Annotated in this window: 36 protein-coding genes and 4 pseudogenes; 33 read left to right on the top strand and 7 right to left on the bottom strand. The window is 39.5% G+C overall.

The features are described 5' to 3' along the window. Window positions 1–97: 97 nt before the first annotated feature. Window positions 98–297 (top strand): annotated as a pseudogene (locus tag ACFOSE_RS04450) (hypothetical protein); the annotation flags it as partial. Window positions 298–545: 248 nt separating this feature from the next. Here ACFOSE_RS04450 and ACFOSE_RS04445 read toward each other — a convergent pair. Both ACFOSE_RS04445 and ACFOSE_RS04440 read right to left on the bottom strand, forming a co-directional pair. Then, a pseudogene (locus tag ACFOSE_RS04445) lies at window positions 546–698 on the bottom strand (IS3 family transposase); the annotation flags it as partial. Window positions 699–767: 69 nt separating this feature from the next. Then, window positions 768–1325 carry a TetR/AcrR family transcriptional regulator gene (locus ACFOSE_RS04440; protein WP_380431036.1) on the bottom strand — a complete coding sequence of 186 codons (558 nt, stop codon included), beginning with the start codon at window positions 1323–1325 and terminating at the stop codon, window positions 768–770. 114 nt (window positions 1326–1439) lie between these two features. Between ACFOSE_RS04440 and ACFOSE_RS04435 the strand changes: the two are divergent. The 18 genes and pseudogenes from ACFOSE_RS04435 to ACFOSE_RS04350 all read left to right on the top strand — a co-directional run bounded on the left by ACFOSE_RS04435 (window position 1440) and on the right by ACFOSE_RS04350 (window position 22472). After that, window positions 1440–2140, top strand: a pseudogene (locus ACFOSE_RS04435) (ABC transporter ATP-binding protein). A 13-nt stretch (window positions 2141–2153) separates the two neighbouring features. Further along, window positions 2154–4791, top strand: a pseudogene (locus tag ACFOSE_RS04430) (ABC transporter permease). Between the two features lie 235 nt (window positions 4792–5026). Beyond that, a complete protein-coding gene (locus ACFOSE_RS04425; protein WP_380431033.1) occupies window positions 5027–5638 on the top strand; it encodes a TetR/AcrR family transcriptional regulator in 612 nt (203 codons plus the stop codon). A gap of 10 nt (window positions 5639–5648) precedes the next feature. Next, the gene (locus ACFOSE_RS04420) at window positions 5649–7421 is read left to right on the top strand and encodes an ABC transporter ATP-binding protein (RefSeq protein WP_380431030.1); all 1773 of its coding nucleotides are present in this window, start codon (window positions 5649–5651) and stop codon (window positions 7419–7421) included. Beyond that, window positions 7414–9159 carry an ABC transporter ATP-binding protein gene (locus ACFOSE_RS04415; RefSeq protein ID WP_380431027.1) on the top strand — a complete coding sequence of 582 codons (1746 nt, stop codon included), beginning with the start codon at window positions 7414–7416 and terminating at the stop codon, window positions 9157–9159. Before ACFOSE_RS04420 ends, ACFOSE_RS04415 begins: the two co-directional genes overlap by 8 nt. A gap of 615 nt (window positions 9160–9774) precedes the next feature. Next, on the top strand, window positions 9775–10506 hold the full coding sequence (pyrH, locus tag ACFOSE_RS04410) for a UMP kinase (protein WP_380431024.1): 732 nt from the start codon (window positions 9775–9777) through the stop codon (window positions 10504–10506). A gap of 16 nt (window positions 10507–10522) precedes the next feature. Further along, complete coding sequence (gene frr / locus ACFOSE_RS04405; protein WP_380431022.1) at window positions 10523–11080, top strand: ribosome recycling factor; 558 nt, start codon at window positions 10523–10525, stop codon at window positions 11078–11080. 118 nt (window positions 11081–11198) lie between these two features. Then, window positions 11199–12059 (top strand): CvfB family protein, encoded by an 861-nt coding sequence (locus tag ACFOSE_RS04400; protein ID WP_380431019.1) that lies wholly within the window; start codon window positions 11199–11201, stop codon window positions 12057–12059. A 393-nt stretch (window positions 12060–12452) separates the two neighbouring features. Beyond that, window positions 12453–13040 (top strand): PepSY domain-containing protein, encoded by a 588-nt coding sequence (locus ACFOSE_RS04395; RefSeq protein ID WP_380431016.1) that lies wholly within the window; start codon window positions 12453–12455, stop codon window positions 13038–13040. A 347-nt stretch (window positions 13041–13387) separates the two neighbouring features. Then, a complete protein-coding gene (locus ACFOSE_RS04390; protein ID WP_380431014.1) occupies window positions 13388–14215 on the top strand; it encodes an amino acid ABC transporter substrate-binding protein in 828 nt (275 codons plus the stop codon). Window positions 14216–14365: 150 nt separating this feature from the next. Beyond that, on the top strand, window positions 14366–15253 hold the full coding sequence (locus ACFOSE_RS04385) for a MetQ/NlpA family ABC transporter substrate-binding protein (RefSeq protein WP_380431011.1): 888 nt from the start codon (window positions 14366–14368) through the stop codon (window positions 15251–15253). A gap of 82 nt (window positions 15254–15335) precedes the next feature. Continuing rightward, complete coding sequence (locus tag ACFOSE_RS04380; RefSeq protein ID WP_380431008.1) at window positions 15336–16391, top strand: methionine ABC transporter ATP-binding protein; 1056 nt, start codon at window positions 15336–15338, stop codon at window positions 16389–16391. Next, window positions 16391–17083, top strand: coding sequence for a methionine ABC transporter permease (locus ACFOSE_RS04375; protein WP_380431005.1), 693 nt, complete (start codon window positions 16391–16393; stop codon window positions 17081–17083). Before ACFOSE_RS04380 ends, ACFOSE_RS04375 begins: the two co-directional genes overlap by 1 nt. Before the next feature lie 117 nt (window positions 17084–17200). After that, window positions 17201–18436 (top strand): serine/threonine transporter SstT, encoded by a 1236-nt coding sequence (sstT, locus tag ACFOSE_RS04370; protein ID WP_380431002.1) that lies wholly within the window; start codon window positions 17201–17203, stop codon window positions 18434–18436. Between the two features lie 127 nt (window positions 18437–18563). After that, window positions 18564–19409: an SAM hydrolase/SAM-dependent halogenase family protein gene (locus ACFOSE_RS04365; RefSeq protein WP_380430999.1), complete on the top strand. Its 846-nt coding sequence runs from the start codon at window positions 18564–18566 to the stop codon at window positions 19407–19409. 12 nt (window positions 19410–19421) lie between these two features. Beyond that, window positions 19422–19967, top strand: a complete 546-nt coding sequence (locus tag ACFOSE_RS04360; protein WP_380430997.1) for an ECF-type riboflavin transporter substrate-binding protein — start codon at window positions 19422–19424, stop codon at window positions 19965–19967. A 2-nt stretch (window positions 19968–19969) separates the two neighbouring features. After that, window positions 19970–21652 (top strand): ABC transporter ATP-binding protein, encoded by a 1683-nt coding sequence (locus ACFOSE_RS04355; RefSeq protein ID WP_380430995.1) that lies wholly within the window; start codon window positions 19970–19972, stop codon window positions 21650–21652. Further along, window positions 21642–22472 carry an energy-coupling factor transporter transmembrane component T family protein gene (locus tag ACFOSE_RS04350; RefSeq protein WP_380430992.1) on the top strand — a complete coding sequence of 277 codons (831 nt, stop codon included), beginning with the start codon at window positions 21642–21644 and terminating at the stop codon, window positions 22470–22472. The genes ACFOSE_RS04355 and ACFOSE_RS04350 overlap by 11 nt, the downstream gene beginning before the upstream one ends. A 91-nt stretch (window positions 22473–22563) precedes the next feature. Here the strand turns inward: ACFOSE_RS04350 and ACFOSE_RS04345 are convergent, their stop codons facing one another. The 3 genes from ACFOSE_RS04345 to rsmG are packed head-to-tail and all read right to left on the bottom strand — an operon-like array spanning window position 22564 to window position 25352. Then, on the bottom strand, window positions 22564–23235 hold the full coding sequence (locus ACFOSE_RS04345) for a potassium channel family protein (RefSeq protein WP_380430989.1): 672 nt from the start codon (window positions 23233–23235) through the stop codon (window positions 22564–22566). A gap of 12 nt (window positions 23236–23247) precedes the next feature. Beyond that, window positions 23248–24621, bottom strand: coding sequence for a TrkH family potassium uptake protein (locus tag ACFOSE_RS04340; protein ID WP_380430986.1), 1374 nt, complete (start codon window positions 24619–24621; stop codon window positions 23248–23250). 17 nt (window positions 24622–24638) lie between these two features. Next, on the bottom strand, window positions 24639–25352 hold the full coding sequence (rsmG, locus tag ACFOSE_RS04335; RefSeq protein ID WP_380430983.1) for a 16S rRNA (guanine(527)-N(7))-methyltransferase RsmG: 714 nt from the start codon (window positions 25350–25352) through the stop codon (window positions 24639–24641). 146 nt (window positions 25353–25498) lie between these two features. Here rsmG and ACFOSE_RS04330 point away from each other — a divergent pair, with 146 nt between their 5' ends. The 4 genes from ACFOSE_RS04330 to ACFOSE_RS04315 all read left to right on the top strand — a co-directional run bounded on the left by ACFOSE_RS04330 (window position 25499) and on the right by ACFOSE_RS04315 (window position 28353). Next, on the top strand, window positions 25499–26050 hold the full coding sequence (locus ACFOSE_RS04330) for a LemA family protein (RefSeq protein WP_380430980.1): 552 nt from the start codon (window positions 25499–25501) through the stop codon (window positions 26048–26050). 9 nt (window positions 26051–26059) lie between these two features. Then, entirely contained in the window at window positions 26060–26950 is an 891-nt protein-coding gene (gene htpX / locus ACFOSE_RS04325; RefSeq protein WP_380430978.1) for a zinc metalloprotease HtpX, read from the top strand. A 113-nt stretch (window positions 26951–27063) separates the two neighbouring features. Continuing rightward, window positions 27064–27600, top strand: coding sequence for a YceD family protein (locus ACFOSE_RS04320; protein WP_380430975.1), 537 nt, complete (start codon window positions 27064–27066; stop codon window positions 27598–27600). A 60-nt stretch (window positions 27601–27660) separates the two neighbouring features. Continuing rightward, complete coding sequence (locus ACFOSE_RS04315; RefSeq protein WP_380430972.1) at window positions 27661–28353, top strand: response regulator transcription factor; 693 nt, start codon at window positions 27661–27663, stop codon at window positions 28351–28353. Between the two features lie 109 nt (window positions 28354–28462). Here ACFOSE_RS04315 and trhO read toward each other — a convergent pair whose 3' ends face one another. Next, window positions 28463–29449 (bottom strand): oxygen-dependent tRNA uridine(34) hydroxylase TrhO, encoded by a 987-nt coding sequence (trhO, locus tag ACFOSE_RS04310; RefSeq protein ID WP_380430970.1) that lies wholly within the window; start codon window positions 29447–29449, stop codon window positions 28463–28465. A gap of 277 nt (window positions 29450–29726) precedes the next feature. On the opposite strand from trhO, the gene nrdR reads away from it, so the two are divergent. The 4 genes from nrdR to der all read left to right on the top strand — a co-directional run bounded on the left by nrdR (window position 29727) and on the right by der (window position 33797). Beyond that, the gene (gene nrdR / locus ACFOSE_RS04305) at window positions 29727–30224 is read left to right on the top strand and encodes a transcriptional regulator NrdR (protein ID WP_380430967.1); all 498 of its coding nucleotides are present in this window, start codon (window positions 29727–29729) and stop codon (window positions 30222–30224) included. After that, entirely contained in the window at window positions 30211–31380 is a 1170-nt protein-coding gene (locus ACFOSE_RS04300) for a DnaD domain protein (RefSeq protein ID WP_380430964.1), read from the top strand. Before nrdR ends, ACFOSE_RS04300 begins: the two co-directional genes overlap by 14 nt. Next, window positions 31380–32279, top strand: a complete 900-nt coding sequence (gene dnaI, locus ACFOSE_RS04295) for a primosomal protein DnaI (protein WP_380430961.1) — start codon at window positions 31380–31382, stop codon at window positions 32277–32279. Before ACFOSE_RS04300 ends, dnaI begins: the two co-directional genes overlap by 1 nt. 207 nt (window positions 32280–32486) lie before the next feature. Next, window positions 32487–33797 (top strand): ribosome biogenesis GTPase Der, encoded by a 1311-nt coding sequence (der, locus tag ACFOSE_RS04290; RefSeq protein ID WP_380431038.1) that lies wholly within the window; start codon window positions 32487–32489, stop codon window positions 33795–33797. A gap of 471 nt (window positions 33798–34268) precedes the next feature. Here the strand turns inward: der and ACFOSE_RS04285 are convergent, their stop codons facing one another. Next, window positions 34269–34865, bottom strand: coding sequence for a GNAT family N-acetyltransferase (locus tag ACFOSE_RS04285; protein ID WP_380430958.1), 597 nt, complete (start codon window positions 34863–34865; stop codon window positions 34269–34271). Window positions 34866–34988: 123 nt separating this feature from the next. On the opposite strand from ACFOSE_RS04285, the gene ACFOSE_RS04280 reads away from it, so the two are divergent. The 6 genes from ACFOSE_RS04280 (at window position 34989) to greA (ending at window position 43307) form a co-directional block, all read left to right on the top strand. After that, window positions 34989–38087 carry a DEAD/DEAH box helicase gene (locus tag ACFOSE_RS04280; protein ID WP_380430956.1) on the top strand — a complete coding sequence of 1033 codons (3099 nt, stop codon included), beginning with the start codon at window positions 34989–34991 and terminating at the stop codon, window positions 38085–38087. A 79-nt stretch (window positions 38088–38166) separates the two neighbouring features. After that, window positions 38167–38811: a hypothetical protein gene (locus tag ACFOSE_RS04275; RefSeq protein ID WP_380430953.1), complete on the top strand. Its 645-nt coding sequence runs from the start codon at window positions 38167–38169 to the stop codon at window positions 38809–38811. Window positions 38812–38825: 14 nt separating this feature from the next. Beyond that, window positions 38826–40157: a UDP-N-acetylmuramate--L-alanine ligase gene (gene murC, locus ACFOSE_RS04270; RefSeq protein WP_380430950.1), complete on the top strand. Its 1332-nt coding sequence runs from the start codon at window positions 38826–38828 to the stop codon at window positions 40155–40157. An 85-nt stretch (window positions 40158–40242) separates the two neighbouring features. After that, entirely contained in the window at window positions 40243–40728 is a 486-nt protein-coding gene (locus ACFOSE_RS04265) for a GNAT family N-acetyltransferase (protein WP_380430947.1), read from the top strand. 238 nt (window positions 40729–40966) lie between these two features. Beyond that, window positions 40967–42697 (top strand): endolytic transglycosylase MltG, encoded by a 1731-nt coding sequence (gene mltG, locus ACFOSE_RS04260; protein ID WP_447449912.1) that lies wholly within the window; start codon window positions 40967–40969, stop codon window positions 42695–42697. A gap of 115 nt (window positions 42698–42812) precedes the next feature. Continuing rightward, on the top strand, window positions 42813–43307 hold the full coding sequence (gene greA, locus ACFOSE_RS04255; RefSeq protein ID WP_380430945.1) for a transcription elongation factor GreA: 495 nt from the start codon (window positions 42813–42815) through the stop codon (window positions 43305–43307). Window positions 43308–43401: the final 94 nt, after the last annotated feature.

The raw sequence follows: 43401 nt of genomic DNA, 5'->3' as shown, positions 1-43401 counted from the left end.
TTTTGTCACTTACAGTATAGTCCTTTTGGGCTTTTTATTGTCGTTGAAAATCAACTAGCACCACGAGTTAATACTACTTCTTAGTTTTTTATGAAGAGTTGACAATCAAATGACTTCTTTGATTAGAATTGAATCCTCGTTGCTGATCATATTTACAGTAATTTCAATTATGTAGTTACTATATAGAGTTGATGCCGTATCTGGAACATTTGTTGGTATAGTAGCATTCATAACTTTTGGTTTAATAACATTATTGTTAATTGTTGGATTGTCAGATGGATAAAAATCATTGATTGAAATCTGCTTTTTCTTTAGTGATAATAGCTATATTAATGATTTAAGAGGTAACAAAAGTTTTCTCTATTGAGTGTTAGCCATATGTACAACTTGCTTTGTCTAAGAATTTGTTATCCTCGGCAATGAATTGTAGTGGTGATTTATAACTGGACGCGAGAGAGAATCAATCTGAACTGCTCCCTGTCAAGTGGACAGTGAAATAATAAAAGATTTTGAACTTGTCAAGAAAAAATAGACATAAAGTTAAGCTAATTAGTAACTATTTTTTCAAATTCTACAGGTGAGAGAGACCCTAAAGCTGAATGCAGACGTTTAGGGTTATAGTAAGTCTCAATATATTTAAAAATCTCAAGCTGAGCTTGCTCAATGGTTGCGAAATGAGCATCATTGACAAGCTCTCTTAAATATTATCTTGATAAGCTGAAATAATGACTCCCTCGTCTGTTTGCCAGAGGGGGGGATGTTTCTTTTTAAGTGTTTTGGTAAAATCCTCTAATGATCAAGAACATATCAGCAATCTCTTGGGGGGATTCTTGAGCACCGCTTAGAACCCAGTGCATATAAAGACTTTCAAGACTTGCAACGTAGATAACCGTCATATAATCTTTGGGCATACCCAAGTCAGGATTGAGATTATCATAAAAGAAACTAGGCACTTCATCTATTAATTCCTTAATAAACTTCCTTGTCTTTTGCGAAAAATTGACTTGAATAATCTGTGATAAAGCATAAATGAATTTTTGCTGACTTTTAAGGTAAGTTAAGCCTTGGATAAGGTTTTCACGAAGGTCTTTATTGGCAGAATTGGTCATCAAATATTCCTTAAAATCTCCCGTCACCTCATGAGCCAGTTTATTGACAAGATCGTATTTGTCTTGATAATGCAGATAAAAAGTACTGCGATTAACCTGAGCCTTTTCAGTGATTTTTCGAATGGTAATGCTATTGAAATCGGAATTTTCTAGCAGCAGCTCAGTAATAGCTGCTTTTATTTTAGCCTTGCTTTGTGTCTGGCGTTTTTGAACCATAATTTCTCCTTAAATAGACATTTGTCTAAATAATGATGCTTGTTTTTGTCTTGAAATCATTATATACTAAAGCAAAAATTAAATCAACACACGTCTAAATAAGGAGGTTTTCTTATGGCTTATATTGAAATGCAGCATTCCTATAAGCGCTATCAGATGGGTGAAAGCGGGATTGTTGCCAATGACGACATTAGCTTTGAGATTGAAAAAGGGGAATTGGTGATTATTTTAGGGGCATCCGGTGCTGGTAAATCAACAATCCTTAATATTTTAGGCGGCATGGATAATAATGATGAAGGCCAAGTCGTGATTGATGGTGTCAATATCGCAGATTATAATCAAAAACAGCTGACGACTTATCGTCGTAATGATGTCGGCTTCGTCTTTCAATTTTATAATTTAGTCCCTAATTTAACAGCCAAAGAAAATGTTGAATTGGCTTCGGAAATTGTCAGTCATAGCAGAGATGCTGAAGAGACTTTGAAAGAAGTGGGGCTGGGAGGACGTTTAAATAATTTTCCTGCCCAGTTATCCGGTGGCGAACAGCAGCGTGTGTCTATTGCGCGTGCGCTGGCTAAAACCCTAAATTGCTCTTATGTGATGAACCAACAGGAGCACTGGATTATCAAACAGGCAAGCAAATTCTCAAACTCTTACAGGACATGTCCCGCAAAAAGGGTTCGACTGTTGTTATTGTGACCCATAATTCTGCTCTAGCACCGATTGCTAATCGAGTTATTCATTTGCATGATGCCAAAGTCAAAGCTGTTGAAATCAATATTCAGCCTCAGGATATTGAGAATTTGGCATATTAAGGAGGCTGATCTTATGAAAAGAAGAATTTACTGGAAAACGATTTATACTGCCTTACGACAATCTAAAGGACGTTTCATTTCCATTCTGCTTTTGATGTTTCTGGGCTCTTTTACCTTTATCGGTCTAAAGGCAACCAAGCCCAATATGCAAACTCTGGCAAAAGATTATCTGAAAACGCATCGAACAGCAGATTTGTTTGTCACAGCCAACTATGGTTTCAGTCAAGAAGATGAGGCAGAATTAAAGCATCTTAAAAACACTCAGGTGGATTTTGGAAAACTAACTGATATGACGCTTAAAGGTAAAGATGATGCCATGCGTGTATTTTCTAAAAGTCAGTCTCTTTCAAGCTACCAAGTAACATCGGGGCGTTTACCCCAAAAGGAAGATGAAATTGCCTTGATTTCAACTTTGAAAAAAGACTACAAAATTGGAGACAGCTTAACGTTTCAGTCTTCTCAAAAGTCTTTATTAAAGAGAAGAACATTTAAGGTTGTTGGTTTTATTCATTCATCAGAAATATGGTCAACTTTAAATTTAGGATCATCAACAGCAGGTGACGGTACCTTGTCAAGTTATGCTCTCGTAACATCATCCGCTTTTTCAAATCAGACCAATACGTTAGCGCGTATTTCCTATCGTAAATTGAAAAACAGCAATCCTTTTTCTGATGATTACAATTCACAAGTGAATCATTATTAAGATCAATTAGACACCTTGCTAGAAGATAATGGGAAAAATCGTTTAGCCAACTTAAAGAAAGCACCACAGGCAAAAGTTGACCAGAGTAAGCAAAATTTAGCTGCGGCTCAAAAGCAGCTGCAAGAAAAGGCAGCAGAAGTCAATACGATGCCCTCCTCTTACCAACAACAGCAGGCAGCACAATCTCTCCAAAAGGCAAGGCTTAAGCTTGCCAAGGAAGAAAAGCAGATTCAAAAGGCTCAAGCTAAGATTGATGCTATGGCAGAGCCAACTTACACGACCTGTACGCGCTCGACTATGCTAGGCGGTGAAGGTTATACGGTTTATAATTCTAATGCCAATAGTATGGGTAATCTAGGGAATATCTTTCCTATTGTCCGCTATGCCGTTGCCGCTCTGGTTACCTTTACAACCATGACACGTTTTGTTGATGAAGAAAGAAGCAATTCAGGTCTTTTAAAAGCTCTGGGCTATTCTAATGGAGATGTGATTAGGAAATTTCTAGTTTATGGCACTGTAGCCAGCTTACTGGGGTCCGTTCTTGGAATCTTTGGCGGCCATTATCTTCTGGCTAGAATTGTTGCTCAGATTTTTACAGGTAAAATGACTATCGGCAATCCTCACCTTGCCTTTTATTGGTCTTACAGTCTCATTGCCCTTGTCCTGAGTCTTATCAGTGCTGTCTTGCCAGCCTACTTAATTGCCAGACGGGAACTGAGTGAAAAGCCAGCACAATTATTACTGCCCAAAGCACCGATGAGAGGTGCAAAGATCTTATTGGAGAGAGTGGGGTTCATCTGGAATCATTTAAATTTCACACATAAGGTAACCACACGAAATATTTTTCGCTATAAGCAGCGGATGCTGATGACTATCTTTGGTGTTGCAGGGTCTGTAGCTCTCCTTTTTGCAGGACTTGGTATACAGCCTTCTTTGGGGAAAGGTTATTAAAGAGCAATTCACACAATTAACCCCTTATCATTTAGTCGTAACGAAGAAGGAAGACAGCAAGAATAATCATGAATTGGCTGATTTCTTAAAATCAAATGAGGTATCCAGCTATCAAAGCCTTTACTATGACCATATCATAGAAAAGATTCCTAACATCAAGGACCGTCAAACGATTGCCATTATGGTGTCAGACAAGAAAGATTTTGGTAATTTTGTCCATTTGCAAGACTTTTCCTCTGGAGAATCCTTGCGCTTGCCAAAAGAAGGCGCCCTGATTTCTGAAAAATTAGCACGTTTTTACAAGGTTAAAGCAGGTGACAGCTTTACTCTCAAAGATAATCATGGTGAAAAGCGGCGGGTCAAAGTAGCAGCAATCGTCAAGATGAATGCTGGTCATTATCTCTTTATGACCAAATCTGCTTACCAGAAAATTTTTGCTGAAAAACCAGACAATAACGCTTATTTTATTAATTTAAAAGATGATTCTGTCTCTCATATTAAGGATACAGCGACAAAACTTTTAGCGATGACCAGTGTTGCCTCGGTTACGCAAAATACAGCCCGCATGAAGATTATTAAAACCATCGTGACATCCCTAAATGCTGCTATGACAGTCTTAATAATTATTACTATTCTCTTGGCTCTTGTTATTCTTTATAATTTGACCAATATCAACATTGTAGAGCGTATTAGAGAACTTTCCACCATTAAGGTTCTTGGCTTTTACAATAGAGAAGTGACGCTTTATATCTATCGGGAAACCATCGTACTTTCCTTAGTGGGAATTCTTCTTGGTTTGCTGGCAGGGCGTTACCTGCATCAATTGATTATGGAAATGATTGGTTCGGATAACGTCCTGTTTGGCACAACAGTTGACAGCACCGTTTACCTTGCCCCAACTTTCTTTATCCTATTAATCTTGATCATTTTGGGTTGGCTGGTCAATCATCGTCTGAAAAATCTCGATATGTTAGAGGCTCTGAAAGCAGTGGATTGACATTTTAGAAAGGAAGAGTGTTCATGTCACTTCAATTCAGCCCGGATCAGTTGCGACAAGCTATAGTGGTGGTTCATTAAATGCTTTAAACTTATAAGAATAGGAGTTTGGAAATCTATTGTTCCAAGCTCTTTTTAATGAATTAATCTAACTCAAAATGCTATTTAAAAACTAAAACACTTTTGATATAATATTATCAATATGATAACAGTGTTATCAAAAAAAGGAGTGGTCTATGGTTAAAAAAGATGAAACACTAAATTTGGAAATTTTAAAGAGTGCTAAGGCAGAATTTCTAAAATATGGTTATCAGGAAGCTTCCTTACGCCGGATATGTAAAAATACTGGTGTAACAACAGGAGCTCTCTATAAACGTTATTCTGGGAAGGAAGCTTTATTTGGCACAATTCTTGAACCCAGCTTGCAAGAGATGAAAATGATAGAGCAGCAGCATCTGCTAGATGATTATCACCTATTACAAGAAAACAAACTGGCGCAAATGTGGGATAAATCTCTAGATGAATTAACTGAAATCATGCGTTTTATCTACAATCATGAAGATAACATGCGTCTATTATTCTTTAAATCACATGGTTCAAAATTTGGATTATTTCAGCAACAGATGATTGAAAGTTTAACTGATAATACATATCGTTATCTTGAGCAAGCTTATCAAGAAGGAAAAATTTCTCATATCCTTGACAGGTCACAGCTTCATTTAGCCATGACTGCTTATTATAAGGCTATTATTCAACCTTTGGAACAAGGCTGGTCTTATCAGGAAGCGCTTTTGGCTTGTCAAACTATTATTCAACTCTTTAACTGGTCTCAATTGTTGGGCTTTTAGAGGAGGTACTATGAAGAAAAAATCAACAATGGCTTGGATTTCTGAGTTCATTGCCCCCTATAGATTTTATTACATAACAAGTGTGCTTTTAGCCTTTGCTTCGGTTATTTTTGGCTTTATGCCTTATTTTTATATTGGGCAGATTATTCGTGATTTGTTCAATGGTCTTAAAGATGGACAGGCTTATCTACAAGCTTGTCTCTGGATGGCAGTTTTTTGGCTAGCTTATTCCATCTGTCATGCTGTGTCAACGGCTCTTTCTCACAGGGCTACTTTTGTTGTTTTAGCAGACATTCGTTTTCGTCTAACAGAGAAATTAGCTAAGATTCCTTTGGGTTCGGTCCTCGGGCAATCTTCGGGATCTTATAAAAATATTATTGTTGAACGCGTTGATGCTGCTGAAACAACTTTAGCTCATATTATTCCAGAATTTACAGCAGCCTTATTTGGTCCCTTAATTGTTTTGATCTATATGATGGCATTGGATTGGCGTTTAACTCTTCTATCTCTTTTGACACTACCAATTGGTATTATATTTTATCTTAACATGCTGCGTAAAAGTAAAGGTGATTTTGAGAATACGCTAGTAAAAACCAAGGCTTTAAATGATACAGCGGTTGAGTATATCAATGGGATTGAAGTGATTAAGATTTTTGGTAAGGAAAAATTTTCCTATCAAAAATTTGTTAAGGCAGCTAAAGAAGGTGCTGATTGTTTTATTGAATGGATGCGCAAGTGTCGATTTGATATGGCAGCAGTCACTGTTATTATGCCATCTGTCTTTATGATTCTTTTGCCTGTCGGTGCTTATTTTGTATACAGCGGCAGTTTATCTGCAGATCATTTTATTTTACTGATGATTTTGTCCATGGGGCTTTTAACGCCATTAATAACATTGGGAACCTACATGGATGACATCAGAAAAGTTGGCTCGATCTTTGGTGAAATTACGGAAATTTTGGAACGGCCTGATTTACAGCGTCCTCAGCAGTTAAATCAAGACTTACAGGGAAGCGATATTGTTTTAGAAGATGTTTCTTTTGCTTATGAAGAGAGAAAAAAAGTGCTGCACGATATTTCCCTGACCGTAAAAGCAGGCACTGTCAATGCCTTAGTCGGACCTTCGGGATCTGGTAAGTCAACCTTGGCCAAATTAATCGCCTCTTTCTGGGATGTTACGGCAGGTAGTATTTCTTTTGGCGGTCTTGATATTAGAAAAATCCCCCTAGAGGATTACAGCCAGCTGATTGCTTATGTTTGTCAAGATAATTTTCTCTTTAATGACAGTATTCTAGAGAATATTCGTTTGGGAAAACCATCTGCCAGTGATGAAGAAGTTTATCAAGTTGCCAAAGCCTGCGGTTGCTATGATTTTATTATGGAGCTTGAAAATGGCTTTGCAACGCAGGTTGGTAGTTCTGGCAGCAGTTTGTCTGGCGGTGAACGCCAAAGAATAGCTATTGCAAGAGCCATGTTAAAAGATGCCCCTGTTATTATTTTAGATGAAGCGACCGCATATACAGATCCTGAAAATGAGGCTCTGGTTCAATCAAGTATCGCACAATTGATTAAGGGTAAAACCTTGATTGTCATCGCTCATCGCCTCTCAACTATTGCTGATGCAGACCAGATTATTTTAATCAATGATGGTCGTCTAGAAGCTCTTGGCAAGCAAGAAGAGTTATTGTATTCAAGCGATCTCTATCAAAAGATGTGGCAGGCACATTTGTCAGTCAAAGATAATGATCAAGACGAAAAGATAGGGGGGCTGGCCCATGCTTAGTACTTTAAAACGCTTTTTTGATTTTTGTACGAAAGAGGATCGTAAAAAGTTCTACCTTTCTATTTTTTTGGGACTCCTAAAAGCTATGATTGCTGCCATGCGGATTCCCGCTATTGCCCTTATTTTAAATGCTCTGATCACCAATAAGCTTTCAATGACGGTTATTTGGCAGGTGATAGGCATTTTATTGCTATCACTTGTGCTCAATATCCTTGTTACTTTAAAGACTACCATGCTGCAAACAGAAGGCGGTTATCATACTTGTGCTCAAAAACGTATTGAAATTGCTGAGCATATTCGTTATTTACCTATGGGCTATTTCAATCAAAATAGTTTGGGTCAAATGACTAGTATTACAACCACTACCTTGGAAAGTTTGTCTGATATTGCAACACGAGTTGTTATGGTGACCATGCAAGGTTTTTTGACAACCTTTGTTATCACACTTTCTGTTCTTATTTATGATTGGCGAATTGGTCTGATTTTAATTGCAGGATTATTGGTTTTTCTTCTGCCTAATAGTTTGATGCGTAAACAAGCTGGGGTTATGACGCCTATCAAACAAAAGGCTGACACTGACTTAATTGATGTTATCTTAAAGTATGTTCAAGGAATTGCCGAGGTAAAAAGTTTCAATATTACCAAACAATCGGCTAAAACGTTATCAACAGCCATTTTTGCTAAAAGAGATGCTGATATTAAAATGACCTTAGTCACTGTTCCTTGGATTGCTGTTCAAAATATTATTACCAAATTAACAGGAGTTGCCATGTGTGGCGCAGCTATTTGGTTTTATTTGCAAGGCAGTATGGACTTGCTGATTTGTATGATGATGGTTATTAGTGCTTATATGGTTTATGAAAGTTTAGATGGTGTCAGCAGTTTTTCTTCTCTTCTAAGAGCCGTTGATTTAGCGGTTGAATTGGTAGAAGAAATCTTTGACTTGCAGCCAATGAATACAAAGGGACAAGATTTGCAACCATCAAGCAGTCATTTGGAATTGGATCAGGTCACCTTTTCCTACAAAGACCGACCAATTATTAAGAATCTCTCTTTTACCATTCCTGAAAAAACCAGAACAGCCATCGTTGGACCTTCCGGCAGCGGTAAAACAACCCTTTGCCATTTAATGGCACGTTTTTGGGATATTGATAAAGGGCATATTCGTCTTGATGGTCATGAATTGACTGAATATAGCTATGATAGTTTAATCAGGAACTTTAGCTTTGTTTTCCAAAATGTTTATCTCTTTGAAGATACCATTGAAAATAATATCAAGTTTGGACGGCAAGAGGCCAGTCATGATCAGGTTGTTGCGGTTGCTAAAAAGGCAAGGTGTCATGATTTTATTATGGCTTTACCGCAAGGGTATGATACCGTTATTGGTGAAGCTGGCGCCAGTCTGTCTGGAGGTGAGAAACAAAGGATTTCCATTGCGCGTGCGATGATGAAAGACGCACCAATTATTATTCTAGATGAAGCCACTGCTAATATTGACCCTGAAAATGAAGCAGAGCTAATGGCTGCTATTGATGAATTGACCCAAGATAAAACCATTATCATGATTGCCCATCGTCTGAAGACAGTTGAAAACGCTGACCAAATTATTGTTCTTGACAAAGGGCAAATTGTCCAACAAGGCAAGCATGTCGAATTGGCAAAACAAGCAGGTATTTATCGTGATTTTATCACAACCAAAAAAGAAGCTCTTTCATGGAAACTAGCAGCGAGAGCATAGTTGCCTGAAAAATGGACAGATATTGAAACCAAAAGGAGAGAACCAATTTGATATACTCCCCTTATAGTGGACAGTGAAAAAACAAAAATTCACTAGAAACTATAAGGGGAATTTTCGTATGTCCAAAAAAAGTAAACTAACGACAGAAAATAAATTAAAAATTGTTCAGCTATATCTAACTTCTAGCAGATCCATAAGTCAATTATCGAGACAATAAACATCAATACTTCAACGATTAAGAGATGGGGCAGACGATACAAATTAAAGGAGGAAAACGGCCTTGAAGAAGGAATGAACTGGAGTAAGTATGATAAAGCGACAAAGGAGAATGCTGATATTTTTATCTTTCAGTCTGATTAGATTTGTGGTAACTTTTTCGTTTTTAGGCCCAAGAATTAATAGCCACTTCGCTGACTGTTGATTTATTCCATATGAGTCTTTCTAATGATGGTTTGAAGACTTTTCATTATAAATCATATGGAACTTTTTTTGTGTCTAAAGCTGATTTAGCCTTGTAGAGTATTATTTGGCTTTTGTTATTTATTTTTTAAACCGCTAGGAGAAAGCTTTATTTTATGATAAAATAATTTAGGATAAAATATAAGGAGCGTGAAGATGGTAGACCCAAAGTATAAACGTGTATTGATTAAACTATCGGGTGAAGCTTTGGCGGGTGAAAAGGGTGTTGGTATTGACCTTCCGACCGTACAGGCTATGGCTAAGGAGATTGCAGAGGTGCATGCATCCGGTGTTCAGATTGCGTTGGTTATCGGTGGTGGTAATCTCTGGCGGGGTGAACCGGCGGCTGAGGCGGGTATGGATCGTGTTCAAGCAGATTATACGGGTATGCTTGGTACGGTTATGAATGCTTTAGTTATGGCGGACAGTCTTAAACAAGCAGGAGTTGATACACGTGTTCAGACGGCTATTGCTATGCAGTCTGTTGCTGAACCTTATATTCGAGGGCGTGCTCTTCGTCATTTGGAAAAAGGACGTATTGTTATCTTTGGTGCTGGTATTGGTTCACCATATTTTTCTACAGATACAACAGCCGCTCTACGGGCTGCTGAAATTGAAGCAGAAGCAATTCTGATGGCTAAAAATGGTGTCGATGGTGTTTATAATGATGATCCTCGTAAAAATGCTGATGCCGTTAAGTTTGATGAACTGACGCATGTAGAAGTTATCAAACGCGGCCTTAAGATTATGGATGCGACAGCGGCAACCATGTCTATGGATAATGATATTGACCTTGTTATCTTTAATATGAATGAGCCTGGCAACATAAAACGTGTCATCCTCGGTGAGTCAATAGGTACAACAGTTTCTAATAAAAGATCTAACTAAAGGAGAATAAACTCAAATGGCAAATCCAATTATTGAACAAGCTCAAGAACGTTTTAAACATTCCCATGAAGCTCTGGGACGTGAATTTTCAGCTATCCGTGCTGGTCGTGCAAATGCTAGCCTACTGGATCGCATTGAAGTAGAATACTATGGTGCACCAACACCGCTCAATCAGTTGGCCTCTATTACTGTGCCTGAGGCACGTGTGCTTCTGGTTTCACCATTTGATAAATCTTCCATCAAAGATATTGAACGTGCCATTAACGAATCAGACTTGGGTATTAATCCTGCCAATGATGGTTCGGTTATCCGTTTAGTTATTCCGGCATTGACTGAGGAAACACGTAAAAACTTGGCTAAAGAAGTGAAAAAAGTTGGTGAAAACGCTAAGATTGCTGTCCGTAATATCCGTCGCGATGCTATGGATGAAGCTAAAAAACAAGAGAAAAATAAGGAAATCACAGAAGATGAATTGAAAACTCTTGAAAAAGATATCCAAAAGGCGACAGATGATGCTGTTAAAAAAATTGATAGCATGACTGCTGAAAAAGAAAAAGAACTGCTTACAGTGTAGAAAACAAGAGGGTCTGGGACGGCGTCGTCTTAGACTTTTATTTAGGCTGAGACTGGAATATCTATAATTCTAGTCGTATATTATAAGGGGAGGATATCTCCTTGGGAAAGGAATTACAATGAATGAATTATTAGCCAGAACTGTAACGGCCATGGTAACAGATGAAAATGAGCATTACTACTATGTACAAAAAGATGGTTTGACCTTTGCTTTAGCTAAAGAAGAAGGGACGCATGCGATTGGAGATATGGTGGAGGGATTTACCTATACGGATATGCGTCAGAAACTCCGGTTGACAACGCTTCCGGTGGAGGCTAGCCGCAACAGCTACGGTTGGGGCGAAGTGACAGAAGTTCGCCGTGATCTTGGCGTCTTTTTGGATACTGGCCTGCCCGATAAGGAGGTTGTTGTCTCGCTTGATGTTCTGCCCGACCTCAAAGAACTTTGGCCTAAAAAGGGTGATAAACTCTATGTTACTTTGGACGTCGATAAAAAGAATCGAATTTGGGCCTTGCCTGCCCGGCCGGAAGTCTTTCAGAAGATGTCAAGGCCAGCCTATGACAATATGCAAAATCAGACCTGGCCAGCTATTGTTTACCGTTTGAAATTGTCAGGCACCTTTGTTTATCTGCCTGAAAATAATATGTTGGGATTTATCCACCCTAATGAGCGCTACAGCGAACCGCGTTTGGGGCAAATTTTAGAAGCACGTGTCATCGGTTTTCGTGAGGTTGACCGCACACTAAACCTTTCCCTCAAACCGCGTTCTTATGAAATGTTGGAGAATGACGCTCAGATGATTCTAACCTATCTGGAAAGCAAAGGTGGGTTCATGACCTTAAATGATAAGTCCTCTCCGGAGGACATCAAGGCAACCTTTGGTATTTCTAAGGGCCAATTTAAGAAAGCTCTGGGGGGACTGATGAAGGCTAAGAAAATCAAGCAAGATGCTACAGGAACAGAATTGCTCAATCAATAAAAATGGTAGTGGGTGGGAGATTTCAAGTAGAAATTTATTAAGATTCGGTAACCGTCTGTAAGCTGTTTGTAAGCTGATGAAAGGATGGTTCTTTTCTGACTGATATTGAAGGTTTTGCAAGCTGTTACAGAATTATCATAAAGCGAAAAAAAGCTTATTTTGGTATAAAGTCAATGTTTGACAGGAATTCGTCTAAGGTTTAAAATGTGGGCAAGATAAATATAGAGATATATTTATCGAGAGGAATTGAAGGAGTAACACCCGACGGTTGCTGCTTTTAGTTCTTAGATAGCGATTGTTGTTTTCGTTTGTCGGAACGAAAACACTCTCAGCTGATCGTGAGGTCGGACGAAAATGTCTATCTCATTCATCATGAAAAAGGAGATGTTTCCCATGACTAAAATGAAAACGATGTTCAATAAGAAAAAACAATTACTCTCCCTTACAGCAATTGTAAGTTTGGCCGCTGTTGGTTCTGTTGGTGTTGCTACAGTATCCGCTGCTAGCAATATCAGTGCAGAGCAAGCTAAATCCATTGCTCTTTCAGATGCCGGTTTTGATGCTAATCAAGTTACAGCCCTCAAAGTTGAGACTGACTCAGACAATGATATTCCTGTTTATGAGGTTGAATTCAAGAGCAATCACAATGAGTATGACTATACCATTAATGCTACTGATGGCAGTATTACTGAAAAGGACAATGACATTGATGACGCCTCATCTAATAGTGGCAATAACGGAACAAATAGCAACAGTGGTAGCAACACCAAACAGCCTGCTCGCCTGTCATCAACAGATGCCAAATCTATTGCTCTTTCAGACGCTGGTTTGACGGAGTCGGGCGTTACAGCTCTGAAAGTTGAAGCAGACTCTGATAATGATATCCCTGTTTATGAAATTGAATTCAAACAAGGCAACACCGAATATGACTATACAGTCAACGCTGTCAATGGTACAATTGTCGAAAAAGATATTTCCTAATAGTAACTCCTTCTCATCAGGAAATCTTAAAGAGGCTGGGACAAAAGTCCCGCCTTTTTTGTTTTACTCTGGTTTTACCAGGTTAACGAAAGGATTGATTGGCAGTCCTTATTCCTTGCTAAGCAAGTGATAGCGCCCAACCTAATCAACCCAGAAAGGCAGGATGACAAAATCGAAATTGTGATTTTATCACAATTTCGATTTTTGTCCCACTTTCTTTTCTATCCTGCCTACTCAATAAATTGAGTTGTGATATGAATTCCTTATCGATGTGATAGATTTTTAGTATTTGTTAGGCTTAGCTAAAGGTGATATGATAGAGTTAATTCAAATAAGGAGTATTGCTAATGAAACTAAAAAATATTGTTAGATTTAGTGCACTTGCTGTAGCCTCCCTAGCGATTCTAGCAGCTTGTAGTTCTAAAAGTTCAGGTAAGGAAACTGTTAATTTTGCAACAGTCGGAACAACTGCTCCGTTTTCTTATGAAGATAAAGATGGGAACTTAACTGGTTATGATGTTGAAGTTGCTAAGGCCGTTTTTAAGGATTCAGATAAGTATGAAGTTAAGTTCCAAAAAACAGAATGGTCATCAGTCTTTGCAGGACTAGATTCTGGTAAATATCAAATAGGTGGTAATAATATCAGCTACTCTGATGAGAGAGCTTCTAAGTATCTCTACTCAGAACCAACTGGAACAACCCCATCAGTTTTAACTGTTCCTCAAGATAGTGACATCAAGTCTTATGATGATATCGGTGGACACTCCACTCAAGTTGTTCAAGGGACAACAACAGCTAAACAGTTGGAAGATTACAATAAGAATAATCCAGATAATCCGGTTGATCTCAAATATACGGATGAAGATATCACCCAAATTTTAGGGAATCTAAATGACGGAAAATTTGATTTCAAACTCTTTGATGCTCCAACTGTTAATAATATTATTAATACTCAGTCTCTAACCAATTTGAAGACTATTGAATTGAAATCGGATGATCAACCATTTATCTATTTTGTTTTCTCTAGCGACCAAGAAGACTTGCAAAAATTTGTCAATAAACGTTTAGAAGAACTGCAGAAAGATGGCACTTTAGCTAAATTGGCTAAGAAATATCTAGGTAATGCCGACTATATTCCAGCGGCTAAAGATATGAAGGTACCATCCAAAAAATAGTTAGAAGGGCTCAGGCCCTTTTTATCTGTTTAGAATAGGGCTTCAAAGCTATAGCTTTCAATTATATGGATCTATAATTATAAACAATTTGAACGCTCATAGGCTCTATGAGATAATGAATTTATCAAAAACGATGAAAGAGGTTTTTATATGAAGTGGAAAAAAATTATTGGTGTTTTAGGTATCCTAGCGCTAGCAAGCTTCTTCTTGACTGCCTGTGGTTCCAAGTCTGATAGTAAATCCGAACTCAAGGTTGGTGTCATGACGCTTGATGATGCGACCAAGCCAGTTTGGGATAAGGTCAAGGAAAATGCGGCTAAAAAAGGTGTGACGATTAAATTCGTTCAATTCTCAGACTATAACCAACCTAATAAGGCTTTAGCTGCTGGTGATATTGATGTTAACGCCTATCAAACCAATGTCTTCTTAGATGATTGGAATGAAAAGAATAAAGAGAATTTGGTGAGTGTCGGAGATACACTTATCAGTCCCATTCGTCTTTTCTCAGTGACTACTTCAAAAGGTAAGGCTAAGTACTCCGATGTGAAAGACTTACCTGATGGTGCCAAGATTGCTCTTGACAATGATGCAACCAATAAGAGTCGAGCTCTCTTTGTCCTACAATCGGCTGGCTTAATCGAACTATCAACCAAAGAAGGTGAATTGGCAACAACTAAAGATATTACAAAAAATTCCAAAAATCTTGATATTAAGGAAGTTGGAGCCGAACAAGTTGCTAAAGTTCTCCAAAATGGCGATGTTGATGCAGCGGTTATCAATAACTCTTATGCTCAAACTTCTAAAATTGACTACAAGACCACTCTTTACAAAGAGGATGTCAGCGGTGAAGAAGCTAAAGATTTCATCAATGTGATTGCAGCTCAGTCAGATTGGAAAAAATCAGAAAAAGCAGATGCGATTAAGACTTTGGTCGATGTTTATCAGACTGATGAAATTGGTAAGCTGATCAGCAAGTCTTCAAATGGTGTTGACCAACCAATTTGGAAGGGTGCCCCTGATACAACGTCAGACAAATAATTTAAGAGATAAAAGGAGCTGGAAGTCGATAGCTTTCAGCTTCTCTTTATGAATTATCATGAAAAAGGAGTAGAGCGTTTATATGAGAGAACCAATTATTCAACTGGATCATATTGATATTAGCTTCCATCAGAAAAAACGAAAAATTGAAGCTGTTAAGGACGTGTCGGTTGCAATCAATCAAGGTGATATTTATGGCATTGTCGGTTATTCTGGCGCTGGGAAGTCAACCTTGGTGCGTGCCATCAACTTGTTGCAAATTCCTACTGCTGGTAGGGTCAAGGTATCAGGTCAGACTTTTTTCGATAGAAAAGTAAATTTGAAAGCTGGAGATTTACGGCAGAAACGCCGTGAAATTGGAATGATTTTCCAGCATTTCAACTTGATGACCCAAAAGACAGCTCGTCAGAATGTCGCCTTTGCTCTGCGCCATTCTGACCTATCTAAGGAAGCAAAGGCTGAAAAGGTTGATGAACTGCTAGAACTGGTAGGACTTTCCGAGAGGGCAGATAACTACCCCGCCCAGTTATCTGGAGGTCAAAAGCAGCGGGTGGCAATTGCGCGTGCGCTTGCCAATGATCCTAAAATTTTAATTTCTGATGAATCAACTTCGGCTTTGGATCCTAAAACAACCAAGCAAATTTTAGCTTTATTGCAGGATCTGAACAAGAAATTAGGTCTGACCGTCGTTATGATTACGCACGAGATGCAGATTGTTAAAGATATTTGTAATCGTGTTGCTGTCATGCAGAATGGCTCTCTGATTGAAGAAGGAACTGTCTTGGAGATTTTCTCCAATCCCAGAGAGCCTCTGACACAAGATTTTATTAAAACAGCGACTGGTATTGATGATGCTTTAGTCAAAATCAATCGTCAAGATGTGGTCAAACGGTTAGGAGCTAATGACCGTCTGGTTTTCTTGAGATATGCAGGGACTGCGGCAGATGAGCCCTTGCTCAATGCAATTTACAGACAGTATGAGGTCAGTTCTAATATTTTATATGCCAATATTGAAATTTTAGATGATACACCAGTGGGCGAAATGATTGTCGTATTATCGGGACAACAGGTTTCATCAGCACTGTCAGCTATTGAAGCAGCAGATGTCTCTGTGTCTATCTTGAAAGGAGGGCAATAATGACTGAACTCATTGAAAAGTATTTACCCAATGTCTATGAACTGGGTTGGAGTGTCGATGGTGGCTGGCTAGATGCTATTCAAGCTACTCTTTATATGACCTTTTGGAGTTTTATCATCGGTGGTCTACTGGGGTTGGTGCTCGGTCTCTTTCTTGTTTTAACAGGACCAAGAGGGGTCATCGCTAATCGACCGATATTTTGGGTTTTAGATAAATTTGTTTCTGTCTTTCGGGCCATTCCTTTTATTATTCTGGTAGCCGTCTTAAGTGGTGTGACTAAATTTATCGTAGGAACAACTATTGAGGCCACGGCTGCTTTGGTGCCTTTATCAGCTGCAACTTTTCCCTTCTTTGCTCGTCAGGTTCAGGTCGTTTTTTCAGAATTAGACTCTGGTGTTATTGAAGCGTCTCAAGCTAGTGGGGCAACACTGTGGGATATTATTAAAGTTTACCTCAGTGAGGGCTTACCAGAATTGATTCGGGTTTCGACTGTTACTCTGATTTCACTGGTAGGTGAAACAGCGATGGCTGGTGCTATAGGGGCTGGCGGTTTGGGAGATTTTGCGATCAGTCAAGGTTACCAATATTCACGCCATGATGTGACCTTTGTTGCTGCCTTGCTCATCGTGTTGCTAATCTTCCTGATTCAGTTTTTTGGTGATTTTCTGACACGTCGTTTGAGTCATCGCTAATACAGGCGTTTAAACTTACTCTTATGCTACTAGCTGAAATTGACGATTGATCGATTTTATATTAAGATAATTTTATCAGTAAAATCAATATCGTACTAAACAAAGGAGTATTTAATTGTGAAACGCCTTATTTCAGATTGGAACCGAACAAGCCTGCTCAAGCGCATTGCAATTGGAGTAGTGCTGGGAGTGATTTTGGGAGTTGTTCTACCTGAAATTACGGTTATCGGATTGTTGGGAGAACTGTTTGTTGGGGGTCTCAAGGCAATTGCCCCCCTCTTGGTCTTTGCCTTAGTAGCCAATGCTCTCTCGCAAACAAGGGAGGGACAGAAGTCTAACATGACTACCGTTATTAGCCTTTATATCTTCGGGACTTTTGCAGCGGCCCTGACAGCTGTCCTTTCACATTATATTTTTCCGATTAAATTAACTTTATCAGAAGCGGCTAAAACAGCTGTAACCAGTGCTTCGCAATCACCAAAAGGTGTAGGAGAAGTCTTTAATTCATTGCTATTAAAAATGGTTGATAATCCTATTCATGCTTTGGGTGAAGCCAATTATATCGGTATTCTAGTCTGGGCTGTTGTTTTTGGTTTTGCAATGCGGACGGCTAGTCAACATACCAAGGACTTGCTTAATACTATGGCGGAAACAACATCGCAGATAGTTCGTTGGATTATCAATCTGGCTCCTTTGGGAATTCTGGGGCTGGTCTTTACCGCTATTTCTGAAAACGGTGTCGGGGTGCTATCCAAGTATGGTCTTCTCCTCTTAGTTTTAGTTGGAACTATGGCTTTTGTTGCTCTGGTGGTTAATCCACTTATAGCTCTGGTAATGATGAAACGTAATCCCTATCCTTTGGTATTTCGTTGTATTAGAGAATCAGGAGTGACGGCTTTCTTTACCCGTTCCTCGGCTGCTAACATTCCTGTAAACTTAAAACTCTGCGAGGATTTGGGACTGAATCCTGACACCTATTCGATATCAATCCCACTGGGATCGACCATCAATATGGCCGGTGCAGCCGTGACGATTAACGTTTTGACCTTGGCTGCGGTCACAACCCTTAATATTCAGGTTGATTTTGCGACAGCTTTGATCTTAAGTGTAGTTGCAGCGGTATCAGCTTGCGGGGCTTCTGGTGTAGCAGGTGGTTCTCTACTTCTGATACCAGTGGCTTGTAGCCTCTTTGGTATCGATAACGATACTGCCATGCAGGTTGTCGGTGCTGGTTTTATCGTTGGTGTTGTCCAGGACTCCTGTGAAACAGCTCTCAACTCCTCAACAGATGTCCTATTTACTGCTGTTGCAGAATTTTCAGCTTGGGGAAAGAAAAAAGCAACTGCTAAATAGATTGAAGAGGCTAGAATAGCTATTCGGCCTCTTTTATTTTAACTATAGCTTATTATAAAAAACTATCTTTATGTAAGCGCTAAATATGCTATAATAATTAGTTATAATAGTAGAAAAGGAATTTTATATGACAAATCGTTTATTAGTTCTGCAATCAGATTTTGGTTTAGTGGACGGTGCTGTTTCAGCCATGGTCGGTGTGGCCTTGCAAGAGAATTCAGAGTTAGAGGTACATCATCTAACTCATGACATTACGCCTTATAATATTTTTGAAGCCAGCTATCGTCTCTTTCAAACGGTTAATTATTGGCCGGAAGGGACAACCTTTGTTTCAGTTGTTGATCCAGGTGTAGGCTCAGACCGCAGAAGTGTTGTAGCTTTAACAGCCAATAATCAGTATATTGTTACTCCGGATAATGGGACCCTTTCATATATCAAGAAACACGTTGGTATTAAGGCTCTGCGTGAAATTTCTGAAGTGAAAAATCGTCGCGAAAATACTGAGCTGTCCTATACCTTTCATGGTCGAGATGTCTATGCCTTTACAGGCGCTAAGCTGGCTTCAGGTCATATTAATTTTGGAGAGGTAGGTCCTGAATTACTTGTGGAAGATATTGTAGAATTACCAGTTGTAGAGACAGTTCTGGAAGATGATTTAGTGCGTGGAGCAGTGGACATTCTGGATGTCCGCTTTGGGTCACTCTGGACCTCTATTACAAGGGAAGATTTCTATACCCTTGCGCCTGAATTTGATGATCGTTTCGAAGTGACTATCTACAATAACGATATGTTGGTTTACCAGAATCAAGTGACCTATGGTAAATCTTTTGCGGATGTTCGTATCGGTCAGCCCATCATCTACATCAACTCACTTTATCGCGTTGGTTTGGCTATCAATCAAGGTTCTTTCGCTAAGGCCTACAATGTAGGCGTTGGTCCTCAGTGGCACATTGAACTAAAAAAAATTAATTAAAAGGAGTAAGTCATGGAAAATAACTCAATAAAAAAAGTTGTAGCAACAGGTATCGGAGCGGCTCTCTTTGTCATTATCGGGATGTTCGTCAATATCCCGATTTTTGGAAATACCAGCATTCAATTACAGTATGCTGTGCAAGTTCTCTTCTCCGTTATCTTTGGACCAGCGGTTGGTTTCTTTACCGGATTCATTGGGCATGCTTTAAAAGATGGTATCCAGTACGGTAACATTTCTTGGGCTTGGGTATTGGCTAGTGGTCTTGTTGGACTTGGTGTTGGCCTTTTTCGTCGTTTTTACGATGTGACCAAAGGGAAGTTTAGTCTGAAACAAATCATATGGTTTAATCTTATCCAAATCATTTCGGTTTACCTAGCCTATGGCTTGATTTGTCCTTTGGGGGACCGTATCCTCTATAAACAAACTTGGTCTTATCTTTTAACACAAGGTTTTATAGCTGGGACAGCTAACGTTCTGACCATTGCTGTTGGCGGAACTATCTTACTGGCTGTTTATGCCAGAACTCGAATCCAGTCAGGAAGTCTTTCTAAAGATTAAAGGTGAAGCAGTTGATTAGATTTGAAAATTTCTCTTTCAAATACGATGCACAGACTGAGCCTACTCTGAAGGATGTTAATTTATCCATTAAAAAAGGGGAAAAGGTCCTGATTGCTGGTCCATCAGGATCTGGCAAGTCAACCCTGGCTCAGGTCATCAATGGCATTATTCCTAATACTTTCAAAGGGCCCCATTCCGGACGCTTGCTGATTGATGGTCAAGACGCTTTTGATCTATCTATCTATGATAAATCCCATATTGTCAGTACAGTCTTACAAGATACTGACGGTCAATTTATAGGCTTATCGGTAGCAGAAGATCTAGCTTTTGCTCTCGAAAATGATTGTGAGCCCCAAGAATCTATGGTCAAAATGATTAATACTTGGGCTGACAGATTGGAATTAGCGGACTTACTCCACCACCGACCTCAGGACTTGTCAGGTGGACAGAAGCAGAGGGTTAGTTTGGCTGGTGTCTTAATTGATGAAAGTCCTATTTTACTTTTTGATGAACCTTTAGCCAATTTAGATCCCAAGTCTAGTCAAGATACGATTGATTTGATTGATCGCCTCCATCATGAAACTGATGCAACGACTTTAATTATAGAGCACCGATTGGAAGATGTCCTTTATCGGCCTGTGGATAAAATTATTCTCATCAATGAAGGTCGCATTTTATTTGATGGTCAGCCAGATGAGCTTTTGGCCTCTTCACTTCTGTCTGAAAATGGAATTCGTGAACCCCTTTACATTACGGTCTTACGCCAGTTAGGCCTAGATATAGCTAATTTAGATAAACTAACAGACCTGTCCAGTCTTAATCTATCGCAGCTCAAATTTGACGCTAGTCAAGCGTCGATTGTTGACAGGGAATCTCAGGGCCCCCTCTTAGAAGTCAAAAATCTCTCCTTTTGTTATGACTCTACCAAGCTAATTTTACGAAATATAAATGTCAATTTTTCTAAAGGTGAGCGAATAGCGATTGTAGGGAAAAATGGCGCTGGAAAGTCGACTCTAGCCAAGGCTCTGACCAAATTCGTTGATGCTGATGCGCAATTATTTTGGGAAGGGCAAGATATTTCTGGAGATTCTATCAAGGAGCGAGCCAACCGGATTGGTTATGTTTTACAGAATCCCAACCAGATGATTAGTCAGACCATGATTTTCGATGAAGTCGCTCAAGGACTTCGCTTGCGTGACGTCGCTGAGAAAGAGATCCAAGAGCGTGTTTTTGAAACGCTAAAGACCTGTGGGCTCTATGAGTTCCGTAATTGGCCAATTTCTGCTTTATCTTATGGACAGAAGAAACGTGTCACAATTGCTGCTATTTTGGTGTTGAATCCTGAGATTATTATCTTGGATGAGCCTACTGCTGGTCAAGACATGAAAAATTATACGGAAATCATGAACTTTCTTGATGAGCTTAATAGGGCTGGCCATACGATTGTCATGATTACTCATGATATGCAGCTGATGCTGGATTACTCTGATCGTTGTTTAGTAGTAGTTGATGGTACTATTATTGCTGATGATTCACCGATGGCTGTTTTATCCGACAGAGGGCTACTTGACAGAGCCAATTTAAAGGAGACTAGTATTTTTACCTTGGCTCAGGCTATGAAGGTAGATGCAGCTGCTCTGACTCAATTTTATCGTCAAACAAAGGAGGATGCTCATGGCAAATAAGTTCATCGGTTACCATGAAGGACAAGGTTTTCTTTACCGTCTGTCAGGTAGTACTAAATTGCTTTTTTTTGTTCTAGTTTCTATCGCCTGTATGGCAACCTATGATACCCGCCTGATTGTAGCAGTTGGTTTCGCTTCTATTCTTCTTTTTCGCTGGGCTAAGATTAGATGGTCTGATATTTCCCTGGCCATGACAATTGTTATCTTGATAGCCCTCTTCAATATTCTGATGGTTTATTTCTTTTCTCCCTCCTATGGTGAAGAGATCTATGCTAGTAAAACCGTTCTTTTTTCAGGTTGGGGGCGTTTTTATCTAACGAGTCAAGAACTCTTTTACCTTCTTAATTTGATTCTGAAATATTTTTGTACGGTTCCACTGGCTATTCTCTTTCTTATGACAACCCATCCCAGTCAGTTTGCAGCTAGTTTAAATCGAATTGGAGTTCCTTATCGGCTCGCTTATTCTGTTAGCTTGACGCTGCGCTATATTCCGGATGTTCAAGAGGAATTTGCTATGATTAAGTTATCTCAGGAGGCGCGTGGTCTGGAACTCTCTAAAAAAGCTAGTCTAATCAAGCGTATTAAAGGAAATCTCCAAATTGTTGTCCCTTTGATTTTGGGTTCATTGGAACGTATTGATACCGTAGCGACAGCTATGGAGCTACGTCGGTTTGGAAAATATAAAAAACGAACCTGGTATCAGGCTCAGAAAATGGTAGGGGGAGATTATCTAGTTTTGCTTCTGGCTCTCTTTATTTTAGCGATTAGCTTTGCCCTCATTATTGTTAATAAGGGACGTTTTTATAACCCTTGGGCTTAAGAGAGTGGAACAGCTAACTACCGTATCTTGCAAGTGAAATTATAAAAAATAGAAACTGAGACAAGTTGTACTCAGTTTCTATTTTTTATTTCTATTTTAGATAATTCAAATAATCATACTTTTCAAAAGTATCAGAGCCAGCCACTGCGACAAGCGATGCTTGCTCGGGAAAAATAGTATTGGGATGGATGTTAGTTTGGAGAGGGGCATTCTTTTTGAGACGGTAGCCAATAATATTGAGATCGTATTTATCGCGTAGGTTTAGTTTTGCTAATGTTAGACCCTGCCAACTTTGTGGGAGATTGAACTCAATAATGGAAACCCCTTCCTCTAAATAAGAGATGCTATGGATGCGGTGGCGTAGGAGCATAGAGGCTAAATTGCGTCCTGCTTCACGCTCAGGTGAAATAACGAGATTGACACCTATTTCGTAGAGAACTTCTTCAAAAGTGATATTTTTTGCCTTAGCAGCAATGTAGGGGACGCCTAGTTTTTTGCAATGCATCAGTGCTAACACAGAGCTTTCCAAGCTGTTTCCTGTTGCGATGATTACCTGATGGCACTGTTCAATTCCCGCATCGCGCAGAATATCAATATTAGTAATATCGCCCAGTACAGCCTTACTGACAGAATCGGCAATCATTTGGATATTGTCGGTATTGTTATCAATGACAATAACTTCTTCACCAAATTTAGCTAATTCTTGAGCTAAAGTCGTACCAAAAATTCCCAGTCCTAGGACACCAATAATTTTTTCAGACATAGTTTCCCTTTTTTAACCTAAAACAAGGTCGGTTTCTGCATAATGTATCGTTTTTTCAATTTTTTGACGGAGGCTAATTAGGACGGTTATCGGACCTACCCGACCTAAGAACATGAGTGCCATAACGATCCAGCGGCTCTCCGTTGATAGGTGCGAAGTGACATCCATAGATACCCCAACTGTCGCCAAGGCACTGCAAGCCTCAAATAAGAGCTTAAAAGGATCGATATCGGGTTCAAATTCTAAGAGACAAACATATCCCACAATTAATATCGTAAAGAAAAAGATGAGAATGGTTAGTGTCTGTTTGATGAGCTGAGAAGGGATAGTGCGATGAAAGACGCTAACCCGTGTTTGTCCCAGAAATTCCGATTTAAAGATGAGAAAAATAATAGCAGTGACAATTAGCTTGACTCCACCAGCTGTACCTCCGGGGGCTCCACCAATCAGCATTTGTAACATAAAGATGAAATTAGCAGCATGTCCAGTTTTGGTATAGTCAATTGTTGCAAAACCAGCTGTTCGCATGGTGACAGTTTGAAAAAAGCTGATTAAACCCTGCTGATAAAAGCTTAAGCTACCAATTGTTTCAGGGTTATCCCATTCTAAAATCCAGGCCAGGGCGGTACCGCTGGCTAGGATGATGGCAGTTGTTGCTAAAACTAAGCGCGTTTGCACTCTCAATTTTCTTTTGACGAGACCAAATCGATGAGGACGCTCCTTTAGCCAAGATTTCATCGTATCAATTAAGGTCATCCAATTCCGAAAACCGAGCCCGCCAGAAATGATGGCAAAAGCGATGGTTAAATTGACAATCCAATTAAGCTGATAGTTGATTAAACTATTGGATCCAAGGTTATCAAAGCCAGCATTGCAAAAGGCAGAAATAGCCAAAAAAAGACTATTAAACATGCCGTGTTGCCAGCCGAATCGAGGAATAAAGTCGAGCATCAAGAGCAAGGCGACCAGGCCTTCTATAGCGAAGGTAATCTTATAAATGCGAAAAAGATAACGTCTCAAATCAGCACTCGAATTATTACCGATAGAAGATTGCAAGATTTCTTGTTGTTCCAAAGACATCCGCTGATTGATACTGTAGTAACTAAAGGAAATCAGGCTGACTAATCCCAAGCCACCTATTTGAATTAGGCAGATAACAACAGCCTGTCCCAGTCCATTATAGACATCTCCAATTGAAAATACAGACAGTCCCGTTACGCAAACGATGGATACCGTATTGAAAAGGTGATCCAGATAGGTTGTGGCAGGAGCGCTATCATAGTGCATTATCGGTAGGGAAAGTAATAAACTGCCTATTATAATAACGATGATAAAACTTAAACTGATTTTTTGAGCGACAGATAACTTTTTAAATAATGATACCATAAAGACTTATTCTCAATTTAAAGTGGTTTTTTATTGGGAATCCCAGCTCGGCGGGGATACTTATTGGGCGTTTCCTTCTTTTTTTCAACGACAGTGATGGTGCGCCCATCCCCATTAGGGAGTTGATAGGTTGCATTTTCAATAACCTTGGCAAACAGAAGAGACAAAGCCTGTCTAGCCTCGGCAATCTCTTCATCTGCTGCGGCTGCTTTGAGCGCAAGCAACTGACCGCCAATCTTTAAAAAGGGGATGGTCAGCTCTGTTAGAATTTGCAGGCGAGCCACAGCCCTAGCTGTAACTAGATCAAATTGCCCGCGCAAGGATTTATCCTGTCCCCAATCTTCTGCCCTGCCGTGATAGAATTGAACATCTTTTAAGTCCAGTTCCTCAGTTAGTGTCTTAAGAAAAGTGATGCGCTTATTGAGCGAATCAATAATAGTGACCTTGAGTTCAGGGCAGAGAATCTTCATTGGCAGACTAGGAAAGCCAGCTCCAGCTCCAATATCCAAAAGTTGGCTAGGATGATTGCTGATTTTTCCTTGTAAAACGGGTGCGATAGAGTCATAGAAGTGCTTGAGATAGACTTCATTTTTATCGGTAATGGCTGTTAGATTGATTTTATCATTCCACTCAATCAGTAGTTCAAAATAGCGGTTAAACTGCTTTTTCTGTAAGTCTGATAAAGCCCACCCCTGTTCGGTAAGAAGTTTATAAAATTCTTGCGGTGTCATTACATCTCCTCGAATTTTCAATAGCTCTATTCTATCATGTTTTTAGTCTGAGGTAAAAAAGTTTATCGGTTTGAAGGGTTTGAAAAATAGGCCTTTCCCGCTTTTTTTGTTATAATAAAGTTACTAACTATTGGAGGATGATAATTATGTTGTGGATTATTCTTGCTATTGTAGCTGTAATTGTGATTTTGGTTATTATAAGCTACAACAGTCTCGTAAAATCTCATATGCAAACTCAGGAAGCCTGGAGTCAGATTGACGTTCAGTTGAAACGTCGCAATGACCTCATTCCAAATTTGCTAGAAACGGTCAAAGGGTATGCGGCCTATGAAGAAAAAACACTGACCAAGGTCTCAGAACTTCGTGCTCAAGTGGCTCAGGCTAAATCACCAGCAGAGGCTATGCAGGCCAGTGACGCTTTGACTAGACAGGTGTCGGGTATCTTTGCTGTTGCTGAAAATTATCCTGATTTGAAGGCTAATACTAGTTTCGTTAAGTTACAAGAAGAGCTGACCAATACGGAAAATAAAATTTCTTATTCCCGTCAGCTTTACAATAGCACAACAGCTAACTACAATACTAAATTGCAAACCTTCCCTAGCAGTTTGGTTGCAGGTATCTTTGGTTTCAAACCTACTCAATTCTTGGAGACACCTGAAGAAGAAAAAGTTGTGCCTAAAGTTGATTTCAATTTTTAGAGGTCGTCTATGCTCTATAAACAAATTGCTTCAAACAAGCGGCGCACTCTTTTATTGCTTATTCTTTTCTTTATTCTCCTAGCCTTAATCGGGTCAGCGGTGGGCTACCTCTGGCTGGATAATTTGCTTGGAGGAGTCCTGATTGCTCTGATTATTGGAGTTATCTATGCAGCTAGCATGATTTTTCAATCAACTAATGTTGTGATGTCTATGAATTATGCACGAGAAATAAGGGTTGATGAGTATCCAGATTATTACCATGTGGTTGAAGATATGGCCATGGTAGCCCAAATCCCTATGCCTCGTGTCTTTGTAATTGATGATCCCTCTTTGAATGCTTTTGCGACAGGCTCCTCACCGAAGAATGCAGCGGTGGCTGCGACAAGCGGGATCTTGGAAGCCTTGAATCGCGAAGAATTGGAAGGAGTTGTCGGACATGAAATCAGCCATGTTCGTAATTATGATATCCGAATTTCAACTATCGCTGTGGCACTTGCCAGTGCAGTAACTCTGATATCCAGTTTTGGTGGACGTATGATGTGGTGGGGCGGCCGCCGCTCTAATAACCGTGAAGGTAGTGCAGGTCTGGAGATTTTTCTCTTGATTTTTTCACTGCTTGCTCTGGTTTTAGCCCCCTTGGCAGCTAGCTTAGTTCAGTTGGCGATTTCTCGTCAGCGTGAATACCTCGCTGATGCCAGTTCGGTAGAATTAACTCGAAATCCTCAAGGGCTCATCAATGCACTGAAGAAGTTGGAACAATCCCAACCTATGCAACAGCATGTTGACGATGCTAGTGCAGCCCTCTATATCAGTGATCCTATCAAAAAGCGGGGAATGAAATCTTTATTTTTCACTCATCCGCCGATCGCTGATCGCATTGCCCGTTTGGAAAATGCCTAAGTGATATTTAACAAAATGAATCGCTCTCGTTGAGCGATTTTTGTTTTCTTGTAAAGAAATTGAAAACTATTTCTGGTATATTAAGAACAATCTATTTAAACAGAAGGAAAACTATGCTCAACATCTTAGAATTAAAAAAAAATCCAGAAGGCCTCCATTTTGATCAGACTGCTGATATCAAAAAAATCTTGCTCAGCCGTAATCCAGAAATTATAGATATTAAGGCTGTTAAAGCTAAAGGCTTGGCGACTTATGATGAAGGTCTTTTTCTACTCAATTATGATCTCTCATATACGGTGACCCTACCATCTAGTCGTTCGATGGAGCCTGTTGAGGTACCGCAGAGTTTCTTTGTATCCGAGGTCTTTATTGAAGCAGCGCAAGCTAAGGCTAAGCAGGATTTGGTAGATGATGACCTGGTCTTGATCTTGGAAGGTGAAGAAATTGATTTAGATGAAAGTATCGTTGATAATATCCTGCTTAATATTCCACTCAGAGTCTTGAGTGAAGCAGAAGCTGAAAATGACAGCCTGCCGTCAGGAAACGATTGGACAGTATTGACAGAATCGCAGTATCAAGTTCTTCAACGAGAAAAACAAGAGGCTAATAATCCCTTTGCTTCTCTGGATGGCTTATTTGATCAGGACTAATACAGAAGATAGATTCTCTTATCGAATAAATAGTGGAATTTGCAAAATGGAGGTAGTGACATGGCTAAACGCATTCTTATGATTGAGAGTGAAAAGAGTTTAGCGCGTCTGGTTTCCTTGGAATTACAAAACCAAGGTTATCGAGTCGCCACCAGTCAGGACGGACGTTCCGGCTTAAAAAATGCTCAGGAGAAGGATTTTGAACTAATCGTCATCGATTTTAAATTGTCAGATCAAGATGGTTTTGAATTGATGCATCAAATTAGACAGGCGGCATCAGTGCCTATTATCATGATGGTCGATCGTAATGATAAGGCAGAGGTTTTGCCCAAGACAGATGAATTAGCAGATGACTATCTGATTAAACCGTTTGCCATTGGAGAGCTGCTTGAAAAAGTAGACCAAGCTTTTGAGCGTAAAAACATTAAACGGCGAAAACCTTTCAAGTTACAAACGACCTACCGAGACTTGGTTTTAGATGAAAAGAACAAGGCAGTTATTCGCAACGGCGAAATCATCTCTTTGACAAATAGGGAATTTGCACTTTTATCTACCTTGCTTTATCATATTGATAAAGTAATGACAAGGGAAGAGTTGCTCAGCCATGTTTGGAGTTATAACGAGGAAAACATTGAAACGAATATCGTTGATGTTTATATTCGTTACCTTCGGGATAAAATTGACCAGTCTGGGAAAGATTCTTATATTGAGACGGTCCGCGGTCTGGGTTATGTCATTCGCAGCAATGATTAGGACTGCTAATGTCGTAGCGAAATTAATCGAAGCAAATGTCTTAATCTATAAATAAAAAACTCTTAGGGTTTTTGATACGAATCCTAAGAGTTTTATTCAAATTTTTAGATTAAACACTGACAGCTTCGGGCAATACTTCGCCAATGTCTGCTAAACGTTCTTTCCACTCTTGACGAGTGAGACTATTTTCAGCAACATAGCGGTTGCGTTCATGGGCACGGCATTCTGGCGAACAGCCGCGAAGGTATTTGGCTTCGTTTTCTTCTGAGGCGAAGATTTGTTTGTTACAGAAAGGGTTGGCACAATTCACATAGCGCTCGCAGGGGTTGCCATCAAAGTGATCACGTCCGATAACAGTCGGATCTACATGGTTGATGGGTACTGAGATACGTTCATCAAAGACATACATAGCGCCATCCCAAAGTTCACCCTGAACTTCTGGGTCTTTACCATAGGTAGTGATACCTCCGTGGAGCTGACCAACATCTTTGAAGCCTTCACGGACCATCCAGCCTGAGAATTTCTCACAGCGAACCCCGCCGGTACAGTAGACGACCACGCGTTTTTCCATGAATTTTTCCTTGTTGTTGCGGACCCATTGTGGCAACTCGCGGAAGTTACGGATATCTGGACGGATTGCTCCGCGAAAATGACCAAGATCGTATTCATAGTCATTGCGTGTATCAAGAACGACAGTATCTTCATCAAGAAGAGCTTCTTTAAACTGTTTCGGACTGAGGTATTCCCCTGTTACTTCCAAGGGGTCGATGTCGCTGTCAAAATTATTATCTTCTAAGCCAAGGTGAACAATTTCTTTTTTGTAGCGGACAAACATTTTTTTGAAGGCATCTTGAGGTTCTTCATCAATTTTGAACCAAAGATCAGCGAAGCGTTCGTTGCTGTGTACCCAGTCCATGTATTTTTGAGTGGTTTCAAAATCCCCTGAAACAGTACCGTTGATTCCCTCATCGGCAATCAGAACGCGTCCTTTAAGGCCGATAGATTTACAGAAATCCAAATGAATTTGTGCATATTCTTTAGCATTTTCAATGGGAACATATTTATAATAGAGCAAGACTCTGATATCGTTAGACATATTTTCTCCTTAAATCTTTTCAAGAGATTGGAAGTAACTGATAAGCAGCGAAGTAGTCTTCTGCTGAGGCACTTCCGAAAGGCTGCCCGATTGACAACACTTACTATATGAGTATAACGATTTACTAAAAAGAAGGCAAAAATCTGAACTGAGAAATCATTCTGTGCTTATCAAAAGGCGCTGGAATGAGGTTTGACAGTGAAAGCCAATCCTTTTTTTATGATCCAATTTGTGTTAGAATAAGGTATTATAAAAAGATGATAGATGGGGTATTTATATGCGTTGCCCAAGATGTAATAATAATAAATCTAGTGTTGTTGATAGCCGTCAAGCTGAGGATGGTAATACCATCCGTCGTCGTCGAGAGTGTGATAATTGTGGAGCACGTTTCACAACTTTTGAGCGCATCGAGGAAGTTCCTCTCTTGGTCGTTAAAAAAGATGGTACGCGTGAGCAGTTTTCACGCGATAAAATCTTGAATGGTATTATCCAAAGTGCTCAAAAGCGGCCGGTTTCCAGTGTTGATATTGAAAATGTTATCAGCCGGATTGAACAAAAAATTCGCAGTGAATATGACAGTGAAGTATCCAGTGAAGTCATCGGTAATCTCGTAATGGATGAACTGGCAGATCTCGATGAGATTACCTATGTTCGTTTTGCCAGTGTCTATCGTAGTTTCAAGGATGTTGATGAAATTGAAAATCTGCTCCAACAGATTACTAATCGTGTTCGCAGTAAAAACAAAAAGAATAAGGTAAACGATGAAGCCAATTGATAATTTTTCTTTTGTGAAAAATAATCAGGTCAGTAAGGATATGACCAATTTGATTCGGCTATATCTTCCAATTATTGGAAGTGATGCGACTGTGGTCTATCAGTATCTGATCAGTTTTTATGATGATGGGAAATCTTCTCACAAGATTGCTGAAATTTTAAACCACACACTCTTAGATTTACCACATTTTGAAGCAGCTTTAGCGATTTTGACTGGCATGGATTTATTGGCACTGTATCAAGATATGTCTGACTATCTTATCGAGCTCAAAGAGCCTTTGACTCCTAAGGTTTTCCTATCAAACGCTGTCTATCGGCGTCTTTTGGAAAGCCATATCGGCGACGTAGCTGTCGCTGATTTGGAAATGCCAGAGCTTAAAGGTGTTCGTGATATTTCTAAGAAATTTTCAGAGGTCTTTTCCGATAAGGGTGAGATTGATTTACAACCTAGTCGTATGAAGAATAGCTTTGATTTGGACAGCTTTAAAAATCGTATGGCGGCTGATGGTCTGCACTTTGATCAAGAAAAGCAAGATGTTATCGCTCTTTATAATATTTCCGAAAAATTTAGTTTGACTTGGTTTGATGTCTATCAACTAGCTAAAGAAACAGCCAGTCGCCATACCATTTTACCCAAGAGGATTTTGACTAAATTGAATCAGCCCAAGAAAGTTTCCAAGGAAGCTTTCAGTCAGTCCGAGAAAATCATTCTGAGTGAAGCCAAGTCCTCAAGCCCGGAAATCTTTTTGGCTAAGATTAAGCGTGGGCGTCAGGCCATGGTGATGACTGCTGATGAAGCCAAGATTTTGGATGAGTTGGCCCAAATGTCCTTCTTAGACGAGGTTATCAACATTATGGTGCTCTACACCTTTAACAAGACCAAGTCAGCTAATCTCAATCGCCGCTACATTATGAAATTAGCCAACGATTTCGCCTTTCAAAAGATTACTACAGCTGAGCAGGCCGTTGAGAAAATGCGGGATAGTGGTTCCCAAAGTCAAACTAAGGGTAAGCCTCAGAGAGTTAATAAAACAGCTTCCAGCATTCCCGAATGGAGCAATCCAGACTACAAGGATGAGACGACACCGGAAGAACAAGCAAAACTAGATGAAATGAAGCGGCAGATGTTAGCCAAGCTAAGAAAGGATGGTGAATAATGGAGAGTATCGGAAAAGCTTTATCAAAGCAGGGTCATGCTGACCGTGTTGATCTAGAGAGTTTAACACAACAGATTATATCTGATCAGGATATTGCAGACTTTATCTCTGGACATCATCTTTCTCAGGCTGAAATTAAGCGTAGCCTGCCTAAATTTAATCAATTTTTGGTTGAGCGGCGAAAATATCAGATTCAAGATTCAAGTTATAGTGCCAAGGGGTATGAACCTGTCTTGATTATGAATGAAGGTTATGCTGATGTTTCTTATAGAGAAACAAAAGAACTTAAATTAGCTCAGGCTCAAAAGGCGATTGCTGATCGTATTCATGTGGTCAGCCTACCTAGGTCTTATAAGAGTATTACTTTTGAAGATGTTGATATTACAGGCTCACGTTCTGATGTTTTTCAGTATCTGGTTCATTTTGTTGATAATTACCCTTCACCTGGGCAAAAAGGTCTCTATATTTATGGTGATATGGGGATTGGGAAATCCTTTATGCTAGCAGCTATGGCTCATGAACTATCGGAGAAAAAGGGTGTTGAAACAACCATGCTTCACTATCCTAGCTTCATTATTGATATAAAAAATGCTATCAATAGTGGCAGTGTCAAAGAGGAAATTGATGCCGTTAAATCCGTTCCCGTCTTAATTTTAGACGATATTGGTGCTGAACAGACAACCTCTTGGGTGCGTGATGAAGTACTGCAGGTCATTCTCCAACATCGGATGTTGGAAGAATTACCGACTTTCTTTACATCAAACTACAGTCTGGCTAATTTAGAAGCTAAATTTGGTAATATCAAGGGCTATGATGAAACCTGGCAGGCTAAACGGGTCTTGGAGCGCGTGCGCTATCTGGCAAAAGCTGTCCAGCTAAAAGGTGAGAACAGACGTTAAAAAACGAAGTACTTATAAAGCTTTACTATTGTGATATCATGAGTAACCATCTAGCCCATCATTAAGCTGAGCAAAGTTTTTAATTTTAAGATGCTTTAATTTACAGAAAGGATTTGAAACCGACTAAAGGATTGAAAATAGGGTGGCTAAGGTATTGATTGCCTAAGGCTATCTATTTTCTCTTTGTTTTTAGTCGGTCTTATGATTATGAATTTACCAACAGTAGCTATTGTTGGTCGCCCCAATGTGGGGAAATCGACCTTATTTAACCGGATAGCGGGTGAGCGCATCTCCATCGTCGAAGATGTTGAAGGAGTTACGCGCGATCGAATCTACACCAAGGCTGAATGGCTCAATCGTCAGTTCAGTATTATTGATACCGGAGGGATCGATGATGTCGATGCCCCATTCATGGAACAAATCAAGCATCAAGCTGATATTGCTATGACAGAAGCAGATATTATCGTTTTCGTTGTTTCTGGAAAAGAAGGCGTTACTGATGCGGATGAATACGTTGCAAGGATTCTCTACCGTACCAATAAGCCAGTTATTCTAGCAGTTAATAAAATAGATAATCCAGAGATGCGCAGTGATATTTACGATTTTTATTCGCTCGGTTTAGGGGATCCTTATCCTGTTTCCTCCGTTCATGGCATCGGAACAGGGGATATTCTTGATCTTATTGTTGATAAGCTTCCAGCAGAGGACGATGATGAGAATCCCAATATCATTAAATTCAGTCTGATCGGTCGTCCCAATGTTGGAAAGTCCAGCCTCATCAATGCTATCCTAGGAGAAGAACGTGTCATTGCTAGCCCTCTTGCAGGAACAACACGTGATGCCATTGACACCGATTTTGTTGATAGTGAAGGACAAGAATACACTATGATTGATACAGCAGGAATGCGTAAATCTGGTAAAGTCTACGAAAATACAGAAAAGTATTCGGTTATGCGAGCTATGCGAGCTATTGACCGCTCAGATGTTGTACTGATGGTCATCAATGCTCAAGAAGGAATTCGCGAATACGACAAGCGTATCGCTGGTTTTGCGCATGATGCCGGTAAGGGTATCATCATTGTGGTCAACAAGTGGGATACGATTACCAAGGACAATCATACCGTAAGCCAATGGGAAGCTGATATCCGCGATAATTTCCAATTTTTGAGTTATGCGCCTATTGTTTTTGTATCAGCAGAGACCAAACAGCGTTTAAATAAACTGCCTGAGCTGATTAAGCGCATCAGCCAGAGTCAGAATACCCGTATCCCATCGGCTGTTCTCAACGACATCATCATGGATGCAGTAGCTATCAACCCAACACCGACAAACAAAGGTAAGCGTCTCAAGATTTTCTACGGGACACAGGTTTCAGTCAAACCACCGACTTTCATTATCTTTGTCAATGAAGAAGAGCTGATGCATTTTTCTTACTTGCGCTTCTTGGAAAATCAAATCCGCGAAGCTTTTGTTTTTGAAGGAACACCTATTCGCCTGATTGCTCGCAAACGAAAATGAGCTAAGACACTAAATATACGAAAGTCCAGCCCATCGTCAGCTGCAGTGGGTGACTTATCGTTAAGCATGAGAGAGAATCAGATTGGTTCTCTTTTTTGATGCATTCAAAGCAATGGAAATTTTGGTTTTAAAAATTCTTGAAGTTTCAAAAGTTAAGAGTCTGGTGTTTTATATCGTTGACGAACTTGTTGGAGGCTTCTAGTTTAGCTTGTATTAAATATGGGATTAAAGTTATCAAGCGATCAAATTGTTGATGCTTTTATATTCAATTTTCCAATCCGGTTAAATCTGTGGTATTTAAAAATGTTTCATATGATGCTTTCTAACGTTGGTTTGGACACTTTTCATTATGAGTCATGCGGTTTTTTGGTAGATAAGAATTCTACAATACTTCTAGCAGATTAACTCACTGCAGACACCATAAGTCTAAAAAGACGCGAGTTTATAAACTCACGTCTTTTTTGGATAACATTAAAATCTAGTCTTATTATAATAACTTTGATAGAGGTCTGTCTTATAAAAAGGTAGAATGGGCTGAGGATGTTCAGGATTATCAGCCAATTTTTTCTTGAGCCATTTCATGTCATACCAATGTCCAAATTTAAAGCCAGCTTCTTTGAAATGTCCGACCACATGATAACCTAGGTGCTCATGGAACTCTTGGCTGTTGTTGTTTAGATAAGCATCAGGTTCTTCCGTGGTAGCGATACAGGCTAGAGCTGCTAGGACGCCTTGTGCTGTAAGACAGTTTTCCAAGTGCTCATAAAAGAGGCGTCCTAGCCCCAAACCTTGAGCATGCGGCGCTAAATAGATGGCTAGTTCAGCCAGCCACTGATAAGCCTCTCGCTGATGGAAGGTGCAAGCATAAGCATAGCCTACCAGCTCACCATTTATTTCAGCAACCAGATAGGGATAGGTTTGGTTAATGGTCTGCATCCGCTGTCTAAAGTCTTCCAAGCTAGGCGCTTGGTATTCAAAACTAATTGCTGTATCTTTTACATAAGGTGTATAAATAGCCAGCAGTTCCTCAGCGTCTTCTAAACGGGCAAGACGAATAATTGATGTCATAAAATCCCCCTTAATTTACTATAAGTATAGCATAAAAGCTTCTCAAGAACTATTCAATGAAATTGTTTACAGAATTTGCTATAATGGACTGATAAGCTAATTAGATTGGATTGGATATTAGATATGGCAAGATTGATTCCTGGACGTATCCGCAATGAAGGTATAGCTCTTTCTGAAGCAGGTAAAATCGACATTAAATCCACATCAGATAAGATTATAAAAGCAGAAGTTGATGGTGTCACTATTCATTTTTCATTTGATGACGATGATGTCAGTTGTTCCTGCCCACTTTTTGCACAAAAGAATTACTGCCAGCATTTAGCGGCTGTGGAGTACTATCTAAAAAATAGTGAAGACGGCAAGAAGCTGGTCAATCAATTGAAAAATGAGGAGTCTAATCAAGAACAGCAAGAAAAGCTCTTTTCTTTTGGTAGCCTCTTTTTAGATGGTCTCAGTGTCAACGAAGACGATAGCCTTAAATATCGTTTATCTGCCTCTGGAGAACAGGATCTCTATTTGTCAGAAATTCTCTGGACGCTGCATATCAATCGTCTACCAGACAGTCGCAGTTACATTATTCGTGATATCAAGACCTTTTTACAGGTTCTGAAACGAGAAAGTGTCTATCAAATTGGTAAAAATTATTATGAAGCTCTCTCTTATATTCAGTTTGATGAGGACAGTCAGGAATTCATTGATTTTCTTTGGCGTGTGATTCCAGACGAAGATCTCAATCACTTAGATTATATTCTCCCTAATCGGGGGCGGCATTTAGCTCTGCCTAGAGGCTTCTTTGAAGAGGGGGTTCAGTTGATGCAAGATCTCTATGCCTTCCAACTCAACCTCAATCATCATGATTACAAGGAAGTTTATTTTAAAGAATTGACTGGTCAGGATGGGCTCTTTACTTTTGAAGTGATTGTGCATCGCCAGTTCCTTGAGTTAGTTATTCAGGAAAAGTCTAATCAGTCTTTCTTTGACCAAACTTATCTTTTCTATCACCACACTTTTTATCATCTGAGTGATAAACAACAAAAGTTAGTTCAGGCTCTCAAGAGCTTGATGTTGGATCAGGATTTGAATAGGCGTGTTCATTTTGGTTTAGAGGACCAAAGTAAATTGGCTGCTAGCCTACTAGATTTTGCAGAAATCGGAATCATTAAAGCTCCTAAATCATTTGCTATTAGAGATTTCACTCCTATTTTTAATTTGGAGCAATCTGACAATCAAGATATCCTTTTGGAAATGACTTATGACTATGATGGAGAGCTGATAGTTAGGAGTAAGGAAGAGCTAAAAGAGCTGCCCTTTACCAGTAACTTCAAACGCGAAGAACATCTAGCTAGAGTTTTAGCAGCAGAAGGATTTATTGGCCAATTTTCAGCTCACCACCTACCCCTAACTGGTGGTGATGAACTTTATCACTTTTTCAACCAGACCCTTCCGCGTTTGGAACAGTTGGGAACAGTTCATTTAGGTAAACGTTTGGATGACTTGCGCTATACAGAAAAACCTCAAGTTCAAGTTACTACCGAACAAGGGCTTTTAGATATCTCTTTTGATTTTTCATCTATCCATGAGGGGGATGTCAGTCAGGCCTTGAAGGCTCTCTTTCAAAGCGAAGCCTATTATATCAGTGACAGTGGTCATCTTGTTGTCTTTGATGAGGAAACTCAGCGAGTCAGTGAGACTCTGAGGGATCTGCGGGCTAAGCCACTTGACAATGGTCATTTACAATTGGACAGTCTAGCAGCCTTTCAGCTCTCTGAACTTTTTAAAGATTTTGATCGTGTTGATTTTTCAGCTGATTTTAGGCAGCTGGCCCATGACTTAACCCACCCAGAAGCCTTTGAAATTGAGCGTGTCTCGGTTCAAGCTCAGTTGAGAGATTATCAAGTGACAGGTGTTAAATGGCTGTCGATGCTGGATCATTATAAGTTTGGTGGCATTTTAGCAGATGACATGGGACTTGGTAAAACACTTCAAACCATTGCCTTCTTGACTTCTAAAATTAAAAAACAATCTAAGATTTTGATTCTCTCTCCTTCTGGTCTGATCTATAATTGGAAAGATGAATTTGAAAAATTTGCTCCTAATATTGATGTGGTAGTTTCGTATGGACTCAAGCAGGATCGCGATGCTATTATCACCGAAAATCATCAAGTAACAATCACCAGTTATGCTTCTTTTCGTCAGGATTTTGAAAAATATCAAGTTGGTTATTATGATTATTTAATCCTAGATGAAGCTCAGGTTATGAAAAATACGCAAACCAAGATTGCTCAATATTTGCGGGCTTTTGAAGTAGGTAATTGCTTTGCGCTATCTGGAACACCCATCGAAAATAAACTTTTGGAAATCTGGTCTATTTTCCAGATCATCTTACCGGGTCTCTTACCATCTAAAAAAGAATTTTCTAAACTGGAAGCCAGCCAAGTAGCTCAGTATATTAAACCTTTTGTCATGCGTCGCAAGAAAGAAGATGTCCTACCGGAATTACCAGAATTGATAGAGAGTACTTACTATAATGAATTGGCTGATAAACAAAAAGCCATCTATCTAGCTCAGCTGCGTCAGATTCAAAGCAGTGTAAGCCAGTCGACAGATTTTGAATTGAATCGCCAAAAGATTGAAATTCTAGCCGGCATCACTCGCCTGCGCCAGATTTGTGACACTCCGGCTCTCTTTATGGACTATCAAGGAGACAGCGGTAAACTTGCTAGCCTGCGCCAGTTACTCAGCCAAATTCAGGAGAGTGGTCATCGCACCTTAATCTTTTCTCAGTTTAGAGATATGCTGGATATTGCTGAAGAAGAGGCTGCTAAAATTGGTTTAACCAGTTATAAGATCACCGGTTCCACACCTGCCGAGCAGCGGCAGGAAATGACCAAGGCCTTTAATAATGGCAGCAAGGACGTCTTCTTAGTATCGCTTAAGGCAGGTGGTGTCGGTCTTAATTTGACAGGTGCTGATACAGTGATTCTGATTGATCTTTGGTGGAATCCGGCTGTCGAAATGCAAGCAATCAGTCGCGCCCACCGTATCGGTCAACAGCAGAATGTTGAGGTTTATCGTCTGATTACTCGCGGTACGATAGAGGAGAAAATTTTGGAACTACAAGATTCTAAGAAAAATCTTGTGACGACAGTTTTAGATGGAGATGAAAGTCGTGCTAATATGACTATTGAGGAAATCAAGGAAATTTTAGGAATCAAAAGCTAATAACCTTTTGACAAGCGGCCTATTTAGGGTATAATAGTAATGCTAGAGCTGTACTCAAAAATCAGGAAAGGGAGTGCTTATGACCAGAAAAAATCACCAGTTTCCATTGGTGCCCGATGATGAAACAGTCATCACAACAGCACCACAAATGCAGCTATATGATAATGAAGATTTAATCAATAATATCCATGGAGACTATCAGGATAAGGTCTATACCTCTCATGAAGAAAATCGTGTTCCTGTTCATTCTACAGCTTCTCCATCCCGTGTCAAAAACTATGTGTCCGAAGTCGATGCGGGTAAATCCTATGCCGAGTTAGCGCGTGAAGAAGCGAGGCAGGATCTTAAGCGTAAGCGTCAATCTTACATTGCAAAAGAGGTTAAGATTCCTAATAAACCAAGTTTTCAACGTCGTGAAACAACCGTGTCTAAGTCTGCTAATACCAAGTCATCTAAATTTTTCAATACCAAGATGCCAGAAAGTAAAAAGGAACAGCCTAACAATGACCTAGCGCGTCTAAGTCACAATCTTCATCAAGACAATTACATTTTGGCGGAACTACCGCAGACTTATCAAAAGCCTGAGAACCCTTCAACTAAAAAAACGAAGAAAAATAATTACGATTTCCTTAAGCGAAGTCAAATTTACAATCATGAAAAGACTAGACAGCAGCGAACACATCAAATTGCTAAAGAGCTTAATCTAACTCTAGATGAGGAGTAACCAAAGGAAAAACTATGTCGAAAACCTATCATTTTATTGGAATAAAAGGTTCAGGTATGAGTGCTCTTGCACTCATGCTGCATCAAATGGGGTATAAGATTCAGGGGTCAGATGTTGAGAAATATTATTTTACTCAGCGCGGTCTTGAGCAAGCAGGTGTTAAACTCCTACCCTTTGATGAAAAAAATATTACTGCAGATATTGAACTCATCGCTGGAAACGCCTTCCGCCAAGATAATAATATTGAAGTAGCTTATGCTATCCAAAATGGTTTCACCTTTAAACGCTACCATGAATTCTTGGGTGAATTTATGGAGCAGTTTGTCAGTTTTGGTGTGGCCGGTGCTCACGGTAAAACGTCTACAACAGGTCTATTAGCCCATGTTTTGCGTAATATCACGGATACTTCCTTCCTTATTGGAGACGGTACAGGACGAGGTTCTAAAAACAGTCAGTATTTCGTTTTTGAATCTGATGAATATGAGCGTCATTTTATGCCCTATCATCCGGCCTATTCAATTATTACTAATATTGATTTTGACCATCCAGATTATTTTACTTCTATTGATGATGTTTTCAGCGCTTTTAATGATTACGCTAAACAAGTTCAAAAAGGGCTGTTCATCTATGGTGAGGATGACTATCTTCGTAAAATAACAGCTAATGCTCCAATATACTACTACGGTTTTGAAGAAAGTAATGACTTCATCGCTTTTGATATTGTCCGTACGACTAGCGGTTCAGACTTTAAGGTTAAATACAAGGACCAAATTATAGGGGATTTCCATGTTCCAGCCTTTGGACGGCATAATATTTTAAATGCTACAGCTGTTATCGGTAATCTCTATATTGCTGGTTTTGATATAAATTTGGTAGCCCAGCACCTTAAGACTTTTAGCGGTGTTAAGCGTCGCTTTACCGAAAAGATTATCAATGATACAATTGTTATTGATGACTTTGCCCATCATCCGACTGAAATTATTGCGACCTTGGATGCCGCCCGCCAGAAATATCCGTCAAGGGAGATTGTGGCAATTTTCCAACCTCATACTTTTACTCGTACTATCGCCCTCTTGGATGAGTTTGCGGAAGCTTTAAATGAGGCGGACAGTGTTTATCTGGCTCAAATCTATGGTTCAGCGCGTGAAAGCGACCATGGTGATATTAAGGTTGAGGACTTGGCTGCTAAACTTGATAAACCAGCTAAAATTGTGACGATTGAAAACGTCTCTCCTCTTCTTGATCATGATAACGCCGTTTATGTCTTTATGGGAGCTGGTGATATTCAGCTTTATGAACGCTCTTTTGAAGAATTGGTCGCTAATCTAGCAACCAGTACTCAATAGTATAGCTTACTAAACAGATAGATTATCTTGGACTTAAATCAGAGGTTGATAGTTATCAGCCTCTTTCCATTTTTAGGGAGATTTTATGATTATTAGACATGCTAAGAAGGAAGATTATGGTGAAATCCTTGATATTGAAATGGTTAATTTCTTAAGGGAAGAAGCGGCGAGCCCAGAAGCAATGAAGGAGCGACTGGCGATAATTCCTGATACTTTTTTAGTGGCAGAACTTGATCATCGGGTTGTCGGTTACATTGTTGGTCCTGTTATAGATAAACGTTATCTGACCGATGATCTCTTTGAAACCATCAAGCCTAATTCTGGTCAATCTGGTTTTATTGCAGTCCAATCTTTATCAGTAGCGCCGAACTATCAAGGGCAAGGAATTGGTACAGCTCTTTTAGCAGCGTTAAAAGATTTGGCGCTTGCTCAAGGTCGTGAGGGTATCAGTCTGACTTGTCGTGCGGAGCTGATTTCTTATTATGAGCTGAACGGTTTTAGTGATGAGGGAGAATCCTCCTCACAGCATGGGGGACAAATTTGGTATAATTTGGTTTGGGAATATCGTTGATCTTTGTCAATATTGTTACGGCTTGGTAACAATGCTTGAAAAATTTGCATTTACCTATAATTTAAGATATAATGGCGTCTGATAATTGTTAGGAGGACAAGCTTTGACTGATTTTAAGGACGATAAGTCGAAATCTACCGGTGATAACTTCAAAGATAAGATTTTGGACGAACTAGAAGAAGCGAATCGTTTAAGAGAAATCCAGAGTAATGAAGCCGACTCAACCTTATCTGATGGCTTGGACCCAGATAGTCAGACACAAAAGACTCGTCAGGTTGATCCAAATTTCAACTGGCAGGATGCTGCGGCCCGGCTTCGCCGTCAGGAGGAGCTAGCTGCTAAATCGGCAGAAGAAGAGCAAAAGCGTGCTCTTGCCGAAGCAGCAGCACTTAAAAAAATTCAGGAAAAAGAACATCTAAAAGAACTCAGTCCATTTGAAGAACCTGAGCAAGAACCGATTGAGGAAAGTAGTGGCTTTTCTAGCTCCATCCCTTCGATTCCTTCAGAGGCTCCAACATTTGAAGAGGTTGATCTTTCGGGATTTACTATCCCAATTCCGATTAAAGATATCAAGTCTACTACTCTGGCCGGCGCAGTCTCAGAGACAGAAGAAAGGTCTGACCAAGAATCTGATAATCTTTCACAGTCAGAAGGTTCAAAAGACGATGCAGATTCAGCTTCTGATTCAGACTTTGAGTCAGAAGAAAAAATGGAGTCTCCAGTTCCATCTAATGATATTGAACATGAGGCCAATAATGATAATGATGCAGATGAAATAGATTTAGATGAAAACGCAAGAGCTTCGCGTAAGGATTCTAAACACCGCAAGAAAAAGTCTAAATTAGCTCGGAAATTGACGTTTGGGATCATTGGGATTATCCTGATTGCTATTCTAGCAGGTGCTGGCTTTGGCTATTACTATGTCAAATCTAGTCTAGCTCCTTTAGATGCTAAATCTACTAAATATGTGACAGTGGAAATTCCTAAGGGTTCTGGTAATAAAGAGATTGGACAAATTCTTGAAGATAAAAATATTATTAAAGATGCCACAGTTTTCAATTACTATACCAAGTTTAAAAATTACAACAATTTGCAAAATGGCTACTATAATTTCAAGGCTAGCATGAGTGTTGATGATATCATCAAACAACTGCAGACTGGAGGAACGACAGAACCGACAGACCCAAATACTGGTAAGGTTGTCATTCCAGAAGGATATACAATTGAGCAAATTGCTAAAGCTATAGAAAGCAATGCCAACACTAAAAGTAAGAGTGATAAAACACCATATAGCTCCAAGGCTTTCCTTAAATTAATGAAGGATAAAAACTTCATCGAAAGAATGAAGGAAAAATATCCAAGACTTTTAGCGGATATTCCAGATGCGCAAACAGCATCCTATCAGCTTGAAGGTTATCTCTTCCCGGCGACTTATGATTATTCTAAAGATACCAAATTGGAAGATATCGTTGATCAAATGCTGGGAACAATGGACGGTTATATGTCCAGCTATTATGATAGTATTAGTCAGTCTAATTACAATGTTAATGAAATCCTTGCCTTGGCTTCCCTCGTTGAAAAAGAAGGTAAAACAGACGAAGATCGTCGCAATATTGCTAGTGTCTTTTATAACCGCTTAGATAGCGATATGGAATTGCAGTCTAACATTGCTGTGCTCTATGCACTTGGTAAACTCGGTGATGAAACATCACTCAAGGAAGATGCTAATATCGATACTAGTATTGATTCACCTTATAATGACTATAAAAATAAAGGAATTATTCCTGGACCGGTTGACAGTCCGAGTCTATCAGCAATTGAGGCTGTGGTAAATCCTTCGGATACCAATTATCTTTACTTTGTCGCTGATGTTGATACTGGAAATGTTTATTATTCTGAAAATTATGAGGATCATCAAAAGAATGTTGATACTTATGTCAATAAGAAGGTTTCAGATAGTAGCGAGTAAGCATTATCTGAAAAATAGTGGTATAATATCCTTTGGCTAAAGTCATATTAAAAGAGGCTGGACTTTGTTCTTGCCTCTTGATTTTGAATAAAATAATAGAAAAGAGAAAATAAAAATGGCAGAAAAAACCTATCCTATGACCCTTGAAGAAAAGGAACAACTTGAACAAGAATTAGAAGATTTAAAACTGGTTCGTCGTCCTGAAGTTGTGGAACGCATCAAAATTGCTCGTTCTTATGGTGATCTTTCCGAAAATTCTGAGTACGATGCAGCCAAAGATGAACAAGCTTTTGTTGAAGGGCAAATTCAAATTCTTGAAACAAAAATCCGTTATGCTGAAATCATTGACAGCGATGCTGTTGCTTCTGATGAGGTAGCAATCGGTAAAACTGTAGTGGTGAAAGAGGTGGGCACCAATGATATGGATACTTACTACATCGTTGGTGCTGCTGGCGCAGATGTTTTTTCTGGTAAAATTTCCAATGAAAGTCCTATTGCACAAGCCCTTATTGGTAAAAAAACAGGTGATCAAGTCACGATCGAATCTCCAGCTGGTAGTTACGATGTCGAAATCGTAAGTGTTGAAAAACAGCATAAGGCACAAAATTAATATAGAAAAAAAGTTGGAGAATAGGCACTGCACCCACATAATGGGACAGAAGAAAAACACATTTATGCGGCCAGTTTTCTGTACTCTACAGGAG

This window comes from Streptococcus dentapri (assembly GCF_042649885.1).
Lineage (GTDB): Bacteria > Bacillota > Bacilli > Lactobacillales > Streptococcaceae > Streptococcus > Streptococcus dentapri.
The sequence above is the reverse complement of the archived record's forward strand: the minus strand, read 5'-3'. Positions and strand labels throughout refer to the sequence as shown.

Excerpts from the sequence above, each read along its gene's own strand:
- ACFOSE_RS04440 (WP_380431036.1), bottom strand. The coding sequence starts at position 1,325 with ATGGTTCAAAAACGCCAGACACAAAGCAAGGCTAAAATAAAAGCAGCT.
- ACFOSE_RS04425 (WP_380431033.1), top strand. The coding sequence starts at position 5,027 with ATGGTTAAAAAAGATGAAACACTAAATTTGGAAATTTTAAAGAGTGCT.
- ACFOSE_RS04420 (WP_380431030.1), top strand. The coding sequence starts at position 5,649 with ATGAAGAAAAAATCAACAATGGCTTGGATTTCTGAGTTCATTGCCCCC.
- ACFOSE_RS04415 (WP_380431027.1), top strand. The coding sequence starts at position 7,414 with ATGCTTAGTACTTTAAAACGCTTTTTTGATTTTTGTACGAAAGAGGAT.
- pyrH (WP_380431024.1), top strand. The coding sequence starts at position 9,775 with ATGGTAGACCCAAAGTATAAACGTGTATTGATTAAACTATCGGGTGAA.
- frr (WP_380431022.1), top strand. The coding sequence starts at position 10,523 with ATGGCAAATCCAATTATTGAACAAGCTCAAGAACGTTTTAAACATTCC.
- ACFOSE_RS04400 (WP_380431019.1), top strand. The coding sequence starts at position 11,199 with ATGAATGAATTATTAGCCAGAACTGTAACGGCCATGGTAACAGATGAA.
- ACFOSE_RS04395 (WP_380431016.1), top strand. The coding sequence starts at position 12,453 with ATGACTAAAATGAAAACGATGTTCAATAAGAAAAAACAATTACTCTCC.
- ACFOSE_RS04390 (WP_380431014.1), top strand. The coding sequence starts at position 13,388 with ATGAAACTAAAAAATATTGTTAGATTTAGTGCACTTGCTGTAGCCTCC.
- ACFOSE_RS04385 (WP_380431011.1), top strand. The coding sequence starts at position 14,366 with ATGAAGTGGAAAAAAATTATTGGTGTTTTAGGTATCCTAGCGCTAGCA.
- ACFOSE_RS04380 (WP_380431008.1), top strand. The coding sequence starts at position 15,336 with ATGAGAGAACCAATTATTCAACTGGATCATATTGATATTAGCTTCCAT.
- ACFOSE_RS04375 (WP_380431005.1), top strand. The coding sequence starts at position 16,391 with ATGACTGAACTCATTGAAAAGTATTTACCCAATGTCTATGAACTGGGT.
- ACFOSE_RS04365 (WP_380430999.1), top strand. The coding sequence starts at position 18,564 with ATGACAAATCGTTTATTAGTTCTGCAATCAGATTTTGGTTTAGTGGAC.
- ACFOSE_RS04360 (WP_380430997.1), top strand. The coding sequence starts at position 19,422 with ATGGAAAATAACTCAATAAAAAAAGTTGTAGCAACAGGTATCGGAGCG.
- ACFOSE_RS04350 (WP_380430992.1), top strand. The coding sequence starts at position 21,642 with ATGGCAAATAAGTTCATCGGTTACCATGAAGGACAAGGTTTTCTTTAC.
- ACFOSE_RS04345 (WP_380430989.1), bottom strand. The coding sequence starts at position 23,235 with ATGTCTGAAAAAATTATTGGTGTCCTAGGACTGGGAATTTTTGGTACG.
- ACFOSE_RS04340 (WP_380430986.1), bottom strand. The coding sequence starts at position 24,621 with ATGGTATCATTATTTAAAAAGTTATCTGTCGCTCAAAAAATCAGTTTA.
- rsmG (WP_380430983.1), bottom strand. The coding sequence starts at position 25,352 with ATGACACCGCAAGAATTTTATAAACTTCTTACCGAACAGGGGTGGGCT.
- ACFOSE_RS04330 (WP_380430980.1), top strand. The coding sequence starts at position 25,499 with ATGTTGTGGATTATTCTTGCTATTGTAGCTGTAATTGTGATTTTGGTT.
- htpX (WP_380430978.1), top strand. The coding sequence starts at position 26,060 with ATGCTCTATAAACAAATTGCTTCAAACAAGCGGCGCACTCTTTTATTG.
- ACFOSE_RS04320 (WP_380430975.1), top strand. The coding sequence starts at position 27,064 with ATGCTCAACATCTTAGAATTAAAAAAAAATCCAGAAGGCCTCCATTTT.
- ACFOSE_RS04315 (WP_380430972.1), top strand. The coding sequence starts at position 27,661 with ATGGCTAAACGCATTCTTATGATTGAGAGTGAAAAGAGTTTAGCGCGT.
- trhO (WP_380430970.1), bottom strand. The coding sequence starts at position 29,449 with ATGTCTAACGATATCAGAGTCTTGCTCTATTATAAATATGTTCCCATT.
- nrdR (WP_380430967.1), top strand. The coding sequence starts at position 29,727 with ATGCGTTGCCCAAGATGTAATAATAATAAATCTAGTGTTGTTGATAGC.
- ACFOSE_RS04300 (WP_380430964.1), top strand. The coding sequence starts at position 30,211 with ATGAAGCCAATTGATAATTTTTCTTTTGTGAAAAATAATCAGGTCAGT.
- dnaI (WP_380430961.1), top strand. The coding sequence starts at position 31,380 with ATGGAGAGTATCGGAAAAGCTTTATCAAAGCAGGGTCATGCTGACCGT.
- der (WP_380431038.1), top strand. The coding sequence starts at position 32,487 with ATGAATTTACCAACAGTAGCTATTGTTGGTCGCCCCAATGTGGGGAAA.
- ACFOSE_RS04285 (WP_380430958.1), bottom strand. The coding sequence starts at position 34,865 with ATGACATCAATTATTCGTCTTGCCCGTTTAGAAGACGCTGAGGAACTG.
- ACFOSE_RS04280 (WP_380430956.1), top strand. The coding sequence starts at position 34,989 with ATGGCAAGATTGATTCCTGGACGTATCCGCAATGAAGGTATAGCTCTT.
- ACFOSE_RS04275 (WP_380430953.1), top strand. The coding sequence starts at position 38,167 with ATGACCAGAAAAAATCACCAGTTTCCATTGGTGCCCGATGATGAAACA.
- murC (WP_380430950.1), top strand. The coding sequence starts at position 38,826 with ATGTCGAAAACCTATCATTTTATTGGAATAAAAGGTTCAGGTATGAGT.
- ACFOSE_RS04265 (WP_380430947.1), top strand. The coding sequence starts at position 40,243 with ATGATTATTAGACATGCTAAGAAGGAAGATTATGGTGAAATCCTTGAT.
- greA (WP_380430945.1), top strand. The coding sequence starts at position 42,813 with ATGGCAGAAAAAACCTATCCTATGACCCTTGAAGAAAAGGAACAACTT.